This is a genomic window from Bradyrhizobium sp. 179, from assembly GCF_023073535.1.
In the GTDB taxonomy this organism is placed as follows: domain Bacteria; phylum Pseudomonadota; class Alphaproteobacteria; order Rhizobiales; family Xanthobacteraceae; genus Bradyrhizobium.
Genome location: NZ_JADPJR010000008.1, coordinates 1 through 55,777 on the forward strand (window position 1 = coordinate 1; position 55,777 = coordinate 55,777).

55 protein-coding genes and 2 pseudogenes (1 of these 57 cut by a window edge) are annotated in these 55,777 nt (G+C 63.9%); 24 read left to right on the forward strand and 33 right to left on the reverse strand.

The genetic code is table 11. The annotated features are described in order from the left end of the window. Positions 1-168 precede the first annotated feature (168 nt). A complete protein-coding gene (locus IVB12_RS01340; protein ID WP_247294868.1) occupies positions 169-858 on the reverse strand; it encodes a YggS family pyridoxal phosphate-dependent enzyme in 690 nt (229 codons plus the stop codon). A 108-nt stretch (positions 859-966) separates the two neighbouring features. Between IVB12_RS01340 and IVB12_RS01345 the strand changes: the two genes are divergently transcribed. From IVB12_RS01345 to holA, 4 genes are all read left to right on the forward strand, one after another. Continuing rightward, positions 967-2,664: a diguanylate cyclase gene (locus IVB12_RS01345; RefSeq protein ID WP_247294870.1), complete on the forward strand. Its 1,698-nt coding sequence runs from the start codon at positions 967-969 to the stop codon at positions 2,662-2,664. A 272-nt stretch (positions 2,665-2,936) separates the two neighbouring features. Further along, positions 2,937-5,561, forward strand: coding sequence for a leucine--tRNA ligase (leuS, locus tag IVB12_RS01350; RefSeq protein WP_247294872.1), 2,625 nt, complete (start codon positions 2,937-2,939; stop codon positions 5,559-5,561). Then, on the forward strand, positions 5,548-6,099 hold the full coding sequence (gene lptE, locus IVB12_RS01355; protein ID WP_247294874.1) for an LPS assembly lipoprotein LptE: 552 nt from the start codon (positions 5,548-5,550) through the stop codon (positions 6,097-6,099). The genes leuS and lptE overlap by 14 nt, the downstream gene beginning before the upstream one ends. Before the next feature lie 113 nt (positions 6,100-6,212). Beyond that, positions 6,213-7,241 (forward strand): DNA polymerase III subunit delta, encoded by a 1,029-nt coding sequence (gene holA, locus IVB12_RS01360; protein ID WP_247294879.1) that lies wholly within the window; start codon positions 6,213-6,215, stop codon positions 7,239-7,241. A gap of 211 nt (positions 7,242-7,452) precedes the next feature. Here the strand turns inward: holA and IVB12_RS01365 are convergent, their stop codons facing one another. The 7 genes from IVB12_RS01365 to hemJ form a co-directional block, all read right to left on the reverse strand. Further along, on the reverse strand, positions 7,453-8,337 hold the full coding sequence (locus tag IVB12_RS01365) for a ParB/RepB/Spo0J family partition protein (RefSeq protein ID WP_247294881.1): 885 nt from the start codon (positions 8,335-8,337) through the stop codon (positions 7,453-7,455). Positions 8,338-8,485: 148 nt separating this feature from the next. Beyond that, positions 8,486-9,355 (reverse strand): ParA family protein, encoded by an 870-nt coding sequence (locus IVB12_RS01370; protein WP_247294883.1) that lies wholly within the window; start codon positions 9,353-9,355, stop codon positions 8,486-8,488. Between the two features lie 30 nt (positions 9,356-9,385). Next, complete coding sequence (gene rsmG, locus IVB12_RS01375) at positions 9,386-10,027, reverse strand: 16S rRNA (guanine(527)-N(7))-methyltransferase RsmG (RefSeq protein WP_247295052.1); 642 nt, start codon at positions 10,025-10,027, stop codon at positions 9,386-9,388. A 141-nt stretch (positions 10,028-10,168) separates the two neighbouring features. Then, positions 10,169-12,049, reverse strand: coding sequence for a tRNA uridine-5-carboxymethylaminomethyl(34) synthesis enzyme MnmG (gene mnmG, locus IVB12_RS01380; RefSeq protein ID WP_247294885.1), 1,881 nt, complete (start codon positions 12,047-12,049; stop codon positions 10,169-10,171). Between the two features lie 353 nt (positions 12,050-12,402). Next, the gene (mnmE, locus tag IVB12_RS01385; RefSeq protein ID WP_247294887.1) at positions 12,403-13,761 is read right to left on the reverse strand and encodes a tRNA uridine-5-carboxymethylaminomethyl(34) synthesis GTPase MnmE; all 1,359 of its coding nucleotides are present in this window, start codon (positions 13,759-13,761) and stop codon (positions 12,403-12,405) included. A 311-nt stretch (positions 13,762-14,072) separates the two neighbouring features. Then, positions 14,073-15,338, reverse strand: a complete 1,266-nt coding sequence (rho, locus tag IVB12_RS01390; RefSeq protein ID WP_247276610.1) for a transcription termination factor Rho — start codon at positions 15,336-15,338, stop codon at positions 14,073-14,075. Positions 15,339-15,581: 243 nt separating this feature from the next. Further along, positions 15,582-16,016, reverse strand: coding sequence for a protoporphyrinogen oxidase HemJ (gene hemJ, locus IVB12_RS01395; protein ID WP_247294889.1), 435 nt, complete (start codon positions 16,014-16,016; stop codon positions 15,582-15,584). Positions 16,017-16,474: 458 nt separating this feature from the next. Here hemJ and IVB12_RS01400 point away from each other — a divergent pair, with 458 nt between their 5' ends. Genes IVB12_RS01400 through dnaQ form a run of 4 tightly spaced genes read left to right on the forward strand, consistent with a single transcriptional unit; the run spans position 16,475 to position 19,305 of the window. Next, positions 16,475-17,314, forward strand: a complete 840-nt coding sequence (locus tag IVB12_RS01400) for a pyruvate, water dikinase regulatory protein (RefSeq protein ID WP_247294891.1) — start codon at positions 16,475-16,477, stop codon at positions 17,312-17,314. Positions 17,315-17,322: 8 nt separating this feature from the next. Continuing rightward, on the forward strand, positions 17,323-17,931 hold the full coding sequence (locus IVB12_RS01405; RefSeq protein WP_247294893.1) for a Maf family nucleotide pyrophosphatase: 609 nt from the start codon (positions 17,323-17,325) through the stop codon (positions 17,929-17,931). Positions 17,932-17,953: 22 nt separating this feature from the next. Then, positions 17,954-18,553 (forward strand): dephospho-CoA kinase, encoded by a 600-nt coding sequence (gene coaE, locus IVB12_RS01410; protein WP_247295054.1) that lies wholly within the window; start codon positions 17,954-17,956, stop codon positions 18,551-18,553. Between the two features lie 29 nt (positions 18,554-18,582). After that, the gene (gene dnaQ, locus IVB12_RS01415; RefSeq protein WP_247294896.1) at positions 18,583-19,305 is read left to right on the forward strand and encodes a DNA polymerase III subunit epsilon; all 723 of its coding nucleotides are present in this window, start codon (positions 18,583-18,585) and stop codon (positions 19,303-19,305) included. Here the strand turns inward: dnaQ and secB are convergent. After that, complete coding sequence (gene secB / locus IVB12_RS01420) at positions 19,296-19,781, reverse strand: protein-export chaperone SecB (protein ID WP_247294899.1); 486 nt, start codon at positions 19,779-19,781, stop codon at positions 19,296-19,298. The genes dnaQ and secB overlap by 10 nt on opposite strands. Positions 19,782-20,182: 401 nt before the next feature. Here secB and IVB12_RS01425 point away from each other — a divergent pair, with 401 nt between their 5' ends. The 3 genes from IVB12_RS01425 to IVB12_RS01435 are packed head-to-tail and all read left to right on the forward strand — an operon-like array spanning position 20,183 to position 22,984. Further along, positions 20,183-20,878: a Tim44/TimA family putative adaptor protein gene (locus IVB12_RS01425; protein ID WP_247294902.1), complete on the forward strand. Its 696-nt coding sequence runs from the start codon at positions 20,183-20,185 to the stop codon at positions 20,876-20,878. Further along, positions 20,856-22,397: an MltA domain-containing protein gene (locus IVB12_RS01430; RefSeq protein WP_247294903.1), complete on the forward strand. Its 1,542-nt coding sequence runs from the start codon at positions 20,856-20,858 to the stop codon at positions 22,395-22,397. The genes IVB12_RS01425 and IVB12_RS01430 overlap by 23 nt, the downstream gene beginning before the upstream one ends. Beyond that, a complete protein-coding gene (locus IVB12_RS01435) occupies positions 22,394-22,984 on the forward strand; it encodes a Smr/MutS family protein (protein WP_247294905.1) in 591 nt (196 codons plus the stop codon). Before IVB12_RS01430 ends, IVB12_RS01435 begins: the two co-directional genes overlap by 4 nt. A 37-nt stretch (positions 22,985-23,021) precedes the next feature. Here IVB12_RS01435 and IVB12_RS01440 read toward each other — a convergent pair whose 3' ends face one another. From IVB12_RS01440 to hslV, 5 genes are all read right to left on the reverse strand, one after another. Beyond that, the gene (locus IVB12_RS01440; RefSeq protein WP_247294907.1) at positions 23,022-24,146 is read right to left on the reverse strand and encodes a hypothetical protein; all 1,125 of its coding nucleotides are present in this window, start codon (positions 24,144-24,146) and stop codon (positions 23,022-23,024) included. Positions 24,147-24,345: 199 nt separating this feature from the next. After that, positions 24,346-25,650 carry an ATP-dependent protease ATPase subunit HslU gene (gene hslU / locus IVB12_RS01445; RefSeq protein WP_247294909.1) on the reverse strand — a complete coding sequence of 435 codons (1,305 nt, stop codon included), beginning with the start codon at positions 25,648-25,650 and terminating at the stop codon, positions 24,346-24,348. Between the two features lie 53 nt (positions 25,651-25,703). Further along, positions 25,704-26,321, reverse strand: coding sequence for a DUF2585 domain-containing protein (locus IVB12_RS01450; protein ID WP_247294911.1), 618 nt, complete (start codon positions 26,319-26,321; stop codon positions 25,704-25,706). After that, positions 26,318-26,803 (reverse strand): GNAT family N-acetyltransferase, encoded by a 486-nt coding sequence (locus IVB12_RS01455; protein WP_247294913.1) that lies wholly within the window; start codon positions 26,801-26,803, stop codon positions 26,318-26,320. Before IVB12_RS01455 ends, IVB12_RS01450 begins: the two co-directional genes overlap by 4 nt. Before the next feature lie 363 nt (positions 26,804-27,166). Beyond that, a complete protein-coding gene (hslV, locus tag IVB12_RS01460) occupies positions 27,167-27,727 on the reverse strand; it encodes an ATP-dependent protease subunit HslV (protein WP_247294916.1) in 561 nt (186 codons plus the stop codon). A 260-nt stretch (positions 27,728-27,987) separates the two neighbouring features. Here hslV and hisB point away from each other — a divergent pair, with 260 nt between their 5' ends. The 8 genes from hisB (at position 27,988) to IVB12_RS01500 (ending at position 33,179) form a co-directional block, all read left to right on the forward strand. Then, entirely contained in the window at positions 27,988-28,581 is a 594-nt protein-coding gene (hisB, locus tag IVB12_RS01465; RefSeq protein WP_091882569.1) for an imidazoleglycerol-phosphate dehydratase HisB, read from the forward strand. Positions 28,582-28,644: 63 nt separating this feature from the next. Further along, positions 28,645-29,175, forward strand: a complete 531-nt coding sequence (locus IVB12_RS01470; RefSeq protein ID WP_247276594.1) for a DUF2628 domain-containing protein — start codon at positions 28,645-28,647, stop codon at positions 29,173-29,175. Beyond that, a complete protein-coding gene (gene hisH, locus IVB12_RS01475) occupies positions 29,172-29,822 on the forward strand; it encodes an imidazole glycerol phosphate synthase subunit HisH (RefSeq protein ID WP_247276593.1) in 651 nt (216 codons plus the stop codon). The genes IVB12_RS01470 and hisH overlap by 4 nt, the downstream gene beginning before the upstream one ends. Beyond that, entirely contained in the window at positions 29,819-30,550 is a 732-nt protein-coding gene (gene hisA / locus IVB12_RS01480; protein WP_247295056.1) for a 1-(5-phosphoribosyl)-5-[(5-phosphoribosylamino)methylideneamino]imidazole-4-carboxamide isomerase, read from the forward strand. The genes hisH and hisA overlap by 4 nt, the downstream gene beginning before the upstream one ends. Before the next feature lie 10 nt (positions 30,551-30,560). Beyond that, positions 30,561-31,334, forward strand: a complete 774-nt coding sequence (gene hisF / locus IVB12_RS01485) for an imidazole glycerol phosphate synthase subunit HisF (RefSeq protein ID WP_247294918.1) — start codon at positions 30,561-30,563, stop codon at positions 31,332-31,334. A gap of 81 nt (positions 31,335-31,415) precedes the next feature. Further along, positions 31,416-31,742, forward strand: a complete 327-nt coding sequence (locus tag IVB12_RS01490; RefSeq protein WP_247276591.1) for a phosphoribosyl-ATP diphosphatase — start codon at positions 31,416-31,418, stop codon at positions 31,740-31,742. Between the two features lie 22 nt (positions 31,743-31,764). Beyond that, positions 31,765-32,721: a type I pantothenate kinase gene (coaA, locus tag IVB12_RS01495; protein WP_200497031.1), complete on the forward strand. Its 957-nt coding sequence runs from the start codon at positions 31,765-31,767 to the stop codon at positions 32,719-32,721. Positions 32,722-32,825: 104 nt separating this feature from the next. Then, positions 32,826-33,179: a hypothetical protein gene (locus IVB12_RS01500; RefSeq protein ID WP_247294921.1), complete on the forward strand. Its 354-nt coding sequence runs from the start codon at positions 32,826-32,828 to the stop codon at positions 33,177-33,179. Here the strand turns inward: IVB12_RS01500 and IVB12_RS01505 are convergent. From IVB12_RS01505 to IVB12_RS01525, 5 genes and pseudogenes are all read right to left on the reverse strand, one after another. Further along, the gene (locus IVB12_RS01505; protein ID WP_247294922.1) at positions 33,147-33,776 is read right to left on the reverse strand and encodes a histidine phosphatase family protein; all 630 of its coding nucleotides are present in this window, start codon (positions 33,774-33,776) and stop codon (positions 33,147-33,149) included. The genes IVB12_RS01500 and IVB12_RS01505 overlap by 33 nt on opposite strands. Before the next feature lie 109 nt (positions 33,777-33,885). Beyond that, positions 33,886-36,111: an ATP-binding protein gene (locus IVB12_RS01510; RefSeq protein WP_247294924.1), complete on the reverse strand. Its 2,226-nt coding sequence runs from the start codon at positions 36,109-36,111 to the stop codon at positions 33,886-33,888. Between the two features lie 210 nt (positions 36,112-36,321). Next, positions 36,322-36,789, reverse strand: a complete 468-nt coding sequence (locus IVB12_RS01515; protein ID WP_247294926.1) for a hypothetical protein — start codon at positions 36,787-36,789, stop codon at positions 36,322-36,324. A 108-nt stretch (positions 36,790-36,897) separates the two neighbouring features. Further along, positions 36,898-37,806: pseudogene (locus IVB12_RS01520) on the reverse strand (ATP-binding protein); the annotation flags it as partial. 73 nt (positions 37,807-37,879) lie between these two features. Continuing rightward, positions 37,880-38,662: a phosphatase PAP2 family protein gene (locus IVB12_RS01525; protein WP_247294929.1), complete on the reverse strand. Its 783-nt coding sequence runs from the start codon at positions 38,660-38,662 to the stop codon at positions 37,880-37,882. Positions 38,663-39,053: 391 nt separating this feature from the next. Between IVB12_RS01525 and IVB12_RS01530 the strand changes: the two genes are divergently transcribed. After that, the gene (locus IVB12_RS01530) at positions 39,054-39,914 is read left to right on the forward strand and encodes a hypothetical protein (RefSeq protein WP_247294931.1); all 861 of its coding nucleotides are present in this window, start codon (positions 39,054-39,056) and stop codon (positions 39,912-39,914) included. A gap of 343 nt (positions 39,915-40,257) precedes the next feature. After that, positions 40,258-40,569, forward strand: coding sequence for a hypothetical protein (locus IVB12_RS01535; RefSeq protein ID WP_247294933.1), 312 nt, complete (start codon positions 40,258-40,260; stop codon positions 40,567-40,569). Positions 40,570-40,725: 156 nt separating this feature from the next. On the opposite strand, the gene IVB12_RS01540 is transcribed toward IVB12_RS01535, so the two are convergent. From IVB12_RS01540 to IVB12_RS01560, 5 genes and pseudogenes are all read right to left on the reverse strand, one after another. Then, positions 40,726-41,169 (reverse strand): hypothetical protein, encoded by a 444-nt coding sequence (locus IVB12_RS01540; RefSeq protein WP_247294935.1) that lies wholly within the window; start codon positions 41,167-41,169, stop codon positions 40,726-40,728. 10 nt (positions 41,170-41,179) lie between these two features. Further along, positions 41,180-41,620, reverse strand: a complete 441-nt coding sequence (locus tag IVB12_RS38295; protein WP_247294937.1) for a ParB N-terminal domain-containing protein — start codon at positions 41,618-41,620, stop codon at positions 41,180-41,182. A gap of 5 nt (positions 41,621-41,625) precedes the next feature. Beyond that, positions 41,626-43,245, reverse strand: a complete 1,620-nt coding sequence (locus tag IVB12_RS01550) for a recombinase family protein (protein WP_247294939.1) — start codon at positions 43,243-43,245, stop codon at positions 41,626-41,628. 10 nt (positions 43,246-43,255) lie between these two features. Continuing rightward, entirely contained in the window at positions 43,256-43,453 is a 198-nt protein-coding gene (locus IVB12_RS01555; protein WP_247294941.1) for a hypothetical protein, read from the reverse strand. Between the two features lie 41 nt (positions 43,454-43,494). Then, a pseudogene (locus IVB12_RS01560) lies at positions 43,495-44,139 on the reverse strand (magnesium chelatase domain-containing protein); the annotation flags it as partial. A gap of 228 nt (positions 44,140-44,367) precedes the next feature. On the opposite strand from IVB12_RS01560, the gene IVB12_RS01565 reads away from it, so the two are divergent. Then, positions 44,368-44,613: a PilZ domain-containing protein gene (locus IVB12_RS01565; protein ID WP_018644993.1), complete on the forward strand. Its 246-nt coding sequence runs from the start codon at positions 44,368-44,370 to the stop codon at positions 44,611-44,613. Positions 44,614-44,693: 80 nt separating this feature from the next. Next, on the forward strand, positions 44,694-45,467 hold the full coding sequence (locus IVB12_RS01570; RefSeq protein ID WP_247294942.1) for a tetratricopeptide repeat protein: 774 nt from the start codon (positions 44,694-44,696) through the stop codon (positions 45,465-45,467). A 79-nt stretch (positions 45,468-45,546) separates the two neighbouring features. On the opposite strand, the gene IVB12_RS01575 is transcribed toward IVB12_RS01570, so the two are convergent. The 7 genes from IVB12_RS01575 to rsmI form a co-directional block, all read right to left on the reverse strand. Next, entirely contained in the window at positions 45,547-46,836 is a 1,290-nt protein-coding gene (locus tag IVB12_RS01575) for an AAA family ATPase (RefSeq protein WP_247294944.1), read from the reverse strand. Beyond that, positions 46,833-47,567, reverse strand: coding sequence for a CpaD family pilus assembly protein (locus IVB12_RS01580; protein WP_247294946.1), 735 nt, complete (start codon positions 47,565-47,567; stop codon positions 46,833-46,835). The genes IVB12_RS01575 and IVB12_RS01580 overlap by 4 nt, the downstream gene beginning before the upstream one ends. 57 nt (positions 47,568-47,624) lie before the next feature. Next, positions 47,625-49,142 carry a type II and III secretion system protein family protein gene (locus IVB12_RS01585; protein ID WP_247294949.1) on the reverse strand — a complete coding sequence of 506 codons (1,518 nt, stop codon included), beginning with the start codon at positions 49,140-49,142 and terminating at the stop codon, positions 47,625-47,627. A gap of 13 nt (positions 49,143-49,155) precedes the next feature. Further along, positions 49,156-49,968: a Flp pilus assembly protein CpaB gene (gene cpaB / locus IVB12_RS01590; protein ID WP_247294952.1), complete on the reverse strand. Its 813-nt coding sequence runs from the start codon at positions 49,966-49,968 to the stop codon at positions 49,156-49,158. A 357-nt stretch (positions 49,969-50,325) separates the two neighbouring features. Next, positions 50,326-51,270 carry a glutathione synthase gene (gshB, locus tag IVB12_RS01595; RefSeq protein ID WP_247294955.1) on the reverse strand — a complete coding sequence of 315 codons (945 nt, stop codon included), beginning with the start codon at positions 51,268-51,270 and terminating at the stop codon, positions 50,326-50,328. Positions 51,271-51,280: 10 nt separating this feature from the next. Further along, complete coding sequence (locus IVB12_RS01600; RefSeq protein WP_247294957.1) at positions 51,281-51,682, reverse strand: YraN family protein; 402 nt, start codon at positions 51,680-51,682, stop codon at positions 51,281-51,283. Further along, positions 51,669-52,619 carry a 16S rRNA (cytidine(1402)-2'-O)-methyltransferase gene (rsmI, locus tag IVB12_RS01605; protein WP_247294959.1) on the reverse strand — a complete coding sequence of 317 codons (951 nt, stop codon included), beginning with the start codon at positions 52,617-52,619 and terminating at the stop codon, positions 51,669-51,671. Before rsmI ends, IVB12_RS01600 begins: the two co-directional genes overlap by 14 nt. A gap of 337 nt (positions 52,620-52,956) precedes the next feature. Here rsmI and IVB12_RS01610 point away from each other — a divergent pair, with 337 nt between their 5' ends. Beyond that, positions 52,957-54,177: a penicillin-binding protein activator gene (locus IVB12_RS01610; protein WP_247294962.1), complete on the forward strand. Its 1,221-nt coding sequence runs from the start codon at positions 52,957-52,959 to the stop codon at positions 54,175-54,177. Between the two features lie 4 nt (positions 54,178-54,181). On the opposite strand, the gene hemW is transcribed toward IVB12_RS01610, so the two are convergent. Together hemW and rdgB are read right to left on the reverse strand one after the other, a co-directional pair. Then, entirely contained in the window at positions 54,182-55,336 is a 1,155-nt protein-coding gene (gene hemW, locus IVB12_RS01615) for a radical SAM family heme chaperone HemW (protein ID WP_247294964.1), read from the reverse strand. Beyond that, on the reverse strand, positions 55,323-55,777 hold the 3' portion of the coding sequence (gene rdgB / locus IVB12_RS01620; RefSeq protein ID WP_247294966.1) for an RdgB/HAM1 family non-canonical purine NTP pyrophosphatase. It continues 181 nt past the right edge of the window; 455 of the gene's 636 nt are visible here — the last part of the coding sequence; the start codon falls outside the window, past its right edge; the stop codon is at positions 55,323-55,325. The genes hemW and rdgB overlap by 14 nt, the downstream gene beginning before the upstream one ends.

Here is a 55,777-nt window from a genome sequence, read left to right on the forward strand (position 1 = left end):
GGCCGGTCCGTCGATAGGATGATCGAGCAACATCGTCGTCTCCAGGTTGAATGGATGCAACCTCAGTCTGGCCTCAGACTTGGTCGCTATCCACCCCCAGGGAATCTTCGCTTCGCTCGCAATGACGAAATCAAGACCGTTACCCGCACGACGCTTCGCCTACGGCTCTCACCGGTGCCCGAAGATCGCACTTCCCACGCGGACATGGGTGGCGCCGAGCATGATCGCGGTCACAAAATCCGCGCTCATGCCCATCGACAGGTTCTTCAGGCCATTGCGCGCCGCGATCTTGGCGGTGAGAGCAAAGTGCGCCGCCGGCGGTTCGTCGATCGGCGGGATGCACATCAGGCCGGAAATCGTCAGCCCATAGGTGTCGCGGCAGCTCGCCAGGAAGGCATCGGCCTCGCCGGGCGCGACGCCGGCCTTCTGCGGCTCCTCGCCGGTGTTGATCTGGACGAACAGCTGCGGGTGCTTGTTCTGGGATTCGATTTCCTTGGCTAACGCTTGGCAAATGCTCGGACGGTCGACCGAATGGATGGCATCGAACAGCGCGACCGCCTCCTTCGCCTTGTTGGATTGCAGCGGCCCGATCAAATGCAGCGCGACGTCCGAGTAGACAGACATTAACGCGGGCCACTTGCCTTTGGCCTCCTGGACCCGATTCTCGCCGAATACGCGCTGTCCGGCGTCGATCACCGGGGTAATCATATCCGCGGCGAAAGTCTTGGACACGGCGATCAGCGTCACGGAGGCGCGATCGCGCTGCGCATCCTTGCAGGCACGTGCAATTTCGGCCTCAACTGCGGCGAGTCCGTTTGGTGAGTGGCCGGTTGCCGGCGCGGCGTTGGCTTCTGTCATGACGTCGATCAGTTGTAGTCGTAACCGCAGGTAAGTCCAATTTTACCGAGTTCAAGAAAGAGTTTTTGAACCCTTCGCTTTACCTTGCCCATGGGGTGGGTAGCGAAGATGGCAAGCGTCAGTCTCAACCGCAAACGAGCCAAACTCAAGCAGGTTCTCGGAATCCGGGCGCGGCTCGCGTTGCTCGCGGTGATTCTGGTCGCCCCCTTGATGCTCGAGCGCATCCGTTCGCTCGAAGACACGCGCGCGCGGCAGATCGCGCAGGCCGCCGCCGAATTCACCACGGTCGCAAGGCACAGCGCCGATGCGCAGCGCGAGGTGATCTCGTCGGTCGAGACCATCCTGAAATCGGAGGCCTTCATCCGGGCCTCCGCCGGCGGCATCAGCAAGAGCTGCGACGTGCTGCGTGCGAGCCTGCCGTCGAGCCTGCCCTGGATCCGCACGCTTCTGATCGCGGGCCAGGACGGCCGCATCCAGTGCGCCACCAACAACATGTATGTCGGCCTCGATCTCAGTGACCGGCCCTACTTCCTGCAGGCACAGGAAACCGGCCGCTTCGTGCTGAGCGACTTCATCCTGTCCCGGCCCGCGCCGACGCCGACCGTCATGGCGGCTTACCCGGTGTCCGCCTTCAGCGGCGTCCCGGATGCCGTCGTGCTCGCCACCGTCAACCTCGACTGGATGTCGAAGGTTATGAGCAATCTCGGCGGACGCGCCGGCATCACGGCGGTTCTCGTCGACAGCGCCGGCGCCGTACTGGCCGCGCCCGCCGACCAGCACAGCGCGGTCGGCCGTCCCCTCGACAACATGCCGCTGATGTCGGCGATCGCCGACAGGGCGCTGCGGTCCGACCAGGATGAAGGCGCGCTGTCCTTTCTAGCTGCCGACGGCTCCCGCCGCGCGGTCAGCTACATCCGCATCGCCGGCACCAATGCGCGCCTGATCGCGAGCATCGACGAGGACAAGGTGTCCGCGGCGGTGAGCCGCGACATCCGCACCGCCTATCTTCAGCTCGCCTTCGTCGTCGTGTTCGTCCTGCTCGGCGCGCTGATCGCCGCCGAGAAACTGGTGATCAAGCCGATCGAGATGCTGGCCGACATGGCCAAGCGTCTCGGCGAAGGCGATCTGTCGGCGCGGGCGGCGCGTACTCGCCTGCCCGCCGAGTTCGTGCCGCTGGCCCGCGCGTTCAATGCGATGGCCGCGCAATTGAGTCAGCGCGAGCGCGAGCTGATCGCGAGCAACGACCGCCTAACGGTGATGGCATCGATCGACATGCTGTCCGGTCTCGCAAACCGTCGCGGCTTCCAGAGCCGGCTCGATTTCGAATGGATGCGCGCCCAGCAATATGGCAGCGACCTCGCGCTTCTGATGATCGACGTCGACCACTTCAAGCTCTTCAACGATACTTATGGCCATCTCGAAGGCGATTCCTGCCTGACCCGGCTCGGCGAATCGCTGTCCGGCATTGCCGCCGACACGATGGGTTTCGCGGCGCGCTATGGCGGCGAGGAATTCTGTCTGCTGCTGCCGAACACCGACGTGGCCCGCGCCGTCGAAATCGGCGAACTCGTGCGCGCGGCCGTGTTGAAACTCTGCCTGCCGCACATCACCTCCGCGCATATGATCGTCACCGTCTCGATCGGCGTTGCAGCGACGAAGCCAAACGAGACACTGCGCCCCGGTGACCTCATCGAAGCCGCCGACGCCGCGCTCTACGCCGCAAAACACCGCGGCCGCAACAACGTCGTCGAGCACGGCGTGCAGGCGATCGAGACCGGCGCGACTGAGATCGCGATGGCAGGCTAGCCGGCCACCCGCCCCGCTCGAGCGCGCGCTCCGCAACGGCGCGATTGCGGGCGCTGAGCTTTGCAAGATAGAGCGCGCGGTTGCCGCGCGCGAGACTGGCGCTCAGCTCGTTAATTGCACCTCAAACTGGACCTACCTCGGTAGCGAACCGGAAGTTTGAAGCGGAAAACGTGAAATCTGTCGGCGTTCGGCAACCCATTGACCCCTTCCAGGCTTTTATGGCCTAGTCCGCCGTCTTTAGCCGGCCGAACCCACGAAAACCCAACGATTCCATGACCTCCGAACGCTACAATGCTCGCGACGCCGAACCGCGCTGGCAACGCCTCTGGGACGAACAGGCGATCTTCGTCTCCCGAAACGACGATCCGCGGCCGAAATATTACGTCCTCGAGATGTTCCCCTACCCCTCCGGGCGCATCCATATCGGTCATGTCCGCAACTATACACTCGGCGACGTACTGGCCCGGTTCATGCGCGCCAAGGGGTTCAACGTGCTGCACCCGATGGGCTGGGACGCCTTCGGCCTGCCGGCCGAGAACGCCGCGATCGAGCGCAAGGTGGCACCCAAGGCCTGGACCTACGACAACATCGCCGCGATGAAGAAGCAGCTCCGCTCGATCGGGCTGTCGCTGGACTGGTCCAGAGAGATCGCGACCTGCGATCCCTCCTACTACAAGCACCAGCAGAAGATGTTTCTCGACTTCCTGCGCGAAGGGCTCGCCGAGCGCGAGAAGCGCAAGGTGAACTGGGACCCCGTCGACATGACCGTGCTCGCCAACGAGCAGGTAATCGACGGCCGTGGCTGGCGTTCCGGCGCCGTCGTCGAGCAGCGCGAGATGAACCAGTGGGTCTTCAAGATCACGAAGTACTCGCAGGAGCTGCTGTCGGCGCTGGACGGGCTCCACCGCTGGCCCGACAAGGTGCGGCTAATGCAGCGCAACTGGATCGGCCGCTCGGAAGGCCTGTTGATCCGCTTTGCGCTGGACGCGGCGACGACGCCGGCCGGCGAAAGCGAGCTGAAGATTTTCACGACGCGCCCGGACACGCTGTTCGGCGCGAGGTTCATGGCGATCTCGGCGGATCATCCGCTGGCGCAGGCGGCCGCCGCGAAGAACCCTGCGCTTGCGGAGTTCATCACCGAGATCAAGAAGATCGGCACCGCGCAGGAGGTCATCGACACCGCGGAGAAGCAGGGCTTCGACACCGGCATCCGCGCGGTGCACCCGTTCGATTCCTCCTGGAAGCTGCCGGTTTATGTCGCCAACTTCGTGCTGATGGAATACGGCACCGGCGCGATCTTCGGCTGCCCCGCGCACGACCAGCGCGACCTCGACTTCGTCAACAAGTACAACCTCGGCAACACGCCGGTGGTGTGCCCCGAGGGGCAGGATCCCAAATCGTTCGTCATCACCGATACCGCCTATGACGGTGACGGCCGCATGATCAATTCCCGCTTCCTCGACGGCATGACGATCGATCAGGCCAAGGAAGAGGTGGCGAAGCGGCTTGAAGGCGAGCTGCGCGGCAACGCGCCGGTCGGCGAGCGGCAGGTTAATTTCCGCCTGCGCGACTGGGGCATTTCGCGCCAGCGCTATTGGGGCTGCCCGATTCCCGTCATCCATTGCCCGAAATGCGATGTGGTGCCGGTGCCGGATGCCGATTTGCCGGTGAAGCTGCCGGATGATGCGACATTCGACAGGCCGGGCAACGCGCTCGATCATCATCCGACCTGGAAACACGTCACCTGCCCGAAATGCGGGGCGAAGGCGCAGCGTGAGACCGACACCATGGACACTTTCGTGGATTCGTCCTGGTACTTCGCGCGCTTCACCGATCCCTGGAACGAGAGCGCGCCGACGACGCCTGCGGTCGCCAACCGGATGCTGCCGGTTGATCAGTATATCGGCGGCGTCGAGCACGCGATCCTGCATCTGCTCTACAGCCGCTTCTTCACTCGCGCGATGAAGGCGACTGGACACATCGCGCTCGACGAGCCGTTTGCCGGCATGTTCACACAAGGCATGGTGGTGCACGAGACCTACCAGAAGGCCGACGGCTCCTATGTGCAGCCGGCCGAGGTCAAGGTCGAGGTTGGCGGCAATGGTCGCCGCGCCACGCTGCTCGCGACCGGCGAAGACATCCAGATCGGTCCGATCGAGAAGATGTCGAAGTCGAAGAAGAACACTGTCGATCCCGACGACATCATCGAGACCTACGGCGCCGACGTCGCCCGCTGGTTCATGCTGTCAGACTCCCCGCCCGATCGCGACGTGATCTGGAGCGACGAGCGCGTCCAGGGCGCATCGCGCTTCGTGCAGCGGCTGTGGCGGCTGGTGAACGATGCGAAGGAACTCGGCAAGGACGCGCCGGCGGCCCGGCCGGCTTCGTTCGGAGCAGATGCCACGGCCTTGCGCAAGGCCGCCCATGGCGCCCTGGACAAGGTCACGACCGGCATCGAGCGACTGCATTTCAATGTCTGCCTGGCCCATATCCGCGAATTCGCCAATGCCCTGTCCGAGGTGCTCCAGCGCCCCGGCCAGCCTGCCGCGGACCTGGCCTGGGCCATCCGGGAGGCCAGCCAGATCCTGGTCCAGCTGTTCTCCCCGATGATGCCGCATCTGGCCGAGGAGTGCTGGCAGGCTTTGGGCCAGAGCGGGCTGGTTTCGGAGGCCAATTGGCCCCAAATCGAACGCGATTTGCTGGTTGAAGACAGCGTGACCCTGGTGGTTCAGGTCAACGGCAAGAAGCGGGGTGAGGTCACAGTTGCAACACTGGCCCAGAATCCGGAAATCGAGGCTGCCGTTTTGGCCCTCGATGCGGTAAAGCTGGCCCTGGACGGCAAGCCCGTCCGCAAGGTGATCATCGTCCCCAAGAGGATCGTGAATGTTGTCGGCTAGGATCCGCATCGCAGCCCGCTTGCTGGCGGTCGCCGCCCTGGCGGCGCTGACGGCCGGCTGCTTCCAGCCGATGTATGCCGAACGCAACGACGGCACCCCTGGGCTGCGCGAGAAGCTGATGGGCGTCGAGCTGCCGCCGATCGCCAAAGCGAACGCCTCCCGCGAGGCGCGCGTTGGCGTCGAGGTCCGCAATGCCCTGGCCTTCAAGCTCTACGGCACGGCGACGGGAATGCCGCCGACCCACCGCCTGGAGATCCGCTTCACCACCTCCCGCTCGTCCCTGATCGTGAGCGCCGCGACGGGACTGCCGACCAGCGAAAATTACGGCATCGATGCGCAATACAATCTGATCGACGTCGCGACCGGAAAATCGGTGATGACCGGGACCACCTTCTCGCGTGTGTCCTACGACATGCCCGGCTCCTATCAGCGCTTCTCCCGCAACCGCGCCGTGCGCGACGCCGAAGATCGTGCCGCCAACGAGATCGCGGAGAACATCAACACCCGGCTCGCCTCGTTCTTCACCGCGGGTACCTGACCCTCGCGGTCATTCCGGGGCATGCGAAGCATGAACCCGGTATCCAGAAACTGCAGATACAGATTCCGGGTTCGGCTCTTCGAGCCGCCCCGGAATGACGCCCTTGAGGCAACATGGTCGCGCTGCGCGGAAAAGAGATCGATGCCTTCCTCGCCCGCCCCGATGCGGGCCGAGCGATCATCCTGCTCTACGGTCCCGACGCGGGCCTCGTGCGCGAGCGCGCCGATGCGCTGATCGCATCCGCCGTCGACGATCCCAACGATCCATTCTCGCTGGTCAAGCTCGACGGCGACGAGCTCTCCGCCGAGCCGTCGCGCCTCGTCGACGAGGCCATGACGGTGCCGCTGTTCGGCGGCCGCCGCGCCATCCGCGTCCGCGCCGGCTCGCGCAGCTTTACCAGCGGCATCGACACCCTGGCCGAGATGAACGTAAAGGATTGCCGCATCGTGATCGAGGCCGGCGAGCTGCGCCCGGAATCGCCGCTGCGCAAGGCTTGCGAGCGCGCCAAGACGGCGGTCGCGATCGGCTGCTATCCCGACACCGAGCGCGACCTTGCCAAGCTGATGGAGGACGAGCTCCGCATCGCCAATCTGCGCATCGCGCCGGACGCCCGCGCGGCGCTGATGTCGTTCCTTGGCGGCGACCGCCAGGCCTCGCGCAACGAGCTGCGCAAGCTCACGCTCTATGCCCACGGCAAGGGCGAGGTCACGCTGGATGATGTGATGTCCGTGGTTGCCGACGCCTCCGAGCTGAAGCTCGATCCCATCGTCGATGGCGCTTTTGCCGGCCGGCCCGACATTGTCGAGACCGAATTCGCCAAGGCGATGATCGCCGGCACCTATCCCGGCGTGATCATCTCCGCCGCGCAGCGCCAGGCCGCGTGGCTGCACAAATCGGCGCTCGCGATTGCCGACGGGACGCCGGCCTCAGCCGTGCTCGACGGCGGCTTTCCACGGCTGCACTTCTCGCGCAAGCCCGCGGTCGAAACGGCGCTGCGCAATTTCAGCCCGGCCCGGCTCGCCGCCATCATCGAGCAGCTCGCGACCGCCGCGCTCGACACCCGCAAGCAATCCACCCTCGCCGCCGCCATCGCCCAGCGCACGCTGATGGCGATCGCCGCGAATGCGAAGCGGCGAGGCTGAGCCGGCTCTCTCCACGCGTCATCGCGACCGTAACTCTCGCAACGCCGTCATTGCGAGGAGCCCTTGCGACGAAGCAATCCAGAATCCCTCCGCGGAAAGATTCTGGATTTGCTTTGCTTCGCTCACAATGACGATGTGGAAGTAGATTCGATCAGAAACTCAGCCTCATTCCGGGATGCCTGACGGAGGCGAACCCGGAACGACGCGCAAGCTACAGCGCGCCCTTCGCGAGCCGCTTCATCACCTCGTCGAGCTGATCGAGGTTGCGATAGTTGATCTGCACGGAGCCGCCAGGATCGCGGTGATTGACCGTGACCTTGAGACCGAGCGCGTCGCTGACGCGCTTTTCGAGATCGACCGTATCGGGGTCCTTTTCCTTCGCCCCAGCGCGCGCCTTCTGCGGCTTGCGCTCCGGCACGCCCTCTTCATGCGCAAGCGCCTCGGTCTGACGGACGTTGAGGCCCTCCTCGACGATGCGCTTGGCGGCCGCGAGCGGATCGGGCACGCCGATCAGTGCGCGAGCATGGCCAGCCGTCAGCTCGCCGGTTGCGATCAAGGCCTGCACCTCGGCCGGCAGCTTCGTCAGACGCATCATGTTGGCGACGTGGCTGCGGCTCTTGCCGACGACTTTTGCGATGTCGTCCTGGCTGCGTTTGAACTCGTTGGCAAGCGCGTGATAGCCCTGCGCCTCTTCCATCGGGTTGAGGTCTTCGCGCTGCACGTTCTCGACGATCGCGAACTCCAGCGCATCGCTGTCGCTGATGTCGACCGGGACGATCGGCACTTCATGCAGGCCAGCCATTTGCGAGGCGCGCCAGCGCCGCTCGCCGGCGATGATCTCGTAGCGATCCTGCGCGCCCTTCACCGGACGCACCACGATCGGCTGGATCACACCGTGCTGCTTGATGGAGTCGGAGAGCTCCTTGAGCTCGGCCTCCGAAAAGGTGCGACGCGGATTGCGCGGATTGGCTTTGATGAATTCGATCGGCACCTTGCGCTGCGCGCGCGGGCGATCGACATGCTGAGCCTCGCCGCCGACATCACCGATCAGACTCGCAAGACCCCGGCCCAGTCGCGAACGCGCTTCGTCGGCCATCGCCAGCTCCCTTGGATTCACTTGAGCGCACTCCAGAACTGAATTTCGAATCGTAGGGTGGGTTAGCGAAGCGTAACCCACCTCTTTTGTTTCCGTGGAGATAGACATGGTGGGTTACGCCTTCGGCTAACCCACCCTACAAGTCAGATCAATGCGTCGTCCGCAGCTCGCGCTCGCGCTGGATCACCTCGGTGGCGAGCCGCAAATACGCTTCGCTGCCGACGCATTTGAGGTCGTAGACCAGCACCGGCTTGCCGTAGGACGGCGCTTCCGAGATGCGCACGTTGCGCGGGATCATTGTCTTGTAGACTTTCTCGCCCATGAACTGGCGGACGTCGGCGACGACCTGGTTCGAGAGGTTGTTACGCGAGTCGAACATGGTCAGCACGATGCCGTGGATCGACAGGTTCGGGTTGAGCGTCGAGCGCACCTGCTCCACGGTCTGCAGCAATTGCGACAGACCTTCGAGCGCGAAGAATTCGCATTGCAGCGGTACCAGGATCGCATCGGACGCCGCCATGGCGTTGACCGTGAGCAGGTTGAGCGAAGGCGGGCAGTCGATCAGCACGTACGTGTAGTCGGCATCCGGCGAGACATTGTTGTTGAGCGCACCGATGGCGTCGCGCAGCTTGAAGGCGCGGCCGGGCGTGGTGCCGAGCTCGAGTTCAAGGCCGGACAGATCCATGGTCGAGGGCGCGATGTGCAGCCGCGGCACCGCGGTCGAGACCACAGCCTCGCGCAAGGCGGCTTCGCCGACCAGCACGTCGTAGGTCGAACAGCTACGGTTGCGGCGATCGATGCCGAGGCCGGTCGAGGCGTTGCCCTGCGGATCGAGATCGACGATCAGGACGCGTTCGCCAATCGCGGCGAGCGCCGTGCCGAGGTTAATCGCTGTGGTTGTTTTTCCGACGCCGCCCTTCTGATTTGCCAGCGCCAGGATGCGCGGGTGGCCATGCGGCACCTCAGCTGCCTGTTCTTGCGCGGTCTTTTCTTGCTGCGGCTCGTCAATCACGGTCATCGCAATTCCCCACTCAAACCCCTTAGCGCCTCAGCTCCGCCGTTCGGCGGTCTCAAGCTCCACGATCCAGCCGTCGCCGGTGCGGCTTGGATGAAGCCGAGGCCGAATATTCCAATGTTTAGCGGCTTCGGTCAATTCAGCCTCTACATCTTGACCCTTGAGAAATAACGCTTTTGCGCCCTGGCGTATCAGCGGCTCCGCAAAGCCGATGAGTTGATGTAGCGGAGCGAGCGCACGCGCGGTGACGCAATCGACGGGGCCGGTGATTCTATCCACATTATCCCCGATTTCAGCGAGATGTACGATCCCCGGAGATGTCGTGACGCGGATCGCTTCGCGCAGGAACGCGGCCTTTTTGGCGATTCGCTCGACAAGATGGACGCGAGCATCGGGCCTCCCGGCCATGGCGCAGGCCAGGACGATGCCCGGAAAGCCACCGCCGCTGCCGAGGTCGGCCCATCGTTTTGCCGCCGGTGCGAGATCCACGAGCTGAAGCGAGTCGGCGATGTGCCGGGTCCAAAGGTGCGGCAGGGTCGATGGCGCAACGAGGTTGGTCTTGGCCTGCCACTCGCGGAGCAAGGCGATGTAGCGATCGAGCCGGTCTTCCGTTTCAACCGAAACAGGCGCGAGCTTGAGCGCCGCAATCTTGTCAGCAGCGATGACGGCGTCCAGCGATTGATCGTTGGTGCCGGCGTTGTCGATCTTCGGTCTGATCAGCCTCGGCTCGGGCCGTCGACCGGCACCCTCGCCCGCCGCAGGTTTTCCTGATGACGATCTGCCGCCCCCCGGCCCGCGCTGTTTCACGTGAAACCTCTATGCAATCGCCTTTGAGGTCTTCCGTGCCTCACGCCGCAGATAGGCTGCGAGAATGCCGAGCGCCGCCGGCGTCATCCCATCGATCCGGCCGGCCTGGCCGACCGTGAACGGTCGGGCCTTCTCCAGCTTGGTCCGCACCTCATTGGAGAGACCGGGGACCTGCTGATAATCGACCTCCGACAGCACCATCCCCTCGTCGCGCCGGAAGGCTTCGACGTCGGCGCTCTGGCGCTCCAGATAGACGTCGTATTTGGCGTCGGTTTCGAGGTGGGTCGCGATGACGGGGTCGATCGCCGACAGCTCCGGCCAGATCGCCCGGACCTGGCTCCAGCCGATATCCGGATAGGCCATCAGTTCGAAGGCGGACCGGCGCTGGCCATCGCGGTTCAGGGAGAGTCCGTGCTTGATCGCCTCGTTCGGGGTGATCGCAAGCGACTTCGAGAGCGCGCGGGCTGCGTTCAGCGCATCCATCTTGGCGCGATGATGCTGCATGCGGGCACTGCCGACACACCCCAAGGCGATGCCCTTCTCGGTCAGACGTTGATCCGCATTGTCGGCCCGCAGCGTCAGCCGGTATTCCGCCCGGGAGGTGAACATCCGATAGGGCTCGCTGATCCCGCGGGTGACGAGATCGTCGATCATCACACCGAGATAGCCATCCGCCCGGTCGAACACCGTTAGCGCCGCCCCGCTCGCGGAGAGCGCTGCGTTGACGCCGGCCACGATGCCCTGCCCGGCGGCTTCTTCGTATCCGGTGGTGCCGTTGATCTGCCCGGCCAGGAACAGACCGCGCAGACGCTTGGTCTGGAGGGTCGGATCGAGCTCGCGGGGATCGATGTGGTCGTATTCGATGGCGTACCCCGGACGGACCATCTTCACCCGCTCCAGGCCGGGGATGCTGGCGAGGATCGCGAGCTGGACCTCCTCAGGGAGCGAGGTCGAGACGCCGTTGGGATAGACAGTCGTATCGTCGAGCCCTTCCGGCTCCAGGAAGATCTGATGGCCGTCACGGTCGCCGAAGCGGACGATCTTATCCTCGATTGACGGACAATAACGCGGACCGGAACTCTTGATCTGGCCGGAATACATCGGGGAGCGATGGACATTGGCGCGGATCACTTCATGCGTCGCCGAGGTGGTCCGGGTGATGCCGCACTGGATCTGCGACGTCGTGATCCGTTCCGTCATCACCGAGAACGGCTCAGGCGGTTCGTCTCCGGGCTGCATTTCGACCGCCGACCAATCGATCGTGGTGCCGTCCAGGCGGGGGGGAGTCCCCGTCTTCAGCCGCCCGAGGGTGAAGCCGGCGCGCTCAAAGGAGCCAGAAAGGCCCATCGCCGGTGCCTCGCCGACGCGACCGGCGGGCCAATTCTTCTCCCCGAGATGGATCAGACCGCGCAGGAAGGTGCCGGTGGTGACGACAATCGCCCCTGCCCGAAGCTTCCGGCCGTCGGTCAGGCGCAGGCCGATGACCCGGCCTTCCACCACGATCAGCTCGTCGGCCTCCCCCCCGAGGACGGAAAGACCCTCGGTCTCCCGGATCGCGGCCTGCATCGCGGCCGCATAGAGCCTTCGGTCGGCCTGAGCGCGAGGACCACGGACCGCCGGGCCCTTGCGGCGATTGAGGACACGAAATTGGATGCCGCCGGCATCGGCGACCCGGCCCATCAGACCATCGAGCGCATCGACTTCGCGGACCAGATGACCCTTGCCGAGACCGCCAATGGCGGGGTTGCAGGACATCGCGCCGACGGTCGAGAAACGATGCGTCACAAGAGCGGTTGTTGCACCCATCCGAGCAGCAGCCGCCGCGGCCTCACAGCCGGCGTGACCGCCGCCAATGACGATGACGTCGTAGTTCTCTCGCTCTGTTCGCATGAGCCAACTTCTAGCTCAGAGGTGTGAAAGCCGGAAGTGGAAACTAGGCGGAGATGTTTCACGTGAAACGGAGCATTCGAGGGGAAAGCGATTCCGCGAAAACAACCCCATGCACAGTAGACGAGCTATTGAACCTGCTGCGTTTCAGGTGAAACAAAATCACTGAAATGATCAAAAGATATCGCCGCGACGCGATCCCAGAATCTTTCGTGGGCAGTCTGGATTATCGTGCAGTGATGCTCGTAAGGGCGGCCGGCGCCCCAACCGTTTCACGAGGCAAAGGAACCACAGCATTTGTTCACGTGAAACGCAAAGAGTGGAACAAAGGCTAGTTCTACAATGAAGAACTAATCCTACTTTCCGATGCAAAATTTCTGGAAAATGGCGCCGAGCACGTCTTCCACGTCCACCCGGCCGAGCAGCCGGCCCAAGGCATAGGCCGCGCCACGCAATTCTTCGGCGGCGAGCTCTTCGCCCTCTTCTACAAGCTCCAAACTCCGGCGCAAGCTGTCTGCCGCTTGGCGCAACAGCTCGCGTTGGCGTGCCCGAGTCACCAATGCACCCTCGCTGCTCCCGAAGAATTCAGAGGCGAATTGCACGAGAGCATCGACCAGCTGAGGGATGCCATCGCCCTGGCTCGCGGAGATCGCGAAGTCGCCGTGCCCCCCCGCTTCCCCGCCCCCACCGAGATCGACCTTGTTGCGCACGATCCAGATCGAGCCGCCAGGCGGACCATTCCCGCCGCCGGCCTTCCGCAGCAACCGCGTCGCGTCCGGATCGATGGTCTGCGATCCCTCCACCAGCCACAGCACGAGATCCGCGTCTTCGGCCCTGGCCCGTGCCCGGCGCACGCCCTCTTGCTCGACAGGATCGTCGGTCTCGCGAATGCCGGCGGTGTCGATCAGCGTGACGGGGTAGCCGTCGAGGTCGAGCTGCACCTCGATCACATCGCGTGTGGTGCCGGCGTACGGCGAGACGATCGCAACCTCGCGGCGTGCGAGCTGATTGATCAGCGTCGACTTGCCGACATTCGGCTCGCCTGCGATCGCGACCACCAGGCCATCGCGCAGCCGTTCAGCTTGGCCCTGTGCCGCAATGACTCCTGCAATTTCGCCATGCAGCGCTCCGATCGCCTTGACGGCGGGCGCCAGAAGCTCGGCAGGCACGTCGCCCTCATCCGAGAAATCGATGCCGGCTTCGATCAAGGCCGAAGCTTCGATGATACGTTCGCGCCAATCGCGTGCACGATTGCCGAGCAGGCCCTGCAACTGGCGCAGCGCTTGACGCCGCTGGCGCTCGGTATCGGCGTGGATGAGATCGTCGAGGCCCTCGGCCTCGGTGAGGTCGAGCTTGCCGTTCTCGAATGCACGCCGCGTGAACTCGCCGGGCTCGGCCGCTCGCGTGTTCGGGATTGCAGAAATTGCAGCGAGGAGCGCCGAGAGCACAGCGCGGCCGCCATGGACGTGGAATTCGGCGACGTCCTCGCCGGTCGCACTTGCCGGCCCCGGAAACCAGAGCACGACCGCATCATCGATCGGCTGGCCCGTGGCGTCACGGAGCAACCTGCGGCTGGCGTGCCTCGGCGCCGGCAGTTCACCGGCCAACGTCGTCAGCGCCAAGCCAGCCCGTGGCCCGGAGACGCGCACCACCGCAATCGCGCTTGGCGGACGGCCGGACGACAGCGCAAAGATGGTCTGGTCTTGCGGATGCATGGCCTATTTGTCCGGCTGCCGGAGAAAAGGCAAACCTCCATTTCGGACGCCAGGTGGCATGATTTTGCTGCGCCACATCCCGCAGCGGAAAGATGATATTGCGGTGCAGCATTAGTACAGCATTTTTGCTGCAGAACGCAGCCGCTCAACTCGGCAGGCTCACCGAATTCAAAACATTATCGTCCTATATCAATGACTTAACTAAAATCGGGCTATGTAACAAGCCGCTTGCTATGCTGCAGGTTCACTGCAGCATAGCTGCACAAGAAGGGCGCCCCGAGGGCGCCCTCCAACTTTCCGTTGCACTGCACTCAGGTGTTCATCGAGTCGAAGAACTCCGAATTGCTCTTGGTTGAGCGCAGCTTGTCGAGCAGGAAGTCGATCGCGTCCATGGTGCCCATCGGGTTCAGGATGCGGCGGAGCACGTACATCTTCTTGAGCACCTGCGGATCGGTGATGAGCTCCTCCTTGCGGGTGCCGGAGCGCGAGATGTCGATCGCCGGGAAGGTGCGCTTGTCCGAGACCTTGCGGTCCAGGATCAGCTCCGAGTTGCCGGTGCCCTTGAACTCTTCGAAGATGACTTCGTCCATGCGGCTGCCGGTATCGACCAGCGCCGTCGCGATGATGGTCAGCGAGCCGCCCTCCTCGATGTTGCGGGCCGCGCCGAAGAAGCGCTTCGGGCGCTGCAGCGCGTTGGCGTCGACACCGCCGGTCAGCACCTTGCCGGATGACGGCACCACGGTGTTGTAGGCACGACCCAAGCGCGTGATCGAATCGAGCAGGATCACGACGTCGCGGCCATGCTCGACCAGGCGCTTGGCCTTCTCGATCACCATCTCGGCGACCTGGACGTGGCGCACCGCAGGCTCGTCGAACGTCGAGGACACCACCTCGCCCTTCACCGAACGCTGCATATCCGTGACTTCTTCCGGGCGCTCGTCGATCAGGAGCACGATCAGATAGCATTCGGGATGATTGTGCGTGATCGAATGCGCGATGTTCTGCATCAGCACGGTTTTGCCGGTGCGCGGCGGCGCGACGATCAAGGCGCGCTGGCCCTTGCCGATGGGCGCGACGATGTCGATCACGCGTGCGGAGAGATCCTTTCGCGTGGGATCGTCGATCTCCATGCGGAAGCGCTGATTCGGAAACAGCGGCGTGAGGTTGTCGAAATTGACCTTGTGCTTGGCCTTCTCCGGATCCTCGAAATTGAGCGTGTTGACCTTCAGCAGCGCGAAATAGCGCTCGCCCTCCTTCGGGCTGCGGATATGGCCTTCGAGGGTGTCGCCGGTGCGTAAGCCGAACCGGCGGATCTGCGAGGGCGAAACGTAGATGTCGTCCGGACCCGGCAGATAATTCGCATCGGGCGAGCGGAGGAAGCCGAAGCCGTCGGACAGCACCTCGACGACGCCCTCGCCGACGATGTCGGTCTCGGCCAGCGAAAGCTGCTTGAGGATAGCGAACAACAGCTCCTGCTTGCGCATGGTGCTGGCATTCTCGACCCCGTTCTCTTCCGCGAACGAGACCAGCTCGGCCGGGGTTTTCGACTTGAGGTCCTGAAGTTTAATTTCCCGCATTGGGATGGTCCTGTGGGGTAACCTTGGAAGGGGTGCGAGGAGGCTGAAATGCGGACGTGAGAAGGTAAGGTCCGCAGGTCTGGCAAGGAGAGTGCCGGTGAGGCTTCAAACCTGATGCGGTGTCCGGCCTCTGGAAAGCTCAGACACAACCACATCCGCCTGCGTTGGGTGGGATACGGATAATATAGAAAATCGCTTCCTGCTCCGCAAGCCGAAGCGCCGAGGGATTCGTCGCGCGCGTGCCTAGAACGGCTTCACGATCACCATGATCACGATGAAAATCATCAGGACTGTCGGCACCTCATTGATAATCCGATAGAATTTCTGGGTCCGCGGGCGCCGGTCGCGGGCGAAATCCCTCAGCCAGCGGGAAAAAAAGCCGTGGACCGCGGACATTGCCAGGACCAGTGCCAGTTTTACGTGCAGCCAGCCGGAGGTGAACCAATGGCCGGACCAGGCGAGATAAAGCCCGGCCAGCCAAGTGACCATCATGGCGGGGTTGATGATCGCCTTGAGTAGCCGGCGCTCCATTGTCTTGAACGTTTCGGACTGCTTCGAGCCGATTTCGGTCTCCGAATGGTAGACGAACAGCCGTGGCAGATAGAGCATGCCGGCCATCCAGGCGATGACGGCGATCACGTGCAGCGCCTTGATCCAGAGATAGAGGTCTTCAAACATGTGCCGCCCCGGATTCCTGCCGAGCATTCCAAACGCTGGGGATAGTAAGAACTCGTTAAGGTCTTACCCTGCACACTTATCCGTCCGTAGCGCCTTCCTCAAATCTAGAATCTTAGATTCTTAAGGTTTGAGTCTATGTGACCGTGGATTGGACTCACACAATTCCGTCCGCGGCTTCACGCGCGCTTGTTCACATCCATCAACATATCCTGCGCTAGTCTGGCCTGTCGGAATAATTGACCCGCGCTCAGGGGCTTGCGCCCGCCTGTCGGCAGCTTATCAAGAGGGTTGTTCGCGCAATCCCGTTGCCGTCGCGGAGGACCGGCAAACTTGTCCTGACGGGCAGCGGTGTGAAGAAAATTGGCCGTTGTCCCGCCCCTGCTGTCGCGCAACCCTTTCCGAGGGGTTAAGCTCCACAGAAATCCACAAATCACACCGCCTCCATACAAAGGGTTTTTGTGCCGACCTCGAACAATTATTTCCATCTGCACCTCGTCTCCGACTCCACGGGTGAGACGCTGATCACCGTGGCCCGCGCGGTCGCGGCCCAATACGCCAACGTGACGCCGGTCGAGCACGTCTATCCGCTGGTGCGCAGCCAAAAGCAGCTCGATCGCGTGCTCGATGAGATCGAGGAGGCGCCGGGCATCGTGCTGTTCACGCTGCTGGAGAAGGATCTGGTCTCCAGGCTCGAGAACAAGTGCAAGGCGATCAACGTCCCGAGCCTGTCGATCATCGGCCCGGTGATGCAACTGTTCGAAGCCTATCTCGGCGCCGCGACCACGGGTCGCGTTGGCGCCCAGCACGTGCTCAATGCGGAATATTTCAAGCGCATCGACGCGCTGAACTACACCATGATCCACGACGATGGGCAGCATGTCGAAGGCCTCGACGAGGCCGACGTGGTGCTGGTGGGTGTGTCCCGCACTTCGAAGACGCCGACGTCGATCTATCTCGCTAATCGCGGCATCCGCACCGCCAATGTGCCGCTGGTTCCGGGCATTCCGGTGCCCTCGCAATTGGAAACCCTGACGCGGCCGCTGGTGGTGAGCCTGCATGCGACGCCGGAACGCCTGATTCAGGTGCGCCAGAACCGCCTGCTCTCCATGGGCGCCAATTCCGGCAGTGACACCTATACCGACAAGCAAGCGGTCGCCGAGGAGGTCGCATTCGCACGCAAGCTCAGCGCCAAGCATGACTGGCCACTGCTGGATGTCACAAGGCGCTCGATCGAGGAAACCGCCGCGGCGATCATGAAGCTCTACACCGATCGCCAACGCAACCGGCCTTCGGAATAGTTGTCGCCATGGGTCTGTGGCGCGGCACATCTCCGCTGATCCTGGCCTCGCAGAGCAGCGCGCGGAAAATGCTGTTGGCGAATGCTGGACTCGAATTCGTGGCCGTCACGGCTGATATCGACGAGCGCGGCATCCAGGCGGCCTCGAAACTCTCAAATCCGCGCGAGATCGCCCTGCTGCTGGCGCGTGAGAAAGCCAAGGTGGTCTCGGCTCATCATCCCGGAAGCTATGTGATAGGCGCCGACCAGACGCTGGCCCTTGGCGAGCACCTCTTCAACAAGCCTGCTGGCCGTCCCCAGGCGATGGCACAATTGTGCGATCTCTCCGGCAACAGCCACGAGCTGAATTCGGCGGTGGCGGTGGCGCATGACGGAAGGATTGTTTTCGAGGATGTTTCCGTGGCCCGTATGACGATGCGGCAAATGACGGAAGCGGAGCTTACGGCCTATCTCGACGCCGCCGGCGCTGCCGTGACCACCAGCGTCGGCGCCTACCAGCTCGAGGGTCTCGGCATCCATCTGTTCGAGCGCATCGAGGGCGACCATTCCACCATTCTCGGCCTGCCGCTGCTGCCGCTGCTTGCGTTCCTGCGCCGCGAGAGGCTAGTTGCGGTGTAAACGACAGACAGGCTGGGCGCTGATGCGGATCCTGGGATTGACCGGCTCGATCGGGATGGGCAAATCCACCACCGCGAAATTGTTCGCGGAGGCTGGTGTTCCCGTCTACGACGCCGATGCCGCAGTTCATCATTTGTATGAGGGCGAAGCGGCTCCCGCGATCGAGGCTGCCTTCCCCGGCACGACCATCAACGGCAAGGTCGACCGGTCCAAACTGTCCGCGCGCGTGGTGCACGATCCCGCCGCGATCAAGCAGCTCGAGCAGATCGTCCATCCGATGCTCGGCGCCTCCCGGCAAAAATTCTTTGCCGATGCGGAAGCGGCCAAGGTCCCCGTCGTGGTCCTGGACATTCCCCTCCTGTTCGAGACCGGTGGCGAGAAACGGGTCGACGCCGTGGTCGTGGTCTCGACCTCACCGGAACTTCAGCGCGAGCGGGTGCTGGCGCGGGGAACGATGGACGAAGCAAAACTCGATGCCATCATCGCCAAGCAGATGCCCGACGCCGAAAAGCGCAAGCGCGCCGATTTCGTAGTGGATACGTCACACGGACTTGAGCCGGTGCGGGCGCAAATCAAGCACATCCTGGCCGAGGTCGTTAAGATGCCGCAGCGGCGAGCCTGATTCGCCGGTTTTACACGGCCATCTCGATCATGCGCGAAATCGTTCTCGATACCGAAACCACCGGCCTCGATCCGCTCCGCGGCGATCGGCTGGTCGAAATCGGCTGTGTCGAGATCTTCAACCGCATGCCGACCGGACAGACCTTCCACCGCTACATGAATCCTGAAAGGGACATGCCGGCCGAGGCCTTTGCAGTGCACGGGCTGTCGGCCGAATTTCTGGCGACCAAGCCGCTATTCCACGAGATCGTCGACGAGTTTCTGGAATTCATCGGCGATGCGCCGCTGGTGATTCACAACGCCTCGTTCGACATCAGCTTCATCAACGCCGAGCTTGACCGGATCAAGCGCGCAGCGATCCCGCGCGAGCGGCTGGTCGACACGCTGCTGCTGGCACGGCGCAAGCATCCCGGCGTGTCCAACCGGCTCGACGATCTCTGCTCGCGTTACGCGATCGACAATTCACACCGCACCAAGCACGGTGCGTTGCTCGATGCCGAGCTTCTGGCCGAGGTCTATGTTGACCTGGTCGGGGCGCGGCAGTCGCAGTTGCTGCTGGCCTCGGAAACCGAGGAAATTCGCGTCAGTGCAAGTGGCGAAGCGCCGCGGCGGCAGCGCCTGGTGCCGCTCGCGCCGCGGGTTTCTGCTGCCGAGCGCGAGGCCCATCGCACCTTCATCGCAACGCTCGGCGACAAGGCGATCTGGAACGAGTACCTGCCCGCACCAGCTGCCGTGGCGGCCGGTCAGGCCTGACCGGCTTGGCCCTGAGCGGCCATCTGCCGCTCCATGTTCTGACGATAGAGGCCGACGAAGTCGACCGGATCCAGCATCAGCGGCGGGAACCCGCCGTCGCGGACCGCGGTCGCGATGATCTCGCGGGCGAACGGGAACAGCAGACGCGGGCACTCGATCATGACCAGCGGATGCAAATTCTCCTTCGGCACATTGGCGATCCGGAACACGCCGGCATAGGCGAGCTCGAACGAGAACATCACCTTGCTCGCAGTCTCGGCCTTACCCTCGACCGACAACGTCACCTCGAACTCATGTTCGCTGAGATTGTTGGCGCTGACATTGATCTGGATGTTGATCTGGGGGGGCTGGCTCTGCTGCTGGAGCGAGCTCGGCGCGTTCGGATTTTCGAACGAGAGGTCCTTGGTATATTGCGCCAGCACGTTGAGCTGGGGAGCCTGGGCCGCCTCGGGAGGGGTGCCGTTACCGTTGGTCATGAAAGTCTCTCCTTACCCGATTTGGGCTGAATTTCGCGGCGGTTGGCTAACATAGGGCCGCCTCATTCCACAAGGACGAACGACCCCAGGCGAGGCATCGGAGTCGCGCCCGCAACTGTGACGTTCACCCCGGTCTTTTGCGCGAAATTGCGCCCTAAACGATTGAAGAAGCGCGATTTCCGGGCAGGATCGGGTTTCCCCTTGAGCATAAAACGCGCTACACTCGGCACTGTGCCAAAAGGCGGCATTGGCCGGGCAAGATTTCGTGCCTACATCCCGGGGACCAGACGCGCGGACCTGAAATGGTGATGTAGACTTGCCGTTCCCCTATGGAACGGTCTACTGGCCGGAACGATTTTCCCGGCAAGGACCCTCGGAAAAGACCAGAAAGCGAATACGACGTGGACATCTACACCATCATCTTCCTGGCGCTGGCGGTCTTCATCTTTCTGCGGCTGCGCAGTGTGCTGGGGCAGCGCACCGGCAGCGAACGGCCGCCGTTCGACCGCAACGCGCTCCAGGGTGCCCAGGACAAGAACGTCGTGACCATGCCGGGCAAGGTGATCGACCAGGCCCCGCTGGCGCCGACGACCGAGCCGACTCCGCCCACCGACCGCTGGAAGGGCCTGGCCGAGCCGGGCACCCCGCTCGCGCAGGGTCTCGACGCCATCGTCGACAAGGATTCCACCTTCGACCCGCGCCATTTCATCTCGGGTGCCCGTGGCGCCTATGAGATGATCGTGCTGGCCTTCGCCAATGGCGACCGCCGCGCGCTGCGCAATTTGTTGTCGCCGGAAGTCTATGAGAGCTTCGACGCCGCGATCAAGGAGCGCGAGAAGAACGAGCAGAAGACCGAGACGCGTTTCGTCTCGATCGACAAGGCCGAGCTCGTCGGCGCCGAGCTGCGCGACCGCACCGCCCAGCTCACCGTGCGCTTCGTCTCGCAGATGATCTCGGTCACCCGCGACAAGGCCGGCAATATCGTCGACGGCAGCGCCGACACGGTCGCCGACATCACCGACATCTGGACTTTCGCCCGCGACACCTCCTCTCGCGATCCGAACTGGAAGCTGGTTGGTACCGGAAGCGCGAATTAAGATCTTCTTGAAGACCAGCGCGACGGCGCTTTGCGCAGGTGTCGTCGTGCTGTCGTCGTTTTCGCTCGGCGCCGAGGCGGCGCGGCGCCACTACCGCAGTCACCACCGTCATCTTCCAACATTGCCTGCCGCTCCGCCGCGCGCCTTGCCCTATCCGCAGCTTTCGCTGCCGTTCGAGATTCCCGGCGCGCAATATCTGCCGCTGGCCTGGGCGGACGTGAAGGGCTGGAGCGACGATAATCATCTCGCCGCCTACAAGACCTTCCGCGCGAGCTGCCGTTCGATCAACACGCAGACCGGCGCGTCCGAGCCGAAAGCCGAAGCCAAAGCACTCGGCGCTTCGCTGGGCGAGCCCTGCCGGGTCGCCAAATCGCTCGAACTCACCGACGACGCCAGAGCCAAGACCTTCTTCGAGGAGAATTTTGCGCCGCTGCGCATCTCCCGTCTCGGTGAGCCCGACGGCTTCGTCACCGGCTATTACGAGCCCGTGCTCGAGGGATCGCGCAGCCAAACCGATGTTTACAACGTTCCGGTCTATCGCCGGCCCTCCAACCTGTTCGTGCGTGGCTACAAGCAGGACTCGGTCAGCCTGCCCAACAAGGGCCCGGTCTATCGCAAGATCGGTCGCCGCAAGCTGGTGCCCTATTACGACCGCGGCGAGATCGAGGACGGCAAGATCGCCGGCCGCGGGCTGGAGATCGCCTGGCTCAAGGACCCGACCGATCTCTTGTTCGCACAGATCCAGGGTTCGGCACGGATCAAGTTCGACGACGGCGGCACGGTCCGGCTCAATTACGACGCCTATAACGGCTATCCTTACACGGCGGTAGGTCGCATCCTGATCGAGCGCGGCATCATTCCGAAGGAGGAGATGTCGATGCAGAAGATCAGGGAATGGATGGCGCAGAATCCGGATGGGGCCAAGGAATTGCGCCGCCAGAACCGCGCCTACATCTTCTTCCGCGAGGTCAATCTCTCCGACAAGGAGGAGGCGGTGGGCGCGCAAGGGATTCCGCTGACGGCCGGCCGCTCGATCGCGGTCGACAAATCGCTGCACGTCTACGGCACGCCGTTCTTCATCGAGGGCGAGCTGCCGATCGAGTCCGAACGCGCCAAGACGCCGTTCCACCGGCTGATGATCGCCCAGGACACCGGCTCGGCCATCATTGGACCTGCGCGCGCCGACCTTTATTTTGGCGCGGGCGCGGATGCCGGCCGCGTCTCCGGGCGGTTGCGCCATCCCATGCATTTCGTGATGCTGGTGCCGAAGAGCCTCGATCCCAGTGTGCGCGGCGCGCGATTGCCGGTGCCGGATCCGCGGCCGTCGGAAAAGATCGCAAAGCTGTTTCCGCAGACCGATCCGGCGAAGCCCGCCTCTCCTGCTGCAGCGGCGACGGTCGGTAAAAACGAAACGGTCGCCACTGCCGGTTCCGTCCCGCTACCGGTGCCGCGTCCGGCGATCGAGCCCGTTCGCGAACCGCAGCGGCCGGTGAAGAATCGCTCGCATCGGCAGCAATGAAGCGATCCTCCCGTCCGCCCGTGCTGGAGCCCCGCCCCGTGCCGCGCCGCCGCGCCCTGAGCGAGGAGGAGCGCGAGCTGTGGGACACGGTTGCAAAGCAGGTGAAGCCGCTGAAGAAGCTTCGGGTGTCGAAGGCGCCGGCGGCGCCGCGCGCTGAATCCTCGCTTGCCGCCCAGGGGGCCAGACCTGCATCACCGTCAAGGCCGGTCGCGGCTGCGCCGGAGCCGCGCCTAGCAAAACCGTCCGTGCCGCCCTTGGCGCCGCTCGGCAAGCGCGAGCGCGCAAAGCTGTCGCGCGGACGACGCGAGATCGAGGCGCGGCTCGACCTGCATGGCATGACCCAGACGCGTGCCCATCGTGCGCTGACCGGCTTCCTGCACCGCGCCCATCACGACGGCCTGACCTTTGTCCTGGTCATCACCGGCAAGGGCCGCAGCGGCGGCGAAAGTGGCGTGCTCCGCCGCCAGGTCCCGGAATGGCTGAGCCTGCCGGAATTCCGTGCCTTCGTCGTCGGCTTCGAGGAGGCCCATATCGGCCACGGCGGCGAAGGTGCGCTGTATGTACGAATTCGGCGGGCAAGGCACTAAACCTCTCCCGCTCGCAGTGGGAGCGGGAGCGCAGCTTCTAAAACGGCCGGATGATTCCGACGCGCGGGATCAGCGTGATGATCAAACCGAAGATGTTGGTGTTGCGATCCTCCGCCTGAATCGGCGGCGCCTTCCGTGCGGCGGGCAGCATCTTCACCGCATGCAGGATCAGGAACATGCAGACCGCCCAGTTCGAGATCCAGCGCGAATAGTCGAACACCATTGCGAACATCACGAGATAAGCGAGGCTGACGCCGATCAGCGCCGCGATCACGAGACGGCGATGCGTTTCGCTGGCGAGCGCGTCGATCAGATTCGCAAAGAAGCGCCATAACGGCGTGTGCAGCCAGATCAAAAGCGCGAAGACCGGCACGCCGAGGATGTTGTGTGGCAGCCGGCCCCAGGTATCGGCAACCTCCTTCGCCAGCGGCTGATACCAGATGTAGCTGAATTGCAGCAGGTCGGTGCGGGATGGATCGGCCATCCGGCTCTTGAGATAGGCGACGAATTCCGCCTCCGGGATCGGCATCGTTCCCAGAAATTGCGCCGCGAAGAACAATGCGGAGACGATCGCGAAAGCGGCGACACCGAACGCGACGTTGGTGCGATGGCAGCCGCAAGCCAGGTAATGTCTGATCACGACGATGGTGATGATCGTCGGCACATACATCAAGAGATGGATGTGGTGGATCAGGACGAGCATGATCGAGAACAGCGCAGCCGTCGCCACGAACAGCAATGAGCCCGCCGGCATCAGCAGCAGGACGGTCGCCAGCGCACAGCCATAGATGTCGAAATGGCCGAGCGTGTGCATGAAGTTCTTGAGGAAGAACGGCGAGCCCGCGGTGAAGACGAACAACGGCAGCGTCTTCGCGGTGAAGCCGAACGTGTTCTGGAACAGTCTTGCGTAAAGGCCCAGCGTGACCAGCCACGTCGCGCCGCCGAGCGCGAACACCAGCCATACCGGTACCTTCGCCGTGAACAGCGCGACGATCGCCCCGATCAGCGCGCGCTTGATGAAGCCGAAATGGTAGTCGACGAGAAGGTGGATATAGGGGACGTAAGGCGGAAGCTGGATCTTGTGGACGAACACGCCGACGAGGACGGCGGCGTTGATCGCGAGCAGCAGGCGCCAGGGGTTTTGCAGGACGCTAGCGCGCATATGGCACTCGAGGCGCGTCAATCTCCGCGGTCCTTCCGGACAAGCGCGCATAGCGAGCGCTGATCCCGGACCCATAACCACAGAAGGTCGTTTGAGCCGAGATCGGAGTCGCCATCTGTTTCAACAAACACCGCCGGGGGGTAATGGGTCCTGGCGTTCGCCAGGACGACAGCGGGATAGATAGCGGACCCCGACCGAATTACAAAATGAACCGGCTCAAATCCGCATTTTTGGCGAGGTCGCCGACGTGCTTCTGCACGTAATCGGCGTCGACCCGGACGGTCTCGCCATTGCGGTCGGGAGCGGTGAACGAGATCTCGTCCAGCACCCGCTCCATCACGGTCTGGAGCCGCCGCGCGCCAATGTTCTCGACGGTGGAATTGACGGCGACCGCGACGTCGGCCAGCGCATCGATCGCGCTGTCGGTGATGTCGAGCGCCACGCCTTCGGTCTGCATCAAGGCGACATATTGCTTGATCAGCGAGGCTTCGGGCTCGGTCAGGATCCGGCGCATGTCGTCGCGGGTCAGCGCCTGCAATTCGACGCGGATCGGCAACCGGCCCTGCAACTCCGGCAACAGGTCGGACGGCTTTGCGACATGGAAGGCGCCGGAGGCGATGAACAGGATGTGGTCGGTCTTGACCGCGCCGTGCTTGGTCGAGACCGAGGTGCCCTCGATCAGCGGCAAGAGATCGCGCTGCACGCCCTCGCGCGAGACGTCGCCGCCGACGCGGCCGTCGCGCGCGCAGATCTTGTCGATCTCGTCCAGGAACACGATGCCGTTGTTCTCGACTGCGCTGATCGCCTCCAGCGTGAGCTGCTCGGTGTCCAAGAGCTTGTCGGATTCCTCGTTGACGAGGATTTCATGCGAGCCCTCCACCGTCAGCCGTCGCGTCTTGCTGCGGCCGCCCAGCTTGCCAAAGATGTCGCCGATCGAGATCGCGCCCATCTGCGCGCCCGGCATGCCGGGGATCTCGAACATAGGCATGCCGCCGCCGGACGACTGCGTCTCGATCTCGATTTCCTTATCATTGAGCTCGCCCGCACGCAGCTTCTTGCGGAACGATTCCCGCGTCGCGGAAGAGGCATTAGCGCCGACCAGCGCATCGAGCACACGCTCCTCGGCAGCGAGCTGCGCCCGCGCATGCACGTCCTTGCGCTTGCGCTCGCGCACCTGGACAATCGCGACCTCGACGAGATCGCGCACGATCTGCTCGACGTCGCGGCCGACATAGCCGACTTCGGTGAACTTGGTCGCTTCCACCTTCAGGAACGGCGCATTCGCGAGCTTGGCGAGCCGCCGCGCGATTTCCGTCTTGCCGACGCCAGTGGGGCCGATCATCAGGATGTTTTTCGGCAGCACCTCCTCGCGCAGGGAGCCTTCGAGCTGCTGCCGCCGCCAGCGGTTGCGCAGCGCGATCGAGACGGCGCGCTTGGCATCGGCCTGGCCGACGATGAAACGGTCGAGTTCAGAAACGATTTCGCGGGGAGAGAAGTCTGTCATGGCACCTTAGCTAGGGTCAGATTCAGGCCGGGACAAGCCGCTTTTTTCGGCCATCAGATGATCGGCGGGCCGGATTGCCATTGCTTCACGGCCTCGATCGGATGGATCAGCATCAGGATATTCAGCGTCAGATTGTCGCGAATGTGGAGCGCCAGCATGATCTCGAAGGCGAGCCCGATCGCCACCGTTGCCGGGACCGGCAGCAGGCGTGCGGCGAGGAAGCCCAGCACCATGAACAGCGTGTCAGAGACCGAATTGACGATGCTGTCGCCGTAATAGTCCAGCGAAATCGTACCAGCACGGTAGCGTTCGATGATGAATGGCGAGTTCTCGACGATCTCCCAGGCGCCTTCGATCAGCATGGCGATGATCAGCCGTGCCGGCCATGACAAAGGCAGCGAGGGCAGTCGCGCGAACAGCAGCCAGGTCAGGCCGTAGAACAGGAAGCCGTGCAGGACGTGGGAGAAACTGTACCAGTCGGCGACCTGTTGCGAATTTTCCGAGCTGTTCACCACGCCATGCCACAACTTCACATAGCCGCAGGTGCAGATCGGCACGCGCCCCGCCGCGAACAGGATGGAGGCTTGCAACGCCAGCAGCAACAGCGCCATGCCGAGCCAGGCTTGCGGGGGTACGGCGAGCTTGCTCGGTTGCGTGTTCGCCAGCGTCACGGTTGGCGCACCATCAACAGCGCCGGTCCGTCCGGCGTCTCGACCAAGCGGTCGCGCACGAAGCCGGCCTTCGCATAGGCGCGTACCGCGCGTGCATTGAGCGGATCAGGATCGGTGACGATCCGCGGCCGACCGGCGCGCAGCTGCGCGTCGACGAATTGGCGAATGAAGGCCGAGCCATGGCCGCGCGCGATCATGTTGCTTTCGCCGATGAACTGGTCGATCCCACGCGTGCCCTCCGGTTGCGGCCCAAAGCCCGTATTCCAGGCCGTCAGCCGGTAACACTGAAGATAGCCGAAGGGCTTGTTGTCGGCCAAGACGATGAACTGGTCCATCGCCGGCTCGTCAAGATCGCCGCTGACCAGCTCAAGCTGCTCGTCCGGATCGCCCCACCATTCCCGCACATGCGCTTCGCCCAGCCACCGCCGGATCAGCGGCAGATCGGCCGTTGTCATCGGTCGAAAGGTGTAGGTGGGCCTCATCTAGTAGCCACGGGTGGGACTGCGCTCCCTCTCCCGCTTGCGCTACCAGATTCACACATCTCGAAAATAGAATCATCTTCAATGAGTGTAGCAAAAGCCAGGTTTTGGACGCTCACGCGCTGCAGAATCGAGACAAGTGACTCGGATGACTCACTTTTTGGGCTTAATCGGCGAATGGCTCCGACAGAGATGTGTGAATACGGTAGCCCGCTTGCGGGAGAGGGTCGGGGAGAGGGTGCTTCCGCAATGGGACAATCCCCCAGAGGAGAGAGCCCCCACCCGGCGCTTCGCGCCGACCTCCCCCGCAAGCGGGAGAGGTTGCACCGAGCATCCGGACAAGCCTTCGGACAAATGACGCTCCGCCTACCCACTCGCGAGGCTCTCGATCGTCACATTCCGGTTGGTGTAAACGCAGATGTCGGCGGCGATGTCGAGGGAGCGGCGGACGATGGTCTCGGCGTCCTTATCGGTATCGAGCAGGGCGCGCGCCGCCGCCAGCGCATAATTACCGCCGGAGCCGATCGCCATCACGCCGGCCTCAGGCTCGAGCACGTCGCCGGTGCCGGTCAGGACAAGGGAGACGTCCTTGTCGGCCACGATCATCATGGCCTCCAGCCGCCGCAGGTAACGGTCGGTGCGCCAGTCCTTGGCCAGCTCGACCGCGGCCCGGGTCAGCTGTCCCGGATATTGCTCCAGCTTGCTCTCCAGCCGCTCAAAAAGCGTGAAGGCGTCGGCGGTGGCGCCGGCAAAGCCGCCGATAACGTCGCCCTTGCCGAGCTTGCGGACCTTCTTGGCGTTGGACTTGATTACGGTCTGGCCGATCGAGACCTGGCCGTCGCCGCCAACCACCACCTTATCGCCCTTGCGGACCGTCAAAATCGTGGTGCCGTGCCAGCTAGGCGAGCTGTTCTGGAAATCCTGCATAAATGACCCTCGTTGTCCGCCTGATTTAGGCGGTCGGGGCCAAAGGGACAACCGGCGCACAACCGGCGCACAACGGCCGCTCCGGGCCTAATTCGCTCACCATAGGCAGAAGTAGAGGCCCGGCTAGCCGTTCCCGCAGTAGCGAAGGCGTCATTTGGCTGGTAAAAGACCGGCGTTTTCGGCCCCGAACAGCATGATTTTGAAAAGCGGACACCGCTTTTCCGACCGAGATCATGCCGAAATGACAGCGAAAGCCTTCAATGCGCACCGCGACGATCAAGCGCAAGACCAAGGAAACCGACATCGAGGTCACCGTGAACCTCGATGGCACCGGCGTGGCCAATATCGCGACCGGCATCGGCTTTTTCGACCACATGCTCGATCTCCTCGCCCGCCATTCCCGCATCGACCTCACGGTCAAGGCGGTAGGTGACCTGCACATTGATCACCACCATACCACCGAAGACACCGGCATTGCGCTCGGCCAGGCCGTCAAGCAGGCGCTCGGCAACATGGCGGGTATCACCCGCTATGCCGGCGTGCACATGCCCATGGACGAGACGCTGTCGCGCGTGGTCATCGACATCTCGGGCCGCCCGTTTCTGGTGTTCAAGGCCGACTTTCCCCGCGACAAGATCGGCGAGTTCGACACCGAGCTGGTGCGCGAGTGGTTCCAGGCCTTCGCCATCAACGCCGGCGTGACTCTCCACGTTGAGACCCTATATGGCGATAACAGCCACCATATCGCCGAGTCCTGCTTCAAGGGTCTGGCGCGGGCGCTGCGCACCGCTGTCGCGATCGATCCGAAGGCTGTGGGGGAGATCCCGTCCACCAAGGGCTCGCTCGGCGGCTGACATCTCCGGCCGGCGGCACGCGCCGCTTGCGGTATCACTGAATTTAGAGAACGGGGCATCACCATGCCTGTCTACACAGTTCATGCTCCCTCTCCTGCCGGAGCCGATTTGCGCGCGACCGACAAGTTCGTCTTCGTGCGCGACGGCTTCCACTTCTGGGCGATGATCTTCGGCCCGCTCTGGCTGCTGTGGAATCGGCTGTGGCTGGCGCTGATCGGCTGGGTGATCTTTGTGGCCGCGTTCAATGCGGGGCTGTCCAGCCTGGGTGTTGGACGCAGCTCGATCTTCTTCGCCAATATCATCGTCGCGCTGCTGATGGGCTTCGAGGCCTCGAGCCTGCGCCGCTGGACTCTCTCACGCGGCAAATGGCGGCAGCTCGACGTCGTGATTGCCGACAAGGAAGACACTGCCGAGCATCGCTTCTTCGAGCGCTGGAGCCAGAAGCAGCATGGCATCGTCAATGATCAATGGGCCGTCGATCGCGGCGGCCCGCCGCCGACCCGTAGCGTGCCGGGTCAGCAATTCTCGAACCCGCCGCCGTTGCCGGCGGGCGGCATCATTGGGTTGTTTCCAGAACCGGGAGGGTCAAGATGAGCGTCGCCATCATCGATTACGGTTCGGGCAATCTGCATTCCGCCGCCAAGGCCTTCGAACGTGCCGCGCGCAGCCTGGAGGACCCGCAAAAGGTATTCGTTACCAGCGATCCGGACCAGGCCTACAGCGCCGACCGTCTGGTGCTGCCGGGCGTCGGCGCTTTCGCCGATTGCCGGCGCGGACTTGACGCCGTCAACGGCATGGTCGAGGCCATCACCGAAGCGGTGCGCGTCAAGGCGCGGCCGTTCTTCGGCATCTGCGTCGGCATGCAATTGATGGCGAGCCGCGGCAAGGAGCACGTCACGACGGAGGGGCTGAATTGGATCGGCGGCGACGTCGAGAAGATCACGCCGCGCGACGAAAACCTGAAGATCCCGCACATGGGCTGGAACACGCTGGAGGTGCTGCGCGAGCATCCGGTGCTGAACAAGCTGCCGCTTGGCCCCAAGGGCCAGCACGCCTATTTCGTGCACTCCTATCACCTCAACCCCGCCAACGAGGCGGACGTGCTGGCGCGCGCCGATTATGGCGGGCCCGTCACCGCGATCGTCGCAAAGGACACCGCGATCGGCACGCAATTCCACCCCGAGAAGAGCCAGCGGTTCGGGCTGGCCCTGATCTCGAACTTTTTGCGATGGAAACCGTGATTCTCTTCCCCGCCATCGACCTCAAGAACGGCCAGTGCGTGCGTCTCGAGCAAGGCGACATGGCGCGCGCCACCGTGTTCAATCTCGATCCCGCGGCGCAGGCGCAGAGCTTTTCCGCGCAGGGCTTTGAGTATCTCCACGTTGTCGATCTCGACGGCGCCTTTGCCGGCAAGCCGGTCAATGCGCAGGCCGTCGAGGCGATGCTGAAGACGATCAACATTCCGGTACAGCTCGGCGGCGGCATTCGCGATCTCGCGACCGTCGAAGCCTGGCTCGGCAAGGGCATCGCCCGCGTCATCATCGGCACCGCCGCGGTGCGCGACCCTGAATTGGTGAAGGCGGCGGCGAAGCAATTCCCCGGCCGAATCGCGGTCGGGTTAGACGCGCGCGACGGCAAGGTCGCTGTCGAAGGCTGGGCCGAGACCTCGCAGGTCACAGTGCTGGAGATCGCGCAGCGGTTCGAGGACGCCGGCGTTGCCGCCATCATCTTCACCGACATCGCGCGCGACGGTCTGCTCAAGGGCCTGAACCTGGACGCGACCATTGCGCTGGCGGACGCGATTTCGATTCCGGTGATCGCCTCCGGCGGCCTTGCTTCGATCGAGGACGTCAAGGCGATGCTGACGCCGCGCGCCAGGAAGCTCGCCGGCGCGATCGCCGGCCGCGCGCTCTATGATGGCCGGCTTGATCCCGCCGCCGCCCTCGCCCTGATCCGTAACGCGCGCTAGGAGGCATCCAATGTTCAAGGTGCGCGTGATCCCCTGCCTCGACGTCAAGGACGGAAGGGTCGTCAAGGGCGTGAATTTCGTCGATTTGCGCGATGCCGGCGACCCTGTCGAAGCCGCAATCGCCTATGATGCCGCTGGGGCCGACGAGCTTACCTTCCTCGACATCACTGCGACCCATGAGAACCGCGGCATCATGCTCGATGTGGTCCGGCGCACGGCAGAAGCCTGCTTCATGCCTGTCACCGTCGGCGGCGGCGTGCGTGAGGTCAACGACATCAAGACGCTGCTGCGCGCCGGCGCCGACAAGGTCTCGATCAACAGCGCCGCGGTGTCGCGACGGGAGTTCGTCAAGGAAGCGGCCGAAAAGTTCGGCGAGCAATGCGTGGTGGTGGCGATCGATGCCAAGCGCGTCAAGCGTCCGGGCGGCGACCGCTGGGAGATCTTCACCCATGGCGGGCGCAACTCGACCGGCATCGATGCCATCGAATATGCCCAGGAAGTGGTCTCGCTCGGCGCCGGCGAAATCCTGCTTACCTCGATGGACCGCGACGGCACCAGGCAGGGTTTCGACATTCCGCTGACGCGCGCGATTGCCGACAGCGTCTCCGTTCCGGTGATCGCCTCGGGCGGCGTCGGCAATCTCGACCATCTCGTCGAGGGTATCCGCGACGGGCACGCCACCGCCGTGCTGGCGGCCTCGATCTTCCACTTCGGGGAATTCACCATCCGACAAGCCAAGGAGCACATGGCCCGGCGCGGGCTGCCCATGCGCCTCGATGCCTGACGACTCCCGTTCGTAAAAGTGCTACACGAGCCGTGTGGGGACCGGCTCGTTCGGCCGTATCGCGTTTTCCGAGTATTCCGTATGCCGCGTTTCACGATCCATGATCTGGCCGAGACCATCGATGCCCGCGCGGCCGCCGGTGGCGAGGCCTCCTACACCCGCAAGCTCCTGGACAAGGGCGCCGAGCATTGCGCCAAGAAGTTCGGTGAGGAGGCAGTCGAAACCGTAATCGCAGCAGTCGAAAACGATCGCGCGCATCTGATCGCCGAGAGCGCCGACCTGCTCTACCATTTCCTTGTGCTGCTCAAGGCCCGCGGCGTAAAGCTGGAGGAGGTCGAGGCCGCGCTGGACAAGCGGACGTCGATGTCAGGGTTGGAAGAAAAGGCGTCGCGCAAGAGCGGCAACTAGCCGAGGTGGAAAAGATCGCGTCATGGATATCCGCGCACCCGAGCAGCAGTATAATCCGTACCGCGTCTATACGCGCGAAGAATGGGCGCGCTTGCGCGACGACACGCCGATGACGCTGGAGCCGGGCGAGTTCGACCGGCTGCGTTCGCTGCACGACCGCCTCGACCTCCAGGAGGTCGAGGACATTTACCTGCCGCTGTCGCGCCTGCTCTCGATCTACGTCGATGCGATGCAGCGCCTGTATTACGCCGAGCGGCAATTCCTCAACATCCGCGACCGCAAGGTGCCCTACATCATCGGCGTTGCCGGCTCGGTCGCGGTAGGCAAATCCACCACGGCCCGCGTGCTCCAGGCCCTCTTGGCGCGCTGGTCGCCGCGCCCGAAGGTCGAGCTGATCACCACCGACGGGTTTCTCTACCCCAACGCGGTGCTCGACCGGCAGGGCATCATGCAGAAGAAGGGTTTTCCCGAGAGCTACGACCTGCCACTGCTGCTCAGCTTCCTCTCCGACATCAAGTCCGGACGCCGTCATGTGCGCGCGCCGGTCTATTCGCATCTGACCTACGACATCGTGCCGAACCAGTGGGCCGAGATCGACCAGCCCGACATCCTGATCGTCGAAGGCGTCAACGTCCTGCAGACCGGCAAGCTGCCGCGCGACGGCAAGGCGGTGCCTGTGGTCTCCGACTTCTTCGATTTCTCCGTCTATATCGACGCCGACGAGGCGGCGCTGCGGCAATGGTACATCAAGCGCTTCCTGGCGCTGCGTGACACCGCCTTCACCAATCCAAAATCCTACTTCAACCGCTACGCGCTGTTGTCGGACGAGGAAGCCACCGCCACCGCGATCGCGATCTGGGAGCGCACCAACCTCGCCAATCTCGAGGACAACATCTTGCCGACCCGGCCCCGCGCGACGCTGATCCTGAAGAAGGGCGCCGACCACACGGTGGAGAGCGTGGCGCTCAGGCGGTTGTAATCGCGCCGGTGAACATGGCCCCTGGCTGGTTTGGGCTGAGTGTCTTTTGTTGCAGACCTACAATCGGTATTCCGCTATGCGTTCAAGAACGGCGGAGAGGCACTATGGTTGATCGTCTCAGAAGCGCTGCGGAGCAGCTTGAAGCTCCGATCTGCCCGGACTGCCACATCGAGATGAAGTGGTTCCGCTCCGAACTGCTCGCGGACGAGCCGACGCCGATCATCGCGCATCTTTTCGTGTGCCCACATTGCAAGCGCGCGGCAAAAGCGGACACCATCTTCAAAGCCGACCGAGCGCCGCCTGATAAGCTCACTGCGCCGCGCTTTCTTTCACATGCCGACGCACCGAGTCGCGCCGGACGGCACGGGGCATGCTCGGCGCCCGACCTGGCCGTTAACCTAGCTGGCACGCCGCCGCTGGATGGCTCACTTGCCTGTTTTCGTATTCCAGTCCGCTAGCTTGATGCGCCCCGCAAAGATGGCGGGCCCGGAGCTGCTGGCCTTGTAGACGAAGGCTTCGCCTTCCTGCACGTCGCCGGCCTCCTTGCCGAAGGCATCGGCGATGTTCGTCTTGTGGGTGATCAGGAACGTGTTGGTGCCGGCCTTCGGCGGCGTATCGACGAGATGACGCACGGCTTGGCCCGCCTTTGCATTTGCACCCGTCGGGTTGGCCATTCCCGACGCACTGGCGTTGCTGCTGTCCGTTAACGCATCGACCGGCTTGACCTCGCGGCCGGAGATCAGCTTGCCCGCCTCGACCGCGCGGTTCAGCCGGCTGGTGTAGACCTCGCCGATCGGAATCGCGAGATCCTTGACCGCTGTCCCGATCTGACGCGCCATGTCCCTGCCCTTTTCACTGAGCTGGCGCTGCGCGCTCATGTCGTCGAATTTGAAAGGGTAGACGTCCCTTTGGCTGTCGTCGGTGGCGGTGTGCCGAAACACCAGCACGTAACCGCCCTGCCTGAGGGATGTGATGAGTTCCGGCGTATCCGCCGCGGTGTGTCCAGAAATTCCAGCGAAAAGGACAATGAGTGCGAGGCGGCAAAGCACGTTCATGCGCAAAGTCCCCTATTGCAAAACGTCCCCTCAGGGGATGGTGACGCGCAACGAGGCCGATTTCAATTATCGATTGCCGGTCGGGCCGAGGTTTTCGTGAAATTCTGGATCAGACTGTCAGGTGGCGGGACGTGGCCAGCCCGGCCAGCGCCTGATCCAGCTTCTCGCGGTCGAGCGGCTTGATCAGGAATCCATTCATGCCTGCCTCGAAGCAGGCGTAGCGGTCCTCGACCAGCGTATTGGCGGTGAGTGCCAGGATGGGCACGCGCTGGCGACCCATGGCCGCCTCATGCGCGCGAATGCGCTTTGTCGTCTCAATGCCGTCGAGCTGCGGCATCTGGATATCCATCAGCACGAGGTCATAGGGCGTGCCGGCCGATGAGGCGGCGAGCCAGGATTCCAGCGCCGCTTCGCCGTGGATAGCGATGACGACGCGGTGGCCGAGTTTGGTGAGCAGCGAGCGCATCAACAGCGCATTGATCTCGTTGTCCTCGGCAACGAGGATCGACAGGCCTTTCGCCGGCGTTGCACTTTTGGATTCTGCCAATGGCTCCGGCGCGAGCTCGGGCGAGGCGACCTCCGGCGTCAGCGAAAGGCGTGTGGCGAGCGAGGCGGCGCGCAGCGGCTTCACCAGGAATCCGGTGAAGGCCGGGGACAGTTCCTCATGGCGCGAGCTCGACGTCAGCAGCACCAGGCGCTGCATCGCATGCGCCCGCGCCGTTTCGCCGAGATGGTCGGCAGCGGCGGGACCGATCGCGCGATCGACCAGCATGGCGTGCCATGAACGCTCCGGCAGCAGCGCTTGAGCCACGGCGGCGTCCGCCACCATGCAGGTCTGACCGCCCCAGCGCTCCAGGCGCCGCGCGATCAGCGACGCCTCGATGCCCTCGGCGACGAGGAGAATCGGCTTGCCGGCGAGTTCGGGGCTGGGGAATGCCGTCTGTCCGCTACCTGCTTGTGACGGGGCTAGCGGCACCGCGACCTCGAAGGTTGACCCTTTGCCCGGTTCGCTCTCGAGCGTGATCCGGCCGCCCATGCGCTTGACGATGCGCTCGCTGATGGACAGGCCTAGCCCGGTGCCGCCATAGGTGCGCGCGACGCGCTCGTCCGCCTGCTCGAACTCCCGGAAGATGCGCGATTGCGCTTCCGACGCGATGCCGATGCCGGTGTCGCGGACCAGGAAGCTGATCTCGTTCGGCCGCATGCCGGGCTCGACGATCAGCGCGACGCCGCCGCTCGCGGTGAACTTGATGGCGTTGCCGGCGAGGTTGAGCAGCACCTGGCGCAGCCGCGCGGCGTCCCCCACGACCTCGAGCGGCAGGCGCTCGTCGATATAGGACGCGATCTCGAGACTCTTGGCCTGCGCACGCGGCGCGAGAAGCTCGGTGATCTCCTCGACCAGCGTGGACAAGGCGAAAGGACGCTGCTCGAGATCGAGCTTGCCGGCTTCGATCTTGGAATAATCGAGCAGCTCCTCGATCAGCGCCATCAGTGCTTCGCCCGAGGTTTTCACCGCCCTGGCATAGGTCGTCTGCTCCGGCGTCAGCATGGTGTCGAGCAAGAGGCTGCCCATGCCGATGATGCCGTTGAGGGGCGTGCGGATTTCGTGCGAGGCCATCGCGAGGAAACGCGATTTCGCGCGGTTGGCGGCATCGGCCTGATCGCGCGCGTCGGATAAAGCGCGCTCGGTCTCGGTGCGGTCGGTGACGTCGCGTCCGACGCTCTGCAATTCGGCGGGCTGGCCGGCATCGCGGCGCACATAGCCCTCGCGCCAGGCGATCCAGCGCGCACCGAGCGGGGTTGCGATTTTCTGGTCGTGAACGCGCGTGCCGCTGCTCTCGCGCGCGCTGTCGCCCTGCTCCAGCACGTCGAAGTCGAAGCGTGTGCCGACCAGCGCGCTCCGGGCCTGTCCCGCCAGCGCGCAATAGGCGTCGTTGGCAAAGGTGATGCGGCCGCTCGTGTCGCGCAGCACGATCAGGTCGCCCTGCTGCTCGAACAGGCTGCGGGCGCGCTCTTCGGCTTCCTTGAGCTCCCAATTGCGGTCGATCAGCGCCTCGTTGTGGGCGGCGAGCGAACGCAGCCGCTTGTTGACGAAGCGCAGCCGCATGCTCAGCGTCGCAAGACCAAGGCACGCCAGCGCGAACAGAAAGCTCGCGCCGATCGCAAAGGCGTTGGGATCGTAGCCGGAATTCTCGGACCGGCTGCCGGAGACGAAGCCGTAGGCGGCGCCGAACGTCGCCGAGAAGATAATGAACGAGCGCAGCGCGAAAGCGATACGGGGATGCTGTCGCCTGAAGCGGCGCATGCGCACCTTGATCCGGAACGTCCGACCCATCGCCACCGACCCTTGTCCGAAACCCCGTGCCCGCCGTGTGCGACGATGTCGCGTCGACCTTGCGAACAGCTTGAGGCTTTGGCGCCGCCTCCCAACAGGGTTGACGAGGTGTTAACGCTTCAGAGCATGATCCGCAAAAGTGTGCAGCGATTTTCCGAAAAGATCATGCTCAAGCAAGAAGCTAAAGCGCGATCGTGATCTCAGCGCGCTTTAGAGCGAGGCGGCCTGCAGGTGGCCATGGCCGCCGCGGGCGCCGACGATCAGCGCCGCGGCCTCGCGCTGCGAGAACGTCTTCGAGCGCACATAGATGCGGTAATCGGCCGGTCCTTCGGTGGAGAGATAGATCACCTGGCCGCCGTCGACGGGCTGCGCGGCGATCGAGACCAGGCGTGTCGACGGATTGCCCTGGCAGGAATCCGATTCCGAGCCGAGGCCATCGTCGACCACCGCGAAGTCCGCAGCGTCCGCATTGTCGGTGACCTGGACCCGTACCGTGGCCTGCGCGGGATCATCGGTGAAGGCGACATGCACGCCGGCGGTCCAGAACACGGAGGTGAGCTCGACCGAGGTCTCGCCCAGGGCAATGCAGGGATGCGAGACCGATCCGATCTCGGCGCGGGCGAACACCGCCGCCGCCAACAGGGGAACAAGCGACGCCAGGATCTTGAAACGCAACATGACACTCTACTCGCCCGCCCCGCGGGAACTCGTGTTGGAAACACATGCGGCTTATGGTTTGCAGAGCGTAAAGGAAACTCGTTACCGCCGGGTTGATGCGTGCGGGCTTCACGCCATCTGCCGTACATCCTCCGCGAGTGCGCGGTAGGACAGCGCTTCGGCGAGGTGCAGCCGGCCGATCTTGTCCGCGTTATCGAGATCGGCCAGCGTGCGCGCGACCCGCAGCACGCGGTGATAGCCGCGCGCCGACAGCCGCATGGTCTCCGCCGCGTCCCGCAATAGCTTGGCGCCTTGCGCATCCGGTTTTGCGATCTCTTCGAGGACCGAGGCCGGCGCCTCGGCATTGGTGCGGACGTTGGGCAGGCCGGCATCCGCATAACGCGCGAGCTGGATGTCGCGTGCCGCCGCCACGCGCGCGGCGACTTCGGCGGAGCCTTCCGCTGGCGGCGGCAGAATCAAATCGGCCGCGGTCACCGCCGGCACCTCGATGCGCAGATCAATGCGATCCATCAAGGGACCCGAGATGCGCGCCTGGTAGTCGCCGGTGCAGCGGTCGATGCGGCCGCGCTTGCAGGCATAGCCCGGCTCGAACGCGTTGCCGCAGCGGCAGGGATTCATTGCGGCCACCAGCATGAAGCGGGCAGGGTAGGTGACGCGATGATTGGCGCGCGACACCGCGACCTCGCCGTTCTCGAGGGGCTGGCGCAGCGAATCCAGCACGCGCGGATCGAACTCCGGCAGCTCGTCGAGGAACAGCACGCCCTGATGCGCCAGCGAGATCTCGCCGGGCTTGGCGCGCACGCCGCCGCCGGTGAGCGCGGCCATGCTGGCGGAATGATGCGGCGAGCGGAACGGCCGCCGCGCGGTTAGCGCGCCGCCCTCGATCTCGCCGGCGACGGAGGCGATCATCGAGACTTCGAGCAGTTCGCCTGGCGACAGCGGCGGCAGGATCGAGGGCAGGCGGGCCGCCAGCATCGATTTGCCGGCGCCAGGCGCGCCGATCATCAGCAGGTGATTTTCTCAATGACAATGCGCGTCCTATCTCTGCCGCGAGTTGCCCGATAATGGCAGTGGCGTTCTTCTGCCTTGGCTAACCTGACAGCTGCACAAGAGTTTTTCCGAGTTTCTGGACGCTAAGAAACAATCCGGACGCCTCAATCAGAAAGATGACCACAAGTGCATGGACAATATACATGCGACTCTCAAACAGGATCAGCGTGCGCTCAAACAGCGTCCGCAGGTATGGAACGGTGTTGAAGAGAAGAACGCATGCCAGTCCCAAAACTAGAGAGCCAACGATGTCAGTCGGATAGTGCCACCCAAAGATGACCCGCGGGACTGCTATGATCACGGCGACCCAGAGAAGGCAAAGCAGCCCGACCAATCGATTTTCTAAGAGGATCACGGTAGCGAGGGCAAAAAACAGTGTCGCGGTGTCGCTGGGAAACGAGTCTCTGCGATCCCAAACAAAGCGCAGTTGTGGGTCGATTCTATCCAGCACGGCCATATTCAAGGGAAGGGCTGGGTCCAAAAATGGGCGTGTATGGGTGGCAAGATGAAACTGTAGCCAGACGGAGAGGACTGTCGCCACACAAGTCGCAAGGAACCCGGCCAGCATCCGGCAGCGTCGTTCTCTGCTGTCGTCGGCGAACCACAACGAGACGAGAGAAAAAAAGACCGGAAATCCCCTGAACAAGGAATTGTTGGCAAGCTCCCACACATACTCGTGACTTGCAGAGAGCGAGTTGAGCCAGAGTAGGAGGTCCCGATCCCAACTGCTGCCTGCCGCTTGGCTGAACCTCGCGGAGAAAAACAAAAAACCGAAGATTGCGGCGGCGACGATGATTAGCGCCAGTGCTGCCTTTTTCGTCATTCCGTTCGCCAAGACCATCGAGCCTGCCCGATGGCCCGCGGGTTGCGTTGCGAGCTCCTCAACCACGAACTAACCTCGATTCAGCCAATCAGAGTTTACTCAGAAAAAGGTTTGGAGAAATTAAATCCGGGCAGCATATGATTTCGTCAATGCCAAAAGGGGGGGTTGCGGTTCTTCTCGGATTTTTTCGGGTCCCCTTTCGAACACCGGACCCTATTTTGCTCGACCCCTCCCACGGGGCTTCAAAATATACGGCTTTAAAGGGCCACCGCCGCCCGAGCTACGGCCGCATGCTAGCGCGCGGGTGACGAACGCGAGCCATCAACAGGTGGTTTCGTCAACGGGAATACCGAGATGGTGTTCCGGCTTTGTTCTGTGATATAAACCGGTCATGGATCAGCCTGTAAGACCGCAGCCGTTCATTGTCCAAAAGCGCTCCAATCATGGGACCAGCAATCCAATCGTGGCGCGGCTCTCCCTTCAAACTCTGGAGCTGCTCAACTGCGCCAACCTTCCCAAGGAAGGTCAAGATCAGGTTTTTCGGCTCTACCACGATTGCCTTCAACGAAGTCTGTTGCGATGCTTCGACGCCTATACGCGCCTCTGCCAAGCTCGAGACATGTCGCTTCAAGAAGTCGCTGCTGCGGTGGACCAAGGTGCCCGCAGCTTTCCTTTCGTCATCGGCCTGGAGGACGAGGTCAACACGTTCTTGTATGAAGCAAAGCTATATCTGCGTGACGCGCTCCGAGTGCTGAACCTGTTCTTTGGGGCGAATTTCGCGGACGCGAGCCGCCTTACGAGCTGGATCGACAAAGGGAAGGTCAAAGAAGGCGCCGTGATCACATGGGCCGCCGAAATGTTCGGTCGAGACGCCGACTTCACGCACATGCTTCGTTCTGAAGAGCCGTGGGTTTCCGATATCATCAAGTTTAGAAACGCGGTCGAGCACCCGGATGGCGGCACCGCTATGGTACTGGAAAACTACCGCGCAACATCGAACGGCCGCCTTGAGCCTAGTTGGCGCCGGGAGGGCAAGGACGCTCGTCGAGAGACGCTCCTGTTTCCAGACCTTGAAGTCCTCATTGAAAATCTGCTGACCTTTGGTGAGGACTTACTCGTTTGTTCGATCCTTAAGCGGCTTATCTCTCCAAACATTGGTTTTGGGATTATCCCGCCTGAGGAGCGTCGGCCTGAGTGTCCGGTTCGGGTCCGCACCGTCTTGATCGGGTTGCCTCCGCTACCCCAAGCCTGATTTGGGTCCCGTGGCGCCCACCGGGCCTCCTGTCAGTCTTCAAGTGGCGGTAGATCAGCGCGGCCAACTGTGCGCCTCGGGATCATCTGTGGGCTGACACGCGCATATGGGTCCCCTTTCGGCCACCGGACCCTATTTTTCGGGTCAATCCCAACCCGACTTCAAAGCTTCTTGGCCTGAAGCCGCCGCCGCCTTGCTACGGCCTGCGGTGTATAAGCCTTTCGCTGGCCTTTGCGGTTCTTCGGGGCGCGGCTACCGTGCTCAGATGCAGCTTCGCCTTGCCCTCCTCCTCGCGGTTCTCAGCTCATCCGCCCTCGCCCAACCGGTCTCGCTCGTATGCTCGGTGTCCATCTCGACCCAAGGCGTGACGACTGAACCCTCGACTTCCGGAGCGCGCCTCGATCTGGAGGGCCGACGCTTCGTGGTTCCGTTGTTGCAGCGGACGTTCCCTATCGTGAAAGTCAATGAGGCCATGCTCTGGTTCGAGGCCGACACCAACGAGGCCTATACGACGGGAACGCTTGATAGGCTGTCCGGCAAGATTTCTCTGGTGTCTATGACGCCCGAGGAAAAGCGGAAGATGTACGCGGGGCAGTCCAGCCACCTGGACTGGAGTATGGCTGGAAGGTGCACGCCGGGCGGCCAGCTCTTCTAGCCATTGCCCGGCCCAACCATCCCTCCCGCTTTGTAATATATTTGCCACACCCGGAACTGAGGCGCGTATGTGCATGTCCCGTCTTGATATAAACTGGTCCCACGCGGGGTTTAACCCGCTGCCTCCCCAAATGGGGAGTGTAGTGTTTGGGGGCGCTCAGAAGTCATAGTCCGGCGTTTTGTCATCCGGGTCGTACGCGACCTCAGCAGGTTCCATCCATTCGGCCATGAGCGCCTGTGGGAGCCCATCGTTCAGCTTGGCCAACGCAATAGCGGTGATGTCTGGGTTCTTGGTCAGTCGCCCTCCCAGCTTTGCTCGCGCAATGTCATCAACAAGCTTCTGAGCTTCAGCCTCTCTCCCGTCCTCAAGCTCTGCGTTCTCGGTAATTCCCTGCGCTCGCCCGCGCGCCCTATTCCAAGACATCTCCCCAATGTCCTCCGTAGGCACGTCAAGCTCCCTCAGCTTCCGCAACACAGCCCTCATGTTGCTCACGGTGCTCTGGGCGATACCGGCATCCTTCGCGATGCTGGCGATGCTATCCACCGCCTTGTCCTGCCTCACAAGTCTCCACGCCGCCTCCAGCTTGTCAGCCTTCCCCATCGGAATTTTGTCACGAGAGTTGCTCCGCAGGGCAAAGCGTTCTGCCTCCTCCAGTGTCCCCGTGAACACTCTGGCTGGAATTTTGCACACTGGCTGTGTCATAAGCCGCTAGGCGGTGGTGGCCATCAATCACGTAGAACGCGGCTCCCACAGCGAAGACCGTGATCTGCGGCAGTTTAAACCCGTCACGCAACGCCCTTGCCATGTCGTAGATGACATCATGCCTTGGCACCATGTTGCGCCTCGGTCGCCGCCACTGGAAGGCCTTCTCCGCGACCCTAATATTGTCCCGCTCCAGCACCACACCTGCGCTGGCGTTCTCAGGGAGCGCAGGCTGTCCCTCGGACTGCAATCGGGCCTCAAGGTCTGCAATGCTCTCATAGGTGTCTGTGGGCGTCTTGATGTCACTGCGGGTGAACGTGCGCTTCCGTTGCTTATTCTTCTTAGCCACTCGGCTCAGTCCTCTTCCTTCACGTCTTCAATCTCGTTGGCTTCCCAATCGAAGCGGCTCGTCATGAAGTGCGTCTCCTGCGGGGTCTCCGTGTGGTGCCACCAGATGTCCAATCGCGCTTCCTGCGGCCTCATCACCATCTTGCTCACAGCCCCCCGGAGTGCCTTGTTGGCCTCCTCAGTGTCCATAGGATCACGCGTGAGCGCCTTCTCCACGGCGGCCAATCGCTTCTTGACGTTGGCGCTCTTGAGGGCGTCCCTGCGCTCCAGCAATTCTCTCAGCTCTTCCCGGTAACCTTCCAGTTCACGCTCGGTAGCTCGTAGCTTGTTGCGCGCCGCTGCGCTCCGATCCGAAATGGTCAGCTCGAGCAGCTCTTCCACCAAGTCTCCGCCTGCGTCCACGTTGCCCTTCAACATATCTATGCGGGCGTCCATTCCAGCGGTGTTATTGCCGGTCGGCGCATCGTCTAGCGTCCCAAGCAAGCGGAGCCTGAAGCTACTAACGGCCTCGGCATAGGGCACGCTCTCGTATTTGCACGTCCCCGCCTTCGCGTGTGCCGCTGCGCAGACAAGATACACGTGGTCTCCCTTGTTGATCCTAGTCACGGTGCCTTTGCAGTGCTGACATTTCATGATGCCCGCGAAGATGGACCGCACTGGGGCTTTGGCGTTCTTCCCGCGCGCCCCGGTGGTGCTCAGGCGGGCGTTCACGCGTTCAAACAGCTCTCGCTCTACGGCGGGAGGGAACCTATGGGCAATGGGCTCCTGCGGAATGCGTTGCTTGGTGCGCTGACCTTCAACCTTCACCACACGATGTGGCACGAAGACGCCAATGGCTGCTTTGTTAGTTAGGAGCTTACGGATGTAGCTGCGGTGCCAGTGCGCCGCCTTCCATTTCCCTGCGCCCCACGTGTCTTCCTTGGTGTCATTGAGGTGCGCGGCGATGCTGTATTCTCCCATGCCGTCGTCCGCCATCTCGAACATCCACCGCAGCAACGTGGCTCGTTCTTCAATCAGCTCATAGGCCGAGACCTCGTCGCGCCACCGTATCCACGCGGGGAGCCTGCGGGTGTACGGCTTCGTGATCTTCTGATCGCTGGCGAAGGTCCTGCGCTTCTCGGCGTATTTCTCGGCTACCCGCGTGCCCTTGAGCGTGCTCTCTTGGTTGCCTCTGGCAAATGAAAGTAGCATCGCCATAAGGTACATTAGGCCGTCTGGGCTCCGCAGGGTCTCCATGTTGTACTCGCGGCCAAGCCCCCCATCGTCCGAGAGGTCTACAACCGTCACGCCCGCGCGAATGATCCCTTGCATATGAGACGAGGCGTCTACGGCGGGCTCTCGGCTCAAACGGTCAAGGCTTTCAACCAACAACCACGATCCCTGTGGAACCGTGCCATCCTCAACCGCCGTGAGGAACGTCTTGAGATTGCCTACGTCCCGGTTAGCGCCCGTGTAGGCTGACACGCCCTTGTCCGTAAGGTTCAGCTCGGTGTCGAGCAAGACGCCCATGCGGTCCGCCCATGCCTGCGCCATAGCTGTCTGCCTGCGCAGGCTGTCACCCTGCTCCTGAGCTGGCGTCGAGAAGCGCTTATAGCTGTAGGCTTTAGGTTGCCGCTGGGCGTCCATCGCGCGTCCCTCAGCGGCCCAAGGTTTCTGTGGTGATGGTTGCTAGAACGTCATCGACGCAGCCCCACCGAACGGCTCGGCGGTGCGCCCAAGCCTCCATGCGGTCCCCAAGGGCTTGCTTGCGCTGCCCTGCGCTCTGCACGGCCCAACTGAACTGGATGGCTGCGGTGACGATGCGGTGGCGGGCTGCGATGGTGATGCGGTTCATGGTTGTCTCCAGTTAGCCCATCGTGGGCACCGAGACAATCACATGAGCAGGTGATGTCCGCCCGCGGCTGCGATCTCGAGCGCCCGCTTGGCGCTCTCCTGGCCCTTGATATCGCGCAGGTCGAGGGACGAGGCGGCGGCCTCATGCACCTTCGGCGAGGGCCGCGACAGCACCTGCGTGCCCTTGAAATGGTTGGCGATCTGAATGAGTGATTGTGCGGCGATGATCTGGATGTCCGGGCTCGCCCAGGCCGCCTCCGAGCCGCAGGCTGCCGGGCAGATCAGGCCCTCCTCGCGCGCATTGGCGCCGATCGCGGCGGGCAGGACACCTGCGACCGGCGCAATCGATCCGTCGAGGCCGAGCTCGCCGAGAACGGTGAAGCCAGCCAGTGCATCGGGCGGGATCGCGCCGATCGCCGCCATCAGCCCGAGCGCGATCGGCAGGTCGTAATGGCTGCCCTCCTTGGGCAGGTCGGCCGGGGCCAGATTGACGATGATCCGCCGCGCCGGCAGCGCCAGCCCCGAGGCGATCAGGGCCGAACGCACCCGCTCGCGTGCCTCCGACACCGCCTTGTCCGGCAGGCCGACGATGGCGAAGGCCGGCAGCCCTGGGGCGACCTGCACCTGCACGTCGACCGCACGGGCCTCAATCCCCTCAAAGGCGACGGTAGAAACCCGCTGAACCATGCTCGAACCAGCCTGCCCTTTCGCGCAATTAGGGGTAGCAGAGCCGGGCGCCTTGCGCAAGAACAATACAGGAACATGTCCAAGGACCGACAAAAGTACTATCCGATCGTAAACGTGAAGCGGACACTACGCCTCGAATGCGAGCGGCTCCCCTCAGCACATTCCAACGAATGTCCGCTACTCCTACGCTTGCGGGATGGGCCGTGGTCTAACGGGTGAAGAATTCAAATGCTTGCAAATCGCCGGAGAAGCGAACGTCGGGTATGCAGCCGGCTCGCCAAAATCCATTTTGGCGCGGGCTCGCTGCCGCGCGACTGCACGATCACGGATATCTCGGATGGCGGCGTGAAAGTGGTGGCGGAATTCCTGGAAGTGCCGCCGCAATTCACCATCATCTTCGCGCCCGATTATTCCCGCCAATGCCGCCTGCGCTGGCGCATCGGCTGCGAGTTCGGCGCGGAGTTCGTCGATTAGACCTTAATGGTCGCGCCTCCTTAACGGGGCTTTAGCGTTAATGGGTAAGCATCTCTGATCAGTCGCCGAGTGATCAGAGTATGTCCAAGCGTCCGTCTCCCGCCTCTCCTTCGGCGAAATTCCTGCTTCCCGCGTTGATGGTGCTTGTCCTCGCCGGCTGCCAGACCAATGGCATCGAGGATGTCACCGGCGCGCTCGGCGTCAGATCTGAAGCCAGTGTGAAGGCCGACGCCAAGCCGGACATGGACACCTTGCGCGAACGCTATCGCGCCACGCCCGGTGATCCCGGCGTTGTGCTCGCCTATGGCAAGGCGCTGCGCGATAGCGGCCAGCGGGCGCAGGCGGTCGCGGTGATGGAGCAGGCCGTGCTCGGCCATCCCAGCAACAAGGCATTGCTCGCCGGCTATGGCCGCGCGCTCGCTGACAACGGCAATTTCCAGCAGGCCTTCGACGTCCTCGGCCGAGCGCATACGCCCGAGGATCCGGACTGGCGCATCCTGTCGGCGCAGGGCGCGGCGCTCGATCAGCTCGGCCGCAATGAGGAGGCGCAGCAATATTATGCGACCGCCTTGAAGATCGTGCCCGACGAGCCGCAGGTTTTGTCCAATCTCGGCCTGTCTTACATGCTCCAGAACAATCTGCCGCGGGCGGAGGAAACGATGCGCCGCGCGCACGAGCGCAATCCCGCCGATTCCCGCGTGCGCGCCAATCTCGCGCTGGTGCTGGGACTGGAAGGAAAGCAGGCCGAGGCCGAGGCTATCGTGAGGACCGACCTGCCGCCGGATCAGGCGGCGGCAAAGGTCACGGCGCTGCGGCAATTGCTGGCGAAGAAGCAGCAGCGGGCGGACAAATAGCCCGCGCCGTTTAGATCTCGTTTTTGGCGCGCTTTCTTGACGCGAACCCGGATCCGTCGCTCGAAAACGCGTCCAGCCCCTACGACGCCTTGCGATGCGGGGCGGATCCGCGGCCCGACCTGCCCTTCAGCTTCTTCAGCAGCGGGCCGAGCAGCGAGCGCCTCGGCTTCTTCACCTCGCCGCGGCCGGCGAGGCGGTTGGCCATGTTCTGGAACAGAAGGGTGGTGCGGTGGCTCTTGGAGATCTCCGCGATCATCTGGCCGTTGTTGGCGGCGGTCGAGAACAGCTTCGAATCGAACGGGATCACCGCGAGCGGCTGGCTCTCCATGGTTTTGGCGAAAGCCTTGACCTCGATCTCCGCGCGCTTGTGCATGCCGACCTGGTTGAGACAGTACAGCGGCGGCCGGTCGTTCGGGCGCGCCGCCTTGAGCACGCTCAGCATGTTCTTGGTGTTGCGCAAATTGGCGAGATCGGGCTCGGCCACGATCACGATGTCGTCGGCGTTGACCAGCGCCCGCCGCGTCCAGCCCGACCATTGGTGGGGTACGTCGAGCACGATGCAGGGCGTGGTCATGCGCAGCGTGTCGAACACCGCATCAAAAGCTTCGGCGCCGAAATCGTAGACGCGGTCGAGCGTCGCGGGGGCCGCCAGCAGGCTGAGGCGCTCGGTGCATTTGGCAAGCAGGCGCTCCATCAGCGCCGTGTCGGGCCGGTCCTGCGATAGCACCGCGTTGGCGATGCCCTGCAGCGGATCCTGATTGTAGTCGAGGCTCGCAGTACCGAAGGCGAGGTCGAGATCGATCACGACGGAATCGAGCGCGAGGTCGCGGGCGATGGTCCAGGCCACATTGTGCGCAACGGTGGACGCGCCGACGCCGCCCTTGGCGCCGACCACCGCGATGACGCGGCCGGTGATGATGGCTTCGGATGCCGAGAACAGGCTACAGATCGAGCGGACGACGTCGAGGGTTTCGACTGGCCCGACCACGTAGTCGTTGACGCCGCGGCGGACCAGCTCGCGATAGGGCGCGGTGTCGTTGGGATTGCCGATCACCACGACGCGGGTGCCGGGGTCGCAGACGCCGGCGAGGTCGTCGAGCCCCTCCAGGATGTCACGCGTGCCGTCGGATTCGATCACGATCACGTTCGGCGTCGGCATCGTTTCATAGACTTCGATTGCCGCAGCGAGACCACCGTCCCTGGCGGTGAGATGCGCCTTGGCGAGCCGCCGATCCTCCCCCGCCGCGGTCACCGCGGCGAGCGTCTGCTCGGTCTCGCAAAAGGCCTGCACCGAGATGCGAGGAACCGGTGCAATGTGTTCGTCGGGGTGCCGCGGATCGTCCGCTTCTTCGTCGTGGATGCCAGTCATTTGCCGGTGTCGCTAAGTTTGGCCTTGTCGGCCTCGGGATAGGAAGTCGCGGTCGTCGAGCCCTTGCGATAGCGGTCGAAGGCGATGTCGCGCCGTGCGGTGTAGGCGGGCGTCTCGGCGCGCGGCTGCTCGAGGTCGGCGGGATTGTCGATCATGGCCGCGAGGTTGCGCTGGCTGGCGCAGCCCAGATTGAAATACGGCCGGTTCTCATTGTAGCCGGGGTCGAGGATGTTCGGACCAACGTCTTCCGGCCACAACCCGCAGGGTCCGGCCACCGCGCTGAGTTTGGAATAGCTCAGCCGGATCGTCGGCAGGAGGCCGGGGTCTTCGGGACGATAGGGATGCTGGAGGATGGCGTGCGAGGGCACGCCGCCGGATGCGAGCGCGGAACGAATTTCTCGATAAGTCGCCGCCGCGGCACGCGAATTCGCGGTGTCGACGGGCACGTCGACGACGACGGAGCCGGTGCCTTCGCGCATCCAATCCCGGGCAATGCCAGCGACATCGGCGTGCTGCGCGGCCGAGAGGCCGCCGCGCGCCTTGCCGACGAAGATCACGATCGAGCGCCTACCCTCCTGCACCGCGATCGGGTGGCGCTGGCGATAGTCGGTCGGCACTGTCTGAGTGACGATTTCACCGGTGGTGTTGCACGCGCCCAGCATGACGGACAGCCCCGTCAGCACCAGCGCGACGCTCAAAGGGCGGCGTCGGTCGGCTATCGTCCTCGTCATCGCTTGATTCCCCTCTTGCCCCGTTTCTGCTCCGGTCCCCAGGCCGTCCGCTCGTCGTCAATCGATGATGAAGCCGAAATCGCCGGGCGTGCCGTTGATGGGATCGACGCGGCGCGTGATGCCATAAAGGCGGTTCATGCGGCCGAGCAGCGCCGTCTGCGCGTCGGAAGCCGGCGCGAAACCGTCGTCGGGCCGCGACAATTCCTTCTGGGCGACGGCGCGCACCACATAGGGCGTCACGATCACCATCAACTCGGTTTCGTTGTTGACGAAGTCCTGGCTGCGGAACAGCGCGCCGATGATCGGCACCTGGTCCACGCCGGGCAGGCCGTTGATCGCCTGCTTGGTCTGCTGCTGGATCAGGCCGGCCATCGCCATCGAGCCGCCGGAGGGAATTTCCAGTGTCGTTTCGGCGCGGCGGGTCTGAACCGAGGGAATGGTGATCGAGCTAGTCTGGCCCGCGGACACCGCCTGCGTCACCGAGATGGCGTTCTGATTCGACAGCTCCGAGACTTCGGTCATCACGCGCAGGCTGATACGTCCTTCGCTCAGCACGACCGGCGTGAAGTTCAGGGAGATGCCGAACTTCTTATAGGTGATCTGGGTGGTACAGACGTGGGTGACCGGATCGCAGGAATAGCCGGCCGGAATCGGGAATTCACCGCCGGCGATGAAGGTGGCGGACTCGCCGGAGATCGCGGTTAGGCTCGGCTCGGCGAGCGTGCGCATGACGCCGGCGCTTTCCATCGCGCGCATCGTGGCGTTGACGGTGGCCACGCCTTTTGCGAGTCCGGTAACACCGAGCCCGTTGCTGCTGACGAGAGGGCCGCCTGAGACCGAGAACGGGTTGGAATTGTTGAAATTCACCACCGCGGTGCCGGCGTTCAGGCTGGCGCTGAGATCGACGCCCAGCTGCTTGACGATATCGCGGCGCACTTCGCCGACCACGACCTTGAGCATCACCTGGTCGCGGCCGCGAACGACGATGTTGTTGACGACCTTGTCCGAGCCGCCGACGAGCTTTGCGGCGACGTCGCCCGCCTGCTGTGCCTCGACCGGGCTCGAGACCGAGCCGGTCAGCATCACGCTGTCGCCGATGCCTTCGATCTGCACGCCCGGCAGCGACTGGCGCAGCGCGGTGCGCATGCCGTTGAGGTCGCGCTTCACCGCGATGTCGTAGGAGGCGACCTGCTGGCCGTCGGCGGTGAAGAACACCACGTTGGTCTGGCCGACCTGGCCGCCGATGATATAGGCGCGCTGCGCCGAGCGGATTACGGCATTGGCGATCTTGGGATCGGCCACCAGCACGTCCTTGACCTCGCGCGGCAGGTCGATGACGACGGACTTGCCGACGCCGAGCGACAGAAAGCGCGTCCGCGCCGGCGCGATCGTCGCGACCGAGGACACACCGAGATCAGGCGCCTGCATCGGTGCCTGATCGCCGACCGGGGCATCCGCGGCACTGAGCCGGTCGGAGGCTGCGAGCAGCCCCAGCAGCAGCATCGTCCCCGCCAAGAACGAGCGCGCGCGCTTCCCCCGAATGCGCAGGCCCGTCCGATCATCCCCGTAGTTCATACTGTCCCCATCATCACTTCTGTGACGTCAGTTGGCGCGCCTGCACGCCATAACGAATTACGTTCACGCCACCGGGACGCTTGACCGCCTGGTCCTCGGGCGACCCGTCGACTGCGTTGGCATCGACGATGCTCCGCAGCGCGAGCTGGAGCGTGCCGCCCTGGCGCGCAGCCGACAGCGTGGCGACCTGGTCGGGCTTGAGCTCGAGCGTGACGGTCTTGCCGATCACGGCGGTCTGGCCGTCCTTTTCCTTCGGCGCCTGGTCGATCGCGAGCACGCGGATGTTGGTCAGGATGACCTCGGACACGATCAGATCGTTGCCGCCGGTCGATCCGTTGGTGTCGGGATTCTTCAGGCGGCGGGTCAGCACGATGTCGACGCGGTCGTTCGGCAGGATGAAGCCGCCGGCGCCGGTCTCGGCTGAAATTTCGGTGGATACGGCCCGCATGCCGGAGGGCAGGATCGCAGCCATGAAGCCGGAGCCTTCGGCCCTGACCAGCTTCTGCTCGCGGATCGGCTCGCCCTGCATCAACGGCACGCGCGCGATCGAGCCGGCGATCTGGGTCTGCGCCTCGGGCCTGCTGTCGCGGCGAATGAACGCATTGCTCGCCGTCGCTGCCGGCCAGACCTGCCATTGCAGGTCCTCGGGCTTCACGGCCTGGCCGAGCCCGATGTCGGTTTTCGCGACGAGAACCTCGACGGTCGGCAGTTTCTCGGTGACGGGCAGAACGGGCGCGGGCGCATTCTGATAGCCGCTCGCCAGATACGCAGCGACGCCGCCGGCAGCGAGCGCGATGACGAGAACGACAAGGCGTGCGGTATTCATACGCTTCTACTCATACGCGGGGCACTCGAACCGCACGTGGCGGGTCCCCCCTGTCGATGAGTAGGGAGTAAAAGTATAAGGGGTGTTGCGAGGCCGGATGTGATGGCCAGTGACGGTGCTGGTTTTCGGCTGATGGTGAACGTGGCGTTATTCAACCGGCCAGCGGCCCCGTAGATTTACGCAAGCCAGCCTATTCGTTCGCATGACCGGTGCGGCGTCATGGTGAACGGGTGGTTAGTGATGTGAGCACGTGCAGCGGCGGGGCTGTCAATGAGGTGGGCCGCGCGCAACACCAAAGGATGTCGTCCGTCCTTCGCCTGGACGAGCTAGCTCGGGGAGATTGCGCGTCCACAGCCCTTACTTCGCCCGCTTCGCTTCGATCGCGTCCCATATCTTCGCCGCCACGTCCGGCCCACCGAGCCGCGCGATGGCGCGGATGCCGGTCGGCGAGGTGACGTTGATCTCGGTGAGATTGCCGTTGATGACGTCGATGCCGACGAACAGGAGGCCGCGCTCGCGCAGCGCCGGACCGACGGTGGCGCAGATCTCGCGCTCGCGCGGGGTGAGCTCGGTCTCCTGCGCCGCGCCGCCGCGCACCATGTTGGAGCGGAGGTCGTCCGCGGCCGGCACACGGTTTACGGCGCCGGCGAACTCGCCGTTGACGAGGATGATGCGCTTGTCGCCGTGCTTCACCTCGGGAATGAACTGCTGGATCACCCAGGGCTCTCTGAACGTCACCGAGAACATGTCGAACAGCGAGCCGAAATTCATGTCCTGCGGCATCACGCGGAACACCGCGGCGCCGCCATGGCCGTGCAGCGGCTTCATCACGACGGCGCCGTGCTTGTCGCGAAACGCATTGATCTCATCTAAGTCGCGCGAGATCAGGGTCGGCGGCATCAGCTGCGGAAAGTTCATCACGAACAACTTTTCCGGCGCGTTCCGCACCGAGGCGGGATCGTTGACGACCAGCGTCTTCGGATGGATGCGCTCCAAAAAATGCGTCGAGGTGATGTAGGCGAGATCGAACGGCGGGTCCTGGCGGAGCAGCACCACGTCAAAGCCGTTGAGCGCTTCGCGCCTGGGCTCGCCGAGCGTGAAATGATCGCCCGGCTCGTCGCGCACGGTGAGGAGCTGAACCGGAGCGACGATCTCCTCGCCCACCATCGAGAGCTTGTCGGGGGTGTAATAGGACAGGCCATGGCCGCGCTTCTGTGCCTCCAGGAGCAGCGCAAAGGTGGAATCGCCCTTGATGTTGATGCGGGCGATGGGGTCCATCTGGACGGCGACGTTGAGTTTCATGGTCTGCCTTTCAGGTCGAGGCGTCGAATGCCGCCAACAAATGGCGTGGAAGTGATCGCGGCGCAATCAGCATGGCGTCGAATCGCAATTCCAATTCGGCATGCTCGGGATGCGCTACGAGCCAGCCTTGCGCGGCGTCGATGATGCGCTGCTGCTGGCGCGGCGTCACCGCGAAGGCGGCGTCATCCAGCGTCGCGCGCGCCTTGACCTCGACGAAGGCGATCAAATTACGGCGGCGCGCCACGATGTCGATCTCGCCATGCGGGGTGCGATAACGTTTGGCGAGGATGCGGTAGCCCTTGGCCATCAGATAGGCGGCGGCGCGGCTCTCGGCGGAGATGCCGGTTCGGAACGCGGCGATGCGCTCGGGCGAGGCGACTTTCGGTTCCGCCGGGACCTCAGTCTTCGCCATCGCCGCCCCGCAGGTCTTTTGCGAGCTCGAGCGCGCGGGCATAGACCTCGCGCCGCGGGCGGCCCGAGAGTGCGACCGCATGCGCCACGGCATCCTTGACGCTGTGCGCGGCCAGCTGCTCGCGCAGGAGCTGGTCCAGCGCATCCGACGTCAGCACCTCGGCGTCGACCGCAGGTGGGGCGATCACCAGCACGAACTCGCCGCGCGTCTCCAGCGTATCCGCCTCGCGAGCCAGCTCGCTCAATGTTGCGCGCGAAATCTCCTCATGCAGTTTGGTCAGCTCGCGGCAGATCGCGGCTTGGCGCGTCCCCATAATCTCGGCGAGATCGGCGAGCGCGTCCTGCACGCGGTTGCCGGATTCGAACATCACCAGTGTCGCATCGATGCGAGCCAGCTCAACAAGGCGCGACCTGCGCGCCGCCGATTTCGACGGCAAGAAGCCCTCGAAGAAAAAGCGGTCGGTCGGCAGCGCCGCGACCGACAGCGCCGCCAGCACCGAGGAGGGACCGGGCAGCGCATAGACCGCATGGCCGGCGGCGCAGACCTCGCGCACCAGCTTGAAGCCGGGATCGGAGATCAGCGGCGTCCCGGCATCGGACACCAGCGCGACCGAGCCGCCTGCGGCAAGCGCCTCCAGGATCTTCGGACGCGCGGCTTCCGCGTTGTGCTCATGATATTGTTTGAGCTGCGCTGCGATGGCGTAACGCTCGGTCAGGCGCCGCGTGATGCGGGTGTCCTCGCAGGCGATGACGTCGACGCCGGCGAGCGTCTGAAGCGCACGCAGGGTGATGTCACCGAGATTGCCGATGGGGGTCGCGACCAGATGCAGGCCCGGCGCGGCCTTCGCCACCGCAAGCCGATGGGCGTCGATGGAGAAGCCGCGCAAGGTGGCGTCTTGAGCTTCAGGCGTATTTATCGGGGCCGGCTTTGCGCGCATAATGAAGTCAACTTAGGCACGATCCGCAGGGCTGGGAACCAGCTCTTCGAAAAAGATCGTGCCGAGGTGAGGGGCGAGGAACGGACGGGAATGTGATCAATGCGGGGTCACGTTGCGCGGGAGCAAGGCCCTCGCGCCATATTCGCGACGGAAACCTCCCTTGATGCTGCGTAAGTGACGGCCAGCGGTTGGCCAGCATAGGAGGGCGGTCGCGTTAAGTGGCGATTATCCTTTTGTTTTGGTTAACTGTTTGCCGACAATATGCCTGAATCCGCGGCTTGCGTCGTGGAGCAATGTGGTGACCGGCTGGCAACGGCCGGTCGGAAGAGAAACTGCGATGGTGGGCCCGTCTAGTTCGAAGTCTTCCGGTCCGGCGCCCCGATGGCCCGGGGCAACCCGCCGGAGCGCGCTTGGCCTGTTGCTCGGCGCCCCCCTGCTGTCGGCCTGCGCCGGCGTGCAGCAGAGTCTCAGCCAGTTCTCCAGCTCCGCGCCACCGGCGCAGCCGGCTGGTCCGCCCCAACAGGGCACGACCGCTGGCACCGGCGGGGTCAAGGTCGCCGTGATCCTGCCGCTCTCGGCGGCCGGCAATGCAGGCCTCGCGGCGCAATCCATGCGCAACGCCGCCGAGATGGCGCTGGCCGAGTTCCAGAACCCGAACATCCAGCTCCTGATCAAGGACGACAATGGCAGCCCGCAAGGCGCGCAAGCCGGCGCGCAGCAGGCGGTCGACGAGGGCGCCGAAATCATCCTGGGACCATTGTTCGCACAATCGGTGCCGGCGGTGGCGCAGGTCGCGCGCACGCGCGGCATCTCGGTGATGGCATTCTCGACCGATTCCAGCATCGCCGGACGCGGCGTCTATCTGCTCAGCTTCCTGCCGGAGTCCGACGTCAACCGCATCGTCGAATATTCTGCCAGCATCGGAAAGCGCTCCGTCGCCGTGCTCGTGCCCGACAACGCCTATGGCAATGTGGTCGAAGCCGCCGTGAAGGCGGCAGTGCCGCGGCGTGGTGGGCGCATCGTCGCCTTCGAGAAATACGGCGCCGACCGCGCCACCCCAGCTCGAACCGTGGCGCAGCAGCTCGGAAGTGCGGACGCGCTGTTCATTGCCGACGACGGCGATGCCGTGGTTTCAGTGGCGGATGCGATGACCGCGGCGGGTGCGAATTTGCGCAACATCCAGCTGCTCGGCACCGGGCTGTGGGACAATCCGCGCGTCTATGCCAGCGCCGCGTTGCAAGGCGGTCTCTACGCCGCGCCGGATCCGGCCGGCTTCCGCGCCTTCTCCGGCCGTTACCGCACCAAATACGGCGCCGAGCCGGTGCGCACCGCAACGCTCGCCTATGACGCGGTCGCCCTCGTCGCCGCACTCGCGCGCACGCAAGGCACGGCGCGCTTCTCGCCCGACGTGCTCACCAACCCCTCCGGCTTTGCCGGCATCGACGGCCTGTTCCGCTTCCGCCCCGACGGCACCAACGAGCGAGGACTTGCGGTGATGAAGGTGACGACCGGCGGCGGGGTTGCGGTGGCAGGCTCGCCGAAGAGTTTTGGGGCGTAGCGCGTTACGCTGCCAGATCCGCAACCACCGCATCCAGCACGGGGAAGCCACTGCTTGTCACGCGCAGCCGGCCCGTGGCGTCCACCGTGATTGCGCCTTCCTCGCGCAATAGAGCGATGCGCTTTGGGTCGAGCGGGCGGCCGGAGAGAGCCTTGTAGCGCTGAGGGTCGATTCCCTCGGCCAGCCGCAATCCCATCAGCAAAAATTCGTCGGCGCGCTCCTCGCTGTTGAGGAGCTCGTCGGTGACCACGCCGTCGCCGTTGGTCTCGACCCGCAGCAGCCAGGCTTCGGGGCGCTTTTCGGTGGCGGTGGCGTGCCTGATGCCATCGATGTCGAGGCGGCCATGCGCGCCGGGACCGATGCCGGCATATTCCTCGCCGCGCCAATAGACCAGATTGTGCCGGCACTCGGCACCGCGGCGCGCGTGATTTGAAATCTCGTAGGCGGGCAGGCCGAGCTTGTCGCAGGTCTCCTGCGTCACGTCGTAAAGCGCGCGCGCGACCGCTTCGTCCGGCGTCTTCAATTTGCCGGCCTGGTGCAGGCCGAAGAACGGCGTGCCTTCCTCGATCGTCAATTGGTAGAGCGACAGATGTTCGGCCGCTTCGTCGATCGCGAGACGCAGCTCGTCCGCCCACATCGCCGGCGTCTGGTCGGGGCGGGCGTAGATCAGGTCGAACGAATACCGGTCGAACGAACGGCGCGCGATGGCGACGGCATCGAGGGCCTCGCGCGCACTGTGCATGCGGCCGAGCGCCTTCAAGGAGGCATCGTCGAGCGCCTGGACGCCGAGCGAGACGCGGTTAACGCCGGCGGTACGATAACCGGCGAAGCGTGTGGCTTCGACGCTGGTCGGGTTTGCCTCCAGCGTCACTTCGACGTCGCCTGCGACATGCCAGTGCTTGCCGATCGCATCGAGCACCGCGCCGACGGTTGCGGGCTGCATCAGCGATGGCGTGCCCCCGCCGAGGAAGATCGAGGTCACTTCACGGCCGGGTGCGCGCTCAGCCGTGGTTGCGATCTCGCGGGCGAAGGCGGATGCAAAGCGCGCCTCGTCGATCGCGACGTGGCGGACATGGCTGTTGAAGTCGCAATAGGGGCATTTCGACAGGCAGAACGGCCAGTGCACGTAGACGCCGAAGGCTTCCTTAGCGCGGCTCAAGGCAGATCTCCGCCAGTTTCACGAAGGCGCGGGCGCGATGCGACAGGCCGAGGCCGAGCGGCGGCAGGCCGTGCTTCTCGATGCTCTCCATCTCGCCGAAGGTGCGGCTGTGGCCATCGGGCAGAAACATCGGATCGTAGCCGAAGCCGGCGGTGCCGCGCGGCGGCCAGACCAGCGTGCCGTCGACGCGCGCCTCGACCTCTTCGCGATGATCGTCGGGCCAGGCGACGCAGAGCGCGGAGACGAAATGGGCCTTGCGCTTGTCGGGCGTGGTCGCGCCGCGCTCCTGGAGCAGGCGCTCGATCTGCGCCATCGCCGCTGCGAAGTCTTTGTTTGGCCCGGCCCAGCGCGCCGAGAAAATGCCGGGCGCGCCGTCGAGCGCATCGACCACGATGCCGGAATCGTCGGCGAAAGCGGCAAGCTTGGTCGCCTGCGCCGCCG

What these genes read in the sequence shown, in the direction of transcription:
- IVB12_RS01500 (WP_247294921.1), top strand. Translation starts at nt 32,826, where the DNA reads ATGGTTGATCGTCTCAGAAGCGCTGCGGAGCAGCTTGAAGCTCCGATC.
- IVB12_RS01525 (WP_247294929.1), bottom strand. Translation starts at nt 38,662, where the DNA reads ATGACGAAAAAGGCAGCACTGGCGCTAATCATCGTCGCCGCCGCAATC.
- IVB12_RS01515 (WP_247294926.1), bottom strand. Translation starts at nt 36,789, where the DNA reads ATGTTGCGTTTCAAGATCCTGGCGTCGCTTGTTCCCCTGTTGGCGGCG.
- IVB12_RS01405 (WP_247294893.1), top strand. Translation starts at nt 17,323, where the DNA reads ATGGGTCTGTGGCGCGGCACATCTCCGCTGATCCTGGCCTCGCAGAGC.
- IVB12_RS01540 (WP_247294935.1), bottom strand. Translation starts at nt 41,169, where the DNA reads ATGGGGAAGGCTGACAAGCTGGAGGCGGCGTGGAGACTTGTGAGGCAG.
- IVB12_RS01610 (WP_247294962.1), top strand. Translation starts at nt 52,957, where the DNA reads ATGGTGGGCCCGTCTAGTTCGAAGTCTTCCGGTCCGGCGCCCCGATGG.
- hemJ (WP_247294889.1), bottom strand. Translation starts at nt 16,016, where the DNA reads ATGTTTGAAGACCTCTATCTCTGGATCAAGGCGCTGCACGTGATCGCC.
- mnmG (WP_247294885.1), bottom strand. Translation starts at nt 12,049, where the DNA reads ATGCGAACAGAGCGAGAGAACTACGACGTCATCGTCATTGGCGGCGGT.
- coaA (WP_200497031.1), top strand. Translation starts at nt 31,765, where the DNA reads ATGGATATCCGCGCACCCGAGCAGCAGTATAATCCGTACCGCGTCTAT.
- IVB12_RS01365 (WP_247294881.1), bottom strand. Translation starts at nt 8,337, where the DNA reads ATGGCCGACGAAGCGCGTTCGCGACTGGGCCGGGGTCTTGCGAGTCTG.
- IVB12_RS01570 (WP_247294942.1), top strand. Translation starts at nt 44,694, where the DNA reads ATGTCCAAGCGTCCGTCTCCCGCCTCTCCTTCGGCGAAATTCCTGCTT.
- IVB12_RS01490 (WP_247276591.1), top strand. Translation starts at nt 31,416, where the DNA reads ATGCCGCGTTTCACGATCCATGATCTGGCCGAGACCATCGATGCCCGC.
- IVB12_RS01580 (WP_247294946.1), bottom strand. Translation starts at nt 47,567, where the DNA reads ATGACGAGGACGATAGCCGACCGACGCCGCCCTTTGAGCGTCGCGCTG.
- leuS (WP_247294872.1), top strand. Translation starts at nt 2,937, where the DNA reads ATGACCTCCGAACGCTACAATGCTCGCGACGCCGAACCGCGCTGGCAA.
- IVB12_RS01455 (WP_247294913.1), bottom strand. Translation starts at nt 26,803, where the DNA reads ATGAGGCCCACCTACACCTTTCGACCGATGACAACGGCCGATCTGCCG.
- IVB12_RS01565 (WP_018644993.1), top strand. Translation starts at nt 44,368, where the DNA reads ATGCTTGCAAATCGCCGGAGAAGCGAACGTCGGGTATGCAGCCGGCTC.
- rsmI (WP_247294959.1), bottom strand. Translation starts at nt 52,619, where the DNA reads ATGCGCGCAAAGCCGGCCCCGATAAATACGCCTGAAGCTCAAGACGCC.
- hslU (WP_247294909.1), bottom strand. Translation starts at nt 25,650, where the DNA reads ATGACAGACTTCTCTCCCCGCGAAATCGTTTCTGAACTCGACCGTTTC.
- lptE (WP_247294874.1), top strand. Translation starts at nt 5,548, where the DNA reads ATGTTGTCGGCTAGGATCCGCATCGCAGCCCGCTTGCTGGCGGTCGCC.
- hisH (WP_247276593.1), top strand. Translation starts at nt 29,172, where the DNA reads ATGAGCGTCGCCATCATCGATTACGGTTCGGGCAATCTGCATTCCGCC.
- gshB (WP_247294955.1), bottom strand. Translation starts at nt 51,270, where the DNA reads ATGAAACTCAACGTCGCCGTCCAGATGGACCCCATCGCCCGCATCAAC.
- holA (WP_247294879.1), top strand. Translation starts at nt 6,213, where the DNA reads ATGGTCGCGCTGCGCGGAAAAGAGATCGATGCCTTCCTCGCCCGCCCC.
- rho (WP_247276610.1), bottom strand. Translation starts at nt 15,338, where the DNA reads ATGCGGGAAATTAAACTTCAGGACCTCAAGTCGAAAACCCCGGCCGAG.
- IVB12_RS01440 (WP_247294907.1), bottom strand. Translation starts at nt 24,146, where the DNA reads ATGCGCGCTAGCGTCCTGCAAAACCCCTGGCGCCTGCTGCTCGCGATC.
- dnaQ (WP_247294896.1), top strand. Translation starts at nt 18,583, where the DNA reads ATGCGCGAAATCGTTCTCGATACCGAAACCACCGGCCTCGATCCGCTC.
- IVB12_RS01550 (WP_247294939.1), bottom strand. Translation starts at nt 43,245, where the DNA reads ATGGACGCCCAGCGGCAACCTAAAGCCTACAGCTATAAGCGCTTCTCG.
- cpaB (WP_247294952.1), bottom strand. Translation starts at nt 49,968, where the DNA reads ATGAATACCGCACGCCTTGTCGTTCTCGTCATCGCGCTCGCTGCCGGC.
- IVB12_RS01370 (WP_247294883.1), bottom strand. Translation starts at nt 9,355, where the DNA reads ATGACCGTGATTGACGAGCCGCAGCAAGAAAAGACCGCGCAAGAACAG.
- IVB12_RS01510 (WP_247294924.1), bottom strand. Translation starts at nt 36,111, where the DNA reads ATGGGTCGGACGTTCCGGATCAAGGTGCGCATGCGCCGCTTCAGGCGA.
- IVB12_RS01345 (WP_247294870.1), top strand. Translation starts at nt 967, where the DNA reads ATGGCAAGCGTCAGTCTCAACCGCAAACGAGCCAAACTCAAGCAGGTT.
- IVB12_RS01505 (WP_247294922.1), bottom strand. Translation starts at nt 33,776, where the DNA reads ATGAACGTGCTTTGCCGCCTCGCACTCATTGTCCTTTTCGCTGGAATT.
- IVB12_RS01600 (WP_247294957.1), bottom strand. Translation starts at nt 51,682, where the DNA reads ATGGCGAAGACTGAGGTCCCGGCGGAACCGAAAGTCGCCTCGCCCGAG.
- IVB12_RS01555 (WP_247294941.1), bottom strand. Translation starts at nt 43,453, where the DNA reads ATGAACCGCATCACCATCGCAGCCCGCCACCGCATCGTCACCGCAGCC.
- hisF (WP_247294918.1), top strand. Translation starts at nt 30,561, where the DNA reads ATGTTCAAGGTGCGCGTGATCCCCTGCCTCGACGTCAAGGACGGAAGG.
- IVB12_RS01575 (WP_247294944.1), bottom strand. Translation starts at nt 46,836, where the DNA reads ATGACTGGCATCCACGACGAAGAAGCGGACGATCCGCGGCACCCCGAC.
- coaE (WP_247295054.1), top strand. Translation starts at nt 17,954, where the DNA reads ATGCGGATCCTGGGATTGACCGGCTCGATCGGGATGGGCAAATCCACC.
- IVB12_RS01470 (WP_247276594.1), top strand. Translation starts at nt 28,645, where the DNA reads ATGCCTGTCTACACAGTTCATGCTCCCTCTCCTGCCGGAGCCGATTTG.
- hisB (WP_091882569.1), top strand. Translation starts at nt 27,988, where the DNA reads ATGCGCACCGCGACGATCAAGCGCAAGACCAAGGAAACCGACATCGAG.
- secB (WP_247294899.1), bottom strand. Translation starts at nt 19,781, where the DNA reads ATGACCAACGGTAACGGCACCCCTCCCGAGGCGGCCCAGGCTCCCCAG.
- IVB12_RS01585 (WP_247294949.1), bottom strand. Translation starts at nt 49,142, where the DNA reads ATGAACTACGGGGATGATCGGACGGGCCTGCGCATTCGGGGGAAGCGC.
- hslV (WP_247294916.1), bottom strand. Translation starts at nt 27,727, where the DNA reads ATGCAGGATTTCCAGAACAGCTCGCCTAGCTGGCACGGCACCACGATT.
- IVB12_RS01435 (WP_247294905.1), top strand. Translation starts at nt 22,394, where the DNA reads ATGAAGCGATCCTCCCGTCCGCCCGTGCTGGAGCCCCGCCCCGTGCCG.
- mnmE (WP_247294887.1), bottom strand. Translation starts at nt 13,761, where the DNA reads ATGCATCCGCAAGACCAGACCATCTTTGCGCTGTCGTCCGGCCGTCCG.
- IVB12_RS01530 (WP_247294931.1), top strand. Translation starts at nt 39,054, where the DNA reads ATGGATCAGCCTGTAAGACCGCAGCCGTTCATTGTCCAAAAGCGCTCC.
- IVB12_RS01340 (WP_247294868.1), bottom strand. Translation starts at nt 858, where the DNA reads ATGACAGAAGCCAACGCCGCGCCGGCAACCGGCCACTCACCAAACGGA.